Origin of the sequence: Pseudochrobactrum sp. XF203 (assembly GCF_020341615.1) — a bacterium.
GTDB classification, from domain to species: Bacteria; Pseudomonadota; Alphaproteobacteria; order Rhizobiales; family Rhizobiaceae; genus Pseudochrobactrum; species Pseudochrobactrum saccharolyticum.
The window spans coordinates 3,373,776-3,431,446 of sequence record NZ_CP084392.1; the positions used below are offsets into that span (position 1 = coordinate 3,373,776).

Below are 57,671 nucleotides of genomic sequence, written 5' to 3' on the forward strand. Positions count from 1 at the left end.
CGCCAATCTGACGCTCAACCCGTTTGAAGCAATGACTACGATCACTGTTAAAATCGTCAACCAGCTGACCGGTGACCTTGAGTTCAACTCACCGCAGACACTGGTGGCTTTTGCACTGGGTATTACGCTCTTCTTCCTGACCCTGCTGATGAATATTTTCGCTCTCTACATTGTGCGTAAATATCGGGAGCAATATGAATGACCGACGCTGTTTTCACTCCCAAGACAACTTCAACCGCACCTGCCCGCCGTGATATTGGCATCAAGCGCCGCTATGCTGCCGAACGCCGCTTCCGCATGTATGGTGTGATTGCAATTGCAATCGGCATCTTCTTCCTCTGTGCGCTGTTTTTCTCGGTGTTTTCCAAAGGCTACACAGCCTTCTGGCAGACAACGATCGAAATTCCGGTGCTGCTGGATGAGAAAGTGATCGATCCGTCCAATGAACGCGCAAACAATCCGAATGTGCTGATTACAGCGAATTATCCGTTGCTGGTACGCAATGCATTGGCTGATAAGCTCGGTGTGGAGAAATCCAATCGTCCTGCCATGCGCGATATGACCCGTTTCTATTCGGATGGCGTTCGTCTGCAATTGCGTGAAATGGTGATGGCTGATCCGAAACTGATCGGCACAACCCAGACAATCAAATTCCTTGCGGCTGCGGATATTGACTCGGCCAATAAAGGTCAGATCGACCTGTCGGTTGACCAGAGCAAGCGCAAAGTCTCCGATCTTCAGGTTGGCTGGATGAAGACACTGAAGGATGAAGGCGTTATGCGACAGTCCTTCAATACCGGCCTGTTTACAATGGGTGCTTCCAGCCGTCCGGAAACCTCTGGTCTGGGCGTGGCGCTGATCGGCTCGCTCTATATGATGCTGATCGTGCTGGTGTTTGCTCTGCCGATTGGTGTTGCTGCTTCGATTTATCTGGAAGAATATGCGCGTAAAAACCGTTTTACCGATATTATTGAAGTGAACATCAACAATCTGGCTGCGGTACCTTCCATCGTGTTTGGTCTGCTGGGTCTGGCGGTTTTCATCAACTTCTTAGGCATGCCGCGTTCGGCCTCGCTGGTTGGTGGTCTGGTGCTGACGCTGATGACATTGCCGACAATCATTATTGCAACGCGCGCAGCTTTGCGTGCGGTGCCGCCATCAATCCGTGCTGCGGCTCTGGGGCTTGGTGCTTCCAAAACGCAGGTTGTGTTCCACCATGTGCTGCCGCTGGCCGCGCCTGGCATTCTGACCGGCACAATTATCGGTCTGGCTCAGGCATTGGGTGAAACAGCGCCGCTGCTGCTGATCGGTATGGTTGCTTTTGTTGCCAATGCTCCTGTTACCCCTATGGATCCTGCGACTGCGCTGCCGGTACAGATTTTTATGTGGGCTAATGAAGCAGAACGTGCTTTTGTAGAGCGGACATCGGGTGCGATTATTGTGCTCCTCCTGTTCCTCGCTGTGATGAATATTGCCGCAATCATTCTGCGCCGCCGTTTTGAGCGTCGTTGGTAGATTCGAAGGAACCGGCTATGAACCTGATGAATGATTATACTTTAGAGAAAACACTCGGAGAAAAGATGAACGCCTTGCCAAAAAAAATCAAAATGCGCGGGGACAAGGTCAAAGTTTTCTACGGTGAAAAACAGGCTTTGCACGGCGTTGATCTGGATATTGAAGAAAACAGCGTAACCGCGCTGATCGGCCCGTCCGGTTGCGGTAAGTCGACTTTCCTGCGCTCGCTCAACCGTATGAATGACACGATTGAGGGTTGCCGCGTTGAAGGTCTTATCACGCTCGATGGCGAGGATATTTACGATCCGAAAATCGACGTGGTGGAACTGCGTGCCCGTGTCGGCATGGTGTTCCAGAAGCCAAATCCGTTTCCGAAATCGATCTATGAGAATGTTTCTTACGGCCCGCGCATTCATGGTCTGGCCCGCAGTCGTGCGGATCTGGATGTCATCGTTGAGAAGAGCCTGCGTGGCGCCAGTCTCTGGGAAGAAGTGAAAGACCGCCTCAATGATGCAGGCACAGGTCTTTCCGGCGGCCAGCAGCAGCGTCTTTGCATTGCCCGCGCCATTGCGGTGAGCCCTGAAGTTATTCTGATGGATGAGCCTTGCTCGGCGCTTGACCCGATCGCAACCGCGAAAGTGGAAGAGCTGATTGACGAGTTGCGCCGTGACTATACGATTGTCATCGTGACCCACTCGATGCAGCAGGCTGCGCGTATTTCGCAGACCACAGCCATGTTCCATCTGGGCAATCTGGTAGAGGTCGGTGACACGGATATGATGTTCACTACGCCGAAAGAAAAACGTACGCAGGATTATATCACCGGTCGTTTCGGCTGATCGAGCTTACGCGTAAAAACAAACAAGATAGAGCATTTTCTATGAGGCAATATAAGCCGGAAATGCTCTGGAGTTTTACAGACTGCTTTGGCAGTGCCACAGGATAAGGAAATTTCCATGCCGTCACAGCATACGGTTACGTCCTATGATGAAGAACTGAAGTTTCTCGCCCGTAAAATCGCCGAAATGGGCGGTCATGCGGAGCGTATGGTGGAGCAGTCCATCAAGGCGATTGTTACTGCCGATAATGCGCTGGCACAGCGGGTCATTTCCGAGGATCTGATCCTTGATGCAGGCGAACGTGAAATTGATGATAAGGCGATTATGATTATCGCCAAGCGTCAGCCGATGGCTGTGGATCTGCGCGAAATTATCGGCGCGATCCGTATCTCAGCGGATCTGGAACGCGTCGGCGATATGGGCAAAAACATTGCCAAGCGTGTTGTTGCCGTTTCGGAAACACGTCAGTCGGTGAAGCTTTATCGCGGTCTGGAAACACTGGCAGAGCTTGCCCGCACCCAGCTTAAAGATGTGCTGGATGCCTATGCAACGCGTTCTGTGACCCAGATCAATATTGTCCGCGACCGCGATGATGAAATTGATGCGATGTACACATCGCTGTTCCGCGAACTTCTGACTTATATGATGGAAGATCCGCGCAATATTACGGCCTGTACGCATCTTCTGTTCTGCGCCAAGAATATTGAGCGTATCGGCGATCATGCCACCAATATTGCCGAGACAGTCTATTACATTGTCACCGGTAATCAGATGCCGCCGGATCGTCCGAAAGATGATCTGAGCCATGACGTCGTTCTCGACGAATTGCATAAAAACTAAGCTGTTCTAACCGGCAGTGGATATGCAGGGCGTTCAGCCCTGCCTGTCAGAATAAACGTCATGCATTCCGGCTGCGCCGGAATGCAAATGCCCCCTTATGTCTAAACGAATAGTGGATACGCAATGTCACACACGCCAAGAATAGCGGTTGTTGAAGACGAAGAAGCCATCAGCGAATTGCTGCGCTATAATCTTGAGGCTGAAGGCTATCAGGTCGATACGATCCTGCGTGGCGATGAAGCCGAAATTTATTTACGCGAAAACGTCCCTGATCTTTTGGTTCTTGACTGGATGCTGCCTGGTGTTTCCGGCATCGAACTTTGCCGCCGTCTGCGTCAGCGCGCAGAGACAGAGCGTCTGCCGATTATCATGCTGACAGCACGCGGTGAGGAATCCGAGCGTGTACGCGGTCTGGCCGTTGGCGCGGATGATTATGTTGTCAAACCATTCTCCACACCGGAACTGCTGGCACGTATCAAGGCGATGTTGCGCCGCGCCAATCCGAGTGTGCTTTCCCATGTGCTGAAAGTCGGCGAGATTGTTCTCGACCGTCAGCAGCACCGCGTTTACCGCAAGGAACGCGAAATCAAACTCGGACCGACAGAGTTCCGTTTGCTGGAATATTTCATGATGGCACCGGGGCGCGTTTTCTCGCGCACGCAATTGCTGGATGGTATTTGGGGACGGGATATTTACGTCGATGACCGCACGGTGGATGTGCATATCGGCCGCCTGCGCAAGGCGATCAATACCGGTCGTGAAGTGGATCCGATTCGCACCGTTCGCGGTGCCGGTTATGCTTTCGGCTGATAACCGGCCGGATATTTGTGAAAAATACTGAACCGGTGTGAAGAAAATTCACGCCGGTTTTTATATTTCTGATTCTGCGAAAAGCCGTGTCTGCAAAGGCTCTAGCGTCATAAAAGCAAATTGCTTTCACAAAATATCAGCCATTTGTAACGCGCTGTAATGAATTATGACTAACGCAACGGGGCGGTCAATTGCATGATGCGCCCGTGTCTGAGGCGCTATCAGGTTGTGAAATAAGGCAATATCGTACCGGAAATGCTGCAAAGCCATGATCCGGCAAGCTGCTGCATTTCACAAGGTTAGTGAAGTCTTTACGTAATCTTGCGTATTTTAGTAATCACTCAAAAGAATGCGTTAACAAAGCGTTAACTAATGAGGCGCATTTTCTTGGGGTAAATTTTAACCGGTTGTCGCTAACCGGAACACGAATATAAATCGGGCCTTGCGCCTTTATTTAGCCCTAATAGCCCCCGAATTTCCCGGGGCTCGCGCACAGGATCTCTGTGTGACCCGGGTGTACGGGAAATTATTGATAAGGATGAACCGTTGAAACGCTCTTATTTAGCGAAAACACTGTTTATCGGTGCTCTGGTTGCCACGCCGTTTATCCTTGCAGGCTGCACCACGACTTCGACCGGTTCAAAATCTGCCAAGGCTGCACAGCCTGCCAAGGAATCCGGTGTAACCGTCCGCAATGGCAAAAAGACCTATACATACACCTCCAGAGACCGCGAGTGCCTTGAGCGCGCAATGTTCTTTGAATCTGCCCGCTCCAGCCGTGATGGCCTTGTTGCAGTCGGCACGGTGGTGATGAACCGTCTGGTCTCGGAAAAATATCCGGAAACCATTTGCGGCGTTGTCGGACAGAAGAACCAGTTTGCGCCGGGCGTTATGACCCGTGCCATGAATTCCAAAGCCTTGCCGGATGTGAAAGAAGCGGCGGATTCCGTGCTGAAAGGCGAACGCCATCCGAAACTGAAGAATGCAATGTTCTTCCATACGGCTGGTCTGAAATTCCCGTATAGAAATATGCATTATGTGCTGGTTGCCGGCGGCAATTCTTTCTACGAAAAGCGCCGCAGAGACGGTACGCTGGAATCGCCGCTGCCTGAAACCCCGTATAATCTGGCTGCTGCCTATGAACCAAGAAATCAGTCCATGCCGGACAGCATCTATGATGTGACGGATACGGCTAAGGCTGGTAAAGGAGACCGCCTGCCTGTCGTTGCTCCGGTGATGGTGGCATCTGCCGGACAGGCTGCGCAGGATGTGCAGGCTGCACAACCGGTTGCAGCGGAAGCACCGGTGCAGCTTGCCTATCATGCGCCGGCTGTAAACACACCGGTTCCGGCGCAGCTGCCGTTTGAAACCAAACCGGTTGCAGCCTCAGCAACGCAGAATGCTTTTGCAGCGGGTGCGGAAGATATGAACAAGCAGAAAGTTGATGCAATCGGTGCATTGTTGCTGACGCAGGATCGTCCTGAACCGGCAAGCTGATCCCCATCTTGTTATCGACTGAAATGAAAAAGCCCGCGTGAAGCGGGCTTTTTATTTATGGAGATGAAGATCAGCGCGGCACCACCACCGGCTGGTAAATAACCATCGGTGTGGAGAATTGCGGCCGTTCATTCTGCCATGCGCGGATATCGGCGCGGCGGTCGAGATGAATTTGCAGCAGGCAATTGGCCATGGCTTCAGACTTGGGTTTAAAACCATAGCTCATGCAGGTTTTCTCATCCTCAGCACGCTGCTGTTCCGGTGTAAGTGTCGTGCAGCCTGCCAGCGCTATCGCAAACAGTCCTGCAACAAGACTCAGCTTCTGAAATGATCGCGCATTATTGGAGTTTCGGTTCATGGATTTGTTCCGATAAATATGACTTCATATGGCATATTAACGCTGTTCCGCTTTGGTGGCTACAGCGACAATATAAAATCCTGCTAAAGCTCTAGCTTGCTGGCTCTTGCAGGAGTATCTGTGATGATCAATGAAAATAAGCGGAGTATGTGATGTCAGATTTCAGCCAAAACAATCACGCGGATGCAATTATCGATCCGGTTAAACTGGATAAGCTGGCAGAGGTCGCGGTTAAAGTCGGACTGCAATTGCGTAAAGGGCAGGATCTGGTCATTACCGCGCCGGTTATCGCATTGCCGCTGGTGCGCCGTATTGCGGAACATGCCTATAAAACCGGTGCAGGGTTGGTAACGCCGTTTTTCTCCGATGAAGACATGGCGCTGTCGCGTTTCCAATATGCGCCGGATGAGAGCTTCGACCATGCCAGTGACTGGCTTTATCAGGGCATGGCCAAAGCCTATGCCGGCGGTGCAGCGCGCCTTGCAATCACCGGCGATAATCCGATGTTGCTTTCCGCACAGGATGCAGGAAAAGTTGCCCGTGCCAATAAAGCGCTGTCGATGGCCTATCAGCCTGCGCTGGAAAAAATTGCCGGTTTCGACATTAACTGGAATATCGTCTCCTATCCGAACCCGTCATGGGCAAAGCTGGTCTTTCCGGATGATGCGCCGGATGTGGCGACACATAAACTGGCTGAAGCAATTTTCGCCGCATCGCGTGTGAATAATGCTGATCCTGTAGCCGCATGGGCAGATCATAATGCGCAATTGCGCAAACGTACCAAAATTCTCAATGAGCGTAATTTCCGCGCTTTGCATTTCACCGGACCGGATACAGATCTGACCGTTGGTCTGGCTGATGGCCATGAATGGCATGGCGGCTCATCGACCGCTAAAAACGGCATTACCTGCAATCCGAATATTCCGACAGAAGAGGTCTTCACAACGCCGCATGCTCTGCGCGTGGAAGGGACTGTTTCCAGCACCAAACCGCTGTCACATCAGGGTACGATCATTGATGATATCCGCGTGCGTTTTGAAGGCGGCCGGATTGTCGAGGCCAAAGCCAGCAAGGGCGAATCCGTGCTGAACAAGGTACTGGATACGGATGAAGGTGCGCGTCGTCTGGGTGAAGTGGCTCTGGTGCCGCATTCCTCGCCGATTTCGCAGAGTGGCTTGCTGTTCTACAACACGCTGTTTGATGAAAATGCTGCCAGCCATATTGCGCTTGGTCAGTGCTATTCCAAATGTTTCATCAATGGTGCTGATCTCACGCCGGAACAGATTGCGGCACAGGGCGGCAATAAGAGCTTTATCCATATCGACTGGATGATCGGTTCCAATCAGATCGATGTGGACGGCATTGCACAAGACGGAACATCCGTGCCTGTGATGCGCAAAGGCGAATGGGTTGCCTGATAGTATCTGAATTCCCGATGCTTTCATAACAATAGCCGCCGCTTTTTTTAACAAGCGGCGGCTATTTTTATTTTTAAAAGCATTTCGGGAATTGCAGCTTGCCGGAGCGATAATCCGGTTTATCGTAAGCGGGCTGATAATTGTGTCGGGAGGGGCTGTATCATGAAAAGACCGCTGCGCATGAGCTTATATAGTCTGGCTCTGTTGCTGATTATCGCGGCAGGTGTGGGCTTTGTTTTTCGTAAGCAAATTCACGAATATTATGCGGTCTATCAATATGCCAATACATTCAAGCCCGATGTGATTGATGAAAATTTCCGTTCACTTTATAAAATCTACCCGTCTATCCGTGTAGAACATAGCGGCGAAGTCAGTCCCTTGCCGCAGAATGAAAGACCTTTGCCTGAAACCTATCTTTATCAGGGAGAGACAAAACGGGTCGCGGACTGGCTGGAACGCACGCAGACGACCGGTTTCATAGTGCTGAAAGACGGTGCTGTTGCCTATGAGCGCTATGAGCGTGGCAATATGGCTGCAACGCAGGCAATCGCTATGTCGATGTCGAAATCCACGATTTCGTTTCTGATTGGCAATGCTGTGCGGGATGGTCTGATCGATATAAATCAGACTGTGGATCATTATGCACCGCAACTGGCGGAGGGCGGCTACAAAGGGGTGACCGTCAAGAACGCACTGCAAATGTCATCAGGGATCGGCTTTAACGAGGATTATGGTGATCTCTCATCCGATATTGTACGCTACATTATCCAGATTTTGACCGGCTCGGTGAAGGACTTCACTGCTCATCTGCAGAAAGTGCGGGAACAGGGCACGGTCAATATTTATGTTTCCGCCGATACGCAGGTGCTGTCTATGGTGCTGGAAGGCGCAACCGGCAAACCGATGACTGATTATTTTAGGGAAAAATTATGGTCGCGTCTGGGCGCAGAAGCTGATGCCTATTGGCTGGCTGATGCGAAAGGCGACGCAGTCTCGGCAGGCGGGCTGAATGCGGTGTTGCGTGATTATGCGCGTTTCGGCCTGCTTTATATGAATGGAGGGCGTAATTTCAGAGGTGAGCAACTGGTACCGGCTGAATGGGTACATGCTTCCGTTACACCGGATGCACCGCATCTGATGCCGGGCAGGGATGATCCTGTACAGGGCAAGCCGCTGGGCTATGGCTATCAGTGGTGGATACCGGGGAAACCGCAGGGGGATTTTGTCGCTGTCGGTATTTACGGGCAGTTTATCTACGTCAATCCCGAGCGCAAAGTGGTGATTGCCAAAACTTCCGCCTATGCGGATTACAATAAGGATGGTCAGAAAATGAAAGATGAAAGCATTATTGTTTTTCAGGCCATTGCTGACGCTCTTTAAATCGTCACCAATTTAAAACACCGCCTGTCCCGGGACAGGCGGTGTTTCGGAAATCTGTTCTGATTATTCCTGAATATGCGCTTCAAGGAACCACAGGGATTTGTCGAGGCTGCGGGATGCAGCGGTGAAAATATCCGCACTGTCATCGTCGCCTGCCTCAGCGGCATCTTTGATGGACTGGCGCACCAGATTGGCCACAGCGCCGTAATGATCGATCAGCGCATGAAGATGGTCTTTGATGGCGTAAATATCTTCCGGATATGGCTTAAGAATGCTCGCCTCAGTAATTGTCTGACTTGTGCCAAGCGCAGTGCCGCCGAGCTGAACGGCGCGTTCTGCAATTGCATCCGAATGTTCATCCAGATCGGTGCGGAATGTATCCAGCATCTCATGCACGGCAATGAACTGAATGCCTTTGAGGTTCCAGTGTGCCTGCTTGGTTATCAGCGCAAGATCAAGGATCGCAGCCAGATTTTTGTTCAGCAGGGCAATAACCGTGGTTTTGGCATTGGTCGGCAGATTGTTTTTTGTCGGATGATTTTTCAGTTTGGATGCAGACATAGTGATTTCCTTTATGAAGGGACAAATTTTCGTTTGCCTGAGGGGCTGCCGGGAGGTGGCAGCACAAGAAACCGGAAGCAGCAGATACTGCTATAAACCTAACGTATCAAAGATAGGATTGTTCCCAGTGATTTAAAGAGTTTAAGCAGATTTTTGTGCATCATTCTGTATAGATATCGGTGTTGCCCTATTGAGCTGACAAGGCAGAATTCTTACGCAACCTGACTGCCTGTACTTGCCGATAACCGAATTCTGTTTTAGGTCGTAAGCCATGACTATACTTGCTCTCGACACCGCAGGCAGTTTATGTGCTGCCGCCCTTTATGACCCGCAGACGCAGCAGCTTCTTGCTGAGGTCAGCCATGATATTGGCAAAGGCCATGCGGAATTGCTGCTGGACTATGTTGCGCAGTGTTTTGAGGCTGCAAAAATCTCCCGCAATGAGGTTAGTCGTATCGTGGTTAATATCGGCCCCGGTTCATTCACAGGCGTGCGTGTCGGTGTTTCTGCGGCACGTGGCTTCGGGCTGGCATTATCCTGTCCGGTGATTGGTGTGAGCGGTTTTGAAGCGCTGTGCCATGAAATGCAGGCCGGGGCACCGGCGCAATCTGTCCTGATTGCCCTGTCTGCCTATCGCGGTGATATTTATGCGCAGGGTTTTGATGCCGATGGTATCGCCTCCACAACACCGCTTGCAGGCAGCGCGGCAGAGTTGCTGCCGGTTTTGCAGCAGCTTGGCGATGATTATGCATTGGCGGGTAGTGGCGCAGAGCAATTACAGACAGCAGAGGGCAGCGAACGCCGGATTATCAGTGCATCCGCCTATGCATCCATCGGTACTTTTGCGCGTCTTGCGGCACAGCGTGAGGCAGGCATGCCCCCTGAGCCGCTTTATATGCGCGGGCCGGATGTGAAGCCGCAGACCGGATTTGCACTGCCCCGCCGCCAGTCGGATCAGGAGCGCGGATGATTGGTCTTCCTTTTTCGCGTCAGAGTTTTGCCTATGAATCGCTGATGCAGGCACATTGCGCTGAGCTCGCGGATCTCCATGCACCGGCTTTCCACCATGCATGGAGCGAGGAAGATTTTGCAGGCATGCTCTCGCAAGGCAATATTTTCGGCTTTATCGCCCGCCCTGTGGGTAAACCAAAACAGGCTGCCGGTTTTGTACTGGCGCGTCTGGTCGCCGGTGAGGCGGAAATTCTGACGATTACAGTGTCATCAGCTTTTCAGCGTCGTGGCATCGGACGGGATCTGATGGAAGCTGTTTTGCGCCATTTGCATCATGAGCGGGCGGAAAGTCTGTTCCTTGAGGTGGATGAGAGCAATGTGGCAGCGCAGGCGCTTTACCGGCGCCTCGGATTTATTCAGGTCGGGCAGCGGCCCGCTTATTATGAAACCGGTCACGGGCGCAGCAATGCGCTGGTTTTGCGTAGGCAATTTCCGGAAGCGATGAGTGTATCATGATCGGTGCCATACGCATTGCGGTCATACTCGGCTTGTTTGTCAGTCTGGTTATTTCGCTGGTGCCGTTTCAATATCTGTTTGTTAAAGCGCGTCTGGGCTGGCAGCAATCGCTGCCGCGTTTTTTCCATCGGATTGCTGCATGGTTGCTGGGCTTTCGCGTGAAGGTAAAGGGCGAGATCGTGCAGGATCGCCCGTTACTGCTGGTCGCCAATCATGTGTCATGGAGCGATATTGTCGTTTTATCCTCCGTTGCCAATGTCTGTTTCATCGCCAAATCCGAAGTGCGCAAATGGCCGGTTTTCGGCACTTTTGCGGTTTTGCAGCGCACTGTCTTTGTTGAACGTGAGAAAAAAGGCCGGACAGCACAGCAGGCCTCGGATATTGCCCTGCGTCTGGCTGGCGGTGATGCGATGGTTCTGTTTCCGGAAGGAACAACGTCGGATGGTAACCGCGTGCTGCCGTTTAAAACGTCATTATTCGGCGCTGCCCATGCGGCTATTCGTGAGGCAGGCGAGGAGCAGGTAATCGTGCAGCCGGTTTCCATCGCCTATACGGGAGTTCACGGAATGCCGATGGGGCGTTTTCACCGTCCGATTGCCTCATGGCCGGGCGATGTGCAACTGATGCCGCATCTCAAAGGTATTCTCAAAGAAGGCGCGATTGATGTCGAGATCCGCTTTGGTGAGCCGATGCGCGTGTTTGCAGATACCAGCCGCAAAGAACTGGCACGCATCATGGAAGAGCGCGTGACCACAATGCTGCAAAGCTCACTGATGGGGCGCGAAATCACCCCGTCAGCGGAAGATCAGTAAATTTCCGGATTTATTTTAAGCAGGCGTGTCAGTCTTTACGACGTAACCGCACAATTACATCAACATTAACGATTTCCATGCCTTCCGGAGCTTTCGGCAGATTGCTGACGACAGGCTGGCCGGTTTCACCATCGGGAATATCGAAGACAATATTTTCGCCTTCGACAAAAAAGTGATGGTGGTCGGAAATATTGGTGTCGAAATAGGTTTTCGATCCTTCGACCGAAATAATACGCAGCATACCGGCTTCAGTAAACTGGTGCAGCGTATTATATACGGTGGCAAGAGAAACCGGCACGGAAGCAAAAACAGCTTCTTCATGCAGTTCTTCTGCGGAAAGATGGCGGTCGCCATGGGCGTAAATCAGGCTGGCAAGCGCAACCCGCTGACGCGTCGGTCTGAGACCGGCGATCCGAAGGCGCTCCTCAATCGAAGCGTTGCTGGCATGGGAGGAATGAATATTCATCACTGACCTGTCAGAAGCTTGAAACAAATTGGTTCAAAATTAATGCTTGAGGGCTGTTGCCCATCCTGTCACAAGATTGATATATGCGCTGAACGAATGACTGGCAATAGCTATTCCTGTATATCTTGACAGGCAAATAGTTTCTTGCAGGTGTTTTACAGCAGGAAACACTCTGTGTTAGGGGTGTGCAAAGATTTTGTCTGAGCCTGACGAATGTGTTCGTTTCGGGCTGTCCAGACAACAGACAGATAAATGATTGGAGTCGGTAATGGCAGAGCAGAAGTCAAGTTACGGATATGAGGAGCTTCTCAGCTGCGCTCGCGGTGAAATGTTTGGTCCGGGCAATGCCCAGCTGCCTCTGCCGCCGATGCTGATGGTACACCGTATCACTGAAATCTCCGAAACCGGTGGCGAGTTCGACAAAGGCTATATCCGCGCTGAATATGATGTGAGCCCGGATGACTGGTATTTCCCTTGCCATTTTCAGGGCAATCCGATCATGCCTGGCTGTCTCGGCCTCGACGGCATGTGGCAGCTGACCGGCTTTTTCCTCGGCTGGCTCGGTGAACCGGGTCGCGGTATGGCGCTGTCCACAGGCGAAGTCAAATTCAAAGGCATGGTGCGTCCGCATACCAAGCTTCTGCAATATGGTATCGACTTCAAACGCGTGATGCGCGGTCGTTTGGTTCTGGGTACAGCTGACGGTTGGCTCAAGGCAGACGGTGAAACAATTTACAAGGCAACTGACCTGCGCGTAGGCCTGTCGAAGGACAGTGAGTCGTAAGTCGTAAAGACCGCGACGGGCATAGCCTCAAAAAGAGTATTATCCACGGGCGCGACCACATTTAATTGAAAGCTTTTATGTGGCCGCTCTCAAAATATGTAAAAGTCGCACTTATGTAACCGCGTAGCGGCATCCGCAAAAACAGGGTGTCATTCAGGGAACAGGTGCAAAGGAGAACGCAATGCGGCGTGTTGTCGTTACCGGAATGGGGATTGTATCCTCGATTGGCAATAATACCGAAGAGGTGCTGACCTCTTTGTTTGAGGCCAGATCGGGTATCCGGCGGGCTGAAGATCAGGCGGAACTCGGTTTTCGCTGTCAGGTCTCGGGCGCACCGCAGATTGATGTTGAAGCGCTGGTTGACCGCCGCGCAATGCGTTTTCACGGTCGCGGCACCGCATGGAACCATGTGGCCATGGATCAGGCGATTGCCGATGCAGGCCTGACCGAAGAACAGGTTTCCAACGATCGCACCGGTATCATCATGGGCTCCGGCGGCCCTTCCACCCGCACAATCGTGGATTCTGCTGATATTACCCGCGACAAAGGCCCGAAACGTGTTGGTCCTTTCGCAGTGCCGAAAGCCATGAGCTCCACCGCATCGGCCACGATGGCGACTTTTTTCAAGATCAAGGGCATCAATTATTCGATCTCCTCGGCTTGCGCGACCTCGAACCATTGCATCGGCAATGCGGTTGAGATGATCCAGTATGGCAAGCAGGACCGTATGTTTGCCGGTGGCTGCGAAGATCTCGACTGGACCCTGTCGGTGTTGTTTGACGCCATGGGCGCGATGTCTTCGAAATATAATGATACACCGGAACGTGCATCCCGCGCCTATGACAAAAACCGTGACGGTTTTGTAATTGCCGGTGGCGCCGGTGTATTGGTGCTGGAAGATCTGGAAACTGCGCTGGCGCGCGGTGCCAAGATTTACGGTGAAGTTGTCGGCTATGGTGCGACATCAGACGGTTATGACATGGTTGCCCCGTCGGGCGAAGGCGCAGAGCGCTGCATGCGCATGGCGCTGTCAACCGTGAACGGCAAGATTGACTATATCAATCCGCATGCCACATCGACCCCTGCGGGCGATGCACCGGAAATCGAAGCGATCCGTAAAGTCTTTGGTTCAGGCGATGCCTGCCCGCCAATTGCGGCAACCAAATCGCTGACCGGTCATTCGCTGGGTGCAACCGGCGTTCAGGAAGCGATCTATTCGCTTTTGATGATGCATAATAATTTCATCTGCGAAAGCGCACATATTGATGAACTGGATCCGGATTTCGCGGATATGCCGATTGTGCGCAAGCGCATCGATAATGCAGAAATTAACACGGTACTGTCCAACTCCTTCGGTTTTGGTGGAACGAACGCAACGCTGGTTTTCCAGCGCTATCAGGGCTGACGGAGAGAGAGTATGCAGGATTTAATGAAGGGCAAACGCGGGCTGATTATGGGTGTTGCAAACAACCATTCTCTTGCTTGGGGTATTGCCAAACATCTTGCCGATCAGGGTGCTGAGCTGGCTTTCACCTATCAGGGTGATGCTCTTGGCAAGCGCGTGAAACCGCTGGCGGAGCAGGTCGGATCGGATTTCGTACTGCCTTGCGATGTGGAAGATATTGCAACTGTTGATGCGGTCTTTGACGAGATCGAGAAAAAATGGGGCAAGCTCGATTTTATCGTTCACGCTATTGGTTTCTCCGACAAAACAGAGCTGAAAGGCCGTTATGCGGATGTCACCACCCGTGAAAATTTCAGCCGTACAATGGTGATCTCTGCTTATTCCTTCACGGAAGTTGCTCAGCGTGCTGAGAAGCTGATGAAAGACGGCGGTTCGATCCTCACACTGACCTATGGCGGCTCAACCCGCACCATTCCGAACTATAATGTGATGGGTGTTGCCAAGGCTGCTCTTGAAGCCATGGTGCGTTATCTGGCTGCCGATTATGGCCCGCAGAATATCCGCGTGAATGCAATTTCGGCTGGCCCTGTGCGTACACTGGCCGGTGCCGGTATCGGTGATGCGCGCGCGATCTTCTCGTATCAACGCCGTAATTCGCCGCTGCGCCGTACCGTTGATATTGATGATGTGGGTAAATCCGCAGTCTATCTGTTGTCGGATTTGTCGAGCGGTGTAACCGGTGAAGTTCACTTTGTGGATTCAGGTTACAACATCGTCTCCATGCCGACATTGGAAGAGCTGAAAAGCTCGGACGCGACCGGCACTGAATAAGCCTGTTACATATGATATGAAAAAAAGCCGCGCATTGCGCGGCTTTTTTGTCATTTTTTTAGCGCAGTTTCGGACGGATCGAAGCGGGACAAGAAAATAGTCCAGTGAACTATTTTCCCCGCGAAGGCGGTTCCCACTTTTCCTGAAACTGCTTTATTTTCGTGCTTCGATGACTTTGAAACCGTCTTTATCGGTGAGTGGCATCACTTGCCGGAAATGCTGTTTCAAGACAGCTTCATAAGGGAGCTGGCGATTTGCCACCATCAGGAAACGTCCGCCGGATTTAAGGCGCTTGGCGGCTGCCGTTATAAAGCTCTGGCCGAGCGAAATATCAGTGTTGCGACCGGTATGAAACGGCGGATTGCTGATAACCGTGTCATAAATCTCTGTCATCGGCTCGGAAGCGACGTCATGCCAGTAATAGTGCAGAGGTACTGAACTGTTGAGTTCAGCCAGATTGCTTTTGGCAATTTCCAGTGCCTCAAAATCCGCTTCATAAAGATCAATACGGCTGATCTTGGCCGGATTGTCGAGACAGGCGGCGCTGAGATAACCCCAGCCAGCCCCCAAATCCGCTACATGACCGAAGGCGATGTTTTTGAGATGCGGTACCAGCAGAGCAGAACCTTTGTCGGCTTCGCCATGGGAGAACATGCCTGCTTTCGTCCAGAAACGCCCGTCTACGCGTTTTTGCTCCGGAATGAGGCTTTGTGTGATCCCGGCATCAATCGCCTCAGGGCGCGCCAGCCAATAAGTTACAGCATGGTTTTTGGACAGGCGGTCGATGGAAGCTGAAATCTGGTCGCTGCGCTTGCGGAAACTGTCAATGCCAAGCTTTTTGTCACCGGCGATAATAATCAAGCCGCCGGCTTTGACTTGGGTCAGCAATGTCGCCAGCCATTCTTCATTGCGGCCGCGATGTTTGCCGAGCAAAATCATACCGCCGTCATAGGTCTCATTTTCGCTGATCTGCGGCGTAACATGAAATCCGGCTTTATTGAGCGCCAGCCATTCCGGTCTCAATGGCTGAATACAATGCAGTGCCTGTTTCCACTCTGTGCTGAGTGTCGTGTCGGCACTGATGCCGAAGCAGAGATATTTTTCTCCCGGCTGCGGCAGATCAAGTGTTTCATTCTCAAAGGGCAGAAAGAGGGTGTTTTGGGCGCCGGTAATCATAAAATTTCTTTGGTCTTTTCTACCTGAGAAGGATGACAGTAGGTGGTTTCTGGCAGATATTATATTGAACTTATTATCGGTTAAAGTTTCAAACTATCTGTAATGCTGTGTTGCTCGCGGGGGAGTAGTACTATGGCGCGTAAATGTTGTCAGCCGCAATGTTTTGCAACATGTCTGCCACAACATCAGGCGCGCTTGTTGCAACTGAATGAGATGATTTCACAGGCCCATAAAAGCAAACAGAGTTTCTTTGCCTATTTGCTGACTATGGCTGTCAGTGAGGCACAGGCAATTACCGATTGTGCCCATCAGGAGGCTTGGCTGCAAAAGGGCATAAAAGCTGAGACTCAGGCTGAGCCGGTTTAAACAACGCACTCCTGAACTGAGACTGTAATTACTGCGTGCTTTAAATGAAAAGCCCCGCATATTTCTATGCGGGGCTTTTTGAAACTCGAAATCAGCTTATTCAGCTGCGGTTTCTTCTTTCTTCTCGGCAACGATTTCCTTGCCGGTTTCCTGATCGACGACTTTCATCGACAGGCGCACTTTACCGCGCTCATCAAAGCCCATCAGTTTAACCCAGACCTTCTGGCCTTCCTTAACCACATCGGTGGTCTTGGCAACGCGGTCTGCAGCCAGCTGCGAGATATGTACCAGACCATCGCGCGGGCCGAAGAAGTTTACGAATGCTCCGAAGTCAGCAGTTTTAACAACTGTACCTTCGTAGATTTCGCCGATTTCCGGTTCAGCAACAATGGAGTGGATCCATTTCTTCGCTGCTTCGATTTCCTTGGCGGAAGAAGAAGCAATTTTGACTGTGCCGTCATCTTCGATGTTGATTTTGGCGCCGGTCTTTTCAACGATTTCGCGGATAACTTTACCGCCGGAACCGATAACATCACGGATTTTGTCGGTCGGAATGTTCATCACTTCGATGCGTGGTGCAAATTCACCGAGTTCAGCGCGGGCGCCGGACAGGGCTTTCGCCATTTCACCGAGAATGTGAACACGGCCGCCTTTAGCCTGTTCCAGAGCGGTTTTCATGATCTCTTCGGTAATACCGTCGATCTTGATGTCCATCTGCAGAGCCGTGATACCGTTTTCAGTACCGGCTACCTTGAAATCCATATCGCCGAGGTGATCTTCGTCACCAAGGATATCGGAAAGAACTGCAAAACGGTCACCTTCTTTGATCAGACCCATAGCAATACCGGCTACAGGACGGGTCAGAGGTACACCGGCATCCATCAGCGCCAGCGAGGTGCCGCATACGGTTGCCATGGAGGACGAACCGTTGGATTCAGTGATTTCAGAAACCGCACGCAGAGTGTACGGGAACTGTTCTTTGGCAGGCAGCATCGGATGGATTGCGCGCCATGCCAGTTTGCCGTGACCGATTTCACGACGGCCTGGTGAGCCCATACGACCGGTTTCACCAACGGAATATGGCGGGAAGTTGTAGTGCAGCAGGAAGGATTCTTTCTGCAGGCCAGCCAGAGTGTCGATGAACTGTTCATCTTCACCGGTACCCAGTGTTGCAACAACGATTGCCTGTGTTTCACCGCGGGTAAACAGAGCCGAACCGTGTGTGCGTGGCAGAACGCCAACTTCGGATACGATCTGACGAACGGTTACCAGATCGCGGCCGTCGATGCGGCTGCCGGTATCCAGAATGTTCCAGCGAACGATTTTAGCCTGCAGCGATTTGAAAACAGTACCGATCTGCTCAGCAGTATATTCGGTTGTTTCCGCATCTTCCGGCAGGAAGTGCGCTTTAACTTTAGCTTTGGCAGCATCAACAGCGGTATAACGAGCCTGCTTGTCGATGATTTTGTAAGCTGCGCGCAGATCATCTTCAATGATTGCCAGCATTGCGGCTTCAGGAGCCGACAGGTCTTCCGGCTGGAAGTCACGTGGTTCTTTTGCAGCAACTTCAGCAAGGCTGATGATTGCATCGATCACAGGCTGGAAGCCCTTCTGACCGAAAACAACAGCGCCGAGCATGACTTCTTCAGAGAGTTCCTGCGCTTCGGATTCAACCATCAGAACAGCATCGCTGGTACCGGCAACAACCAGATCCAGTTTGGATTCAGCCATTTCGTCGAGATGCGGGTTCAGAACATATTCGCCGTTGATGTAGCCAACGCGCGAACCACCGATCGGGCCCATGAAAGGTACGCCGGAAAGGGTGAGCGCAGCGGAAGCGGCAACCATCGACAATACGTCCGGATTGTTTTCCAGATCGTGCTGAATAACGGTGATTACAACCTGTGTGTCGTTCTTGTAGCCGTCAGCAAACAGCGGACGGATCGGACGGTCGATCAGGCGGGAAACCAGAGTTTCGTTTTCGCTCGGACGGCCTTCACGCTTGAAATAACCGCCAGGAATACGACCGGCTGCATAGGCTTTTTCCTGATAGTTTACAGTCAGAGGGAAAAAGTCCTGACCCGGCTTTGGCTCCTTGGCCGAAACGACAGTGGCCAGCACCATTGTTTCACCGTAAGTGGCGATAACCGCGCCGTCTGCCTGACGGGCGACTTTGCCGGTTTCGAGAATGAGCGGACGGCCGCCCCATTCGATTTCAACTTTATGAGTGTTGAACATATCTTGTCCTTGGTTTGGAATATTTATGTTCTGCGCTGATGTCAGCGCATGTAATATTCCGGTTTGGAACAGGGAGCGGGCAAGACAACAAGAAGCTCGGATAAGGACGAGCTGCCTGCAATCCTGCCTGCGGAACCTGTTCAATACAGTTCCATATCGGGCTTTTACGACAGTATTGTTAAAGCCCTGCTGCATTTTTCCCGTTTTGGCGCTTACACGCACGGAGAATGCATTTTTGTATAATACAGAGTGTTTTCAGGCTGTTGAGCCGTAAATACCCTGTTGCCGGAGAGATTTAATGAAAAGTCTTACTCCGGTAAAAGTTCCGGCGAAAACCATTACAGGTTTTCGCCGGATGATGCGCTTAGCGGCGCAGGCCGAGACGGCCGATCAGGTTCTGATAGCGCGCTTCGTCAACACCTTTGAGGTAGTCGAGCAGGTTGCGGCGCTGAGAAACCATTTTCAGAAGACCACGACGGGAATGGTTGTCATTCTTGTGGCCTTTGAAGTGACCGGTCAGGTTGGAAATGCGTTCCGAAAGAACGGCTACCTGTACTTCAGGAGAACCGGTATCGCCTTCTTTGGTTGCATATTCTTTGATAAGAGCCTGTTTGCGTTCAGCAGTAATCGACATCGGAATGTCCTTTTTGTTTAAGAGGAGAAATGTCGCCCGTGGCCAAGATGTCGTCCAGCCGGGGCCGTTTACTTCAGTTCTGTACAGTCAGCATTGACGAATGCCTTATACGGAACCTGAGGATCATATAATCGAAACTGTGGCTTATTTCCAGACACATTTCAAAAAAGCCTGCAATGCAGGCTTTTTAATAAAATGCGCTAAGCTGTAATCGCTAGAGCCGTTTACATTTATGTTGAATCGCAGTGCTCGCTCTAGATTCTTTAGTTTGTCGCATTATCCCGACGTCAAGTTGATCCAACTTGACTGTGAAATGCTCTAGTTTAATAAGTGAAAACGCGTTTCGGCTTGAACATACCTTGTTCGATGTAACCGATAGCCAGCAAACGGTTTTTGTGATTGGCGCAAACCTCATCCGCTTCCAGCGGTGCATCACGGCCACGCAAGATCACCGGATTGCCCATGCGCACACGGTGAGCTTGATCGTCGGACAAGGCAACCTGTACCAGATCTTCCAGCGCTGCACCGGTATCAATGATAAAATCATCAAGGGCTGAGAAATCACGAGGTGCTGCAGGCGCAGGTTCCGCATCTTCATCATCAGATTTCGGCGGCAGCGGCGGCCATGCGGCTTCCAGCTCCTCAAGCGTCACGAAGTCATCTTCGTTGAAAGGCGCAACTTCCAGACGACGCAGTTCCGCAATATGGCCGAGGCAGCCGAGATCGCGTCCCATATCGCGGGCGAGCGAGCGCACATAGGTGCCTTTACCGCATTCAACTTCAAACACGGCCTGTCCGGCTTCGTTGATCTCAACCAGCTCAAGCTGAAAAATCTCGACTTCACGGGAAGGAATAGCAACTGTTTCACCACCGCGTGCCAGATCATAGGCACGTTCACCGTCAATTTTAATGGCGGAGAATTGCGGCGGGATCTGCTGAATAGTACCAATATAATTTGGCAAAAGCGCCAGAATATCGTCTTCTGTGGGACGCTTATCAGAGGTTTTGGTTACAGGGCCTTCCAGATCATCCGTGGAGCGTTCTTCGCCCCAGGTCACGGTGAAGGAATAGATTTTCGTGCCGTCCATCACGTAAGGTACGGTTTTGGTGGCTTCGCCCAGAGCAATCGGCAACATGCCGGAGGCAAGCGGATCAAGCGTACCGGCATGACCGGCCTTTTCAGCACTGAAAAGCCATTTGATTTTGGAAACGGCCTCGGTTGAGCCCATGCCTTTCGGCTTGTCAAAAATCACCCATCCGGAAACCGGACGGCCTTTTTTCTTACCTCTGCGTGCCATCAGCCGTTATTCTCGTTATCTTTATGTGTTTCTGTGTCAGATTCATCGCTGTCATCCTGCTGCAGATCACGCGCAACTTCCGGCGAGCGCAACAGGGCATCGATCTTGGCAAAATTGTCGAAACTGGTATCCGGACGGAAACGGAATTCCGGCATATATTTCATCTGGCGCAGTTGTGGTGCAACGCGGCCACGCAGAAATTTCGCATTATTGGCCAGTGCTTTAATGACTGTCTGCACATCTGTATTGCCGACGATGCTGATAAAGCAGGTCGCAATTTTCAAGTCAGGCGACATGCGCACTTCGGTGATGGAAACAACGGTATTATTCAGAACATCGTCACGGATTTCGCCGCGTGACAGCACCTGAGCCACGGCATGACGAACCTGCTCGCCGACGCGCAACTGACGCTGTGATGGTCCTGTGGAAGAAAAACGGGACATGGGGACTCCAAAATCTGAGCCAAATATCGGTCGGCAACTGTACAAATTGCATGATTGCGGAAAAGCCTGCGAGGCTTTCATCCTATTCACAACCAGACTGATACAGCCTGACAATTATGACAATGCGGCCAATTAAAAATTCAGAGCGGCACTATGTCTGAAGATGAGTGTAAACCGCCCGAGAAATGAAGCAGCGGCAGTTCTGATAACTGCCGCTGCTTTGCTGATTACAGCGTACGCGTGATCATCTCAACGCGGAACGCTTCGATGATGTCGCCTGCGCGTACATCTTCGTAGTTTTCAAATGCCATACCGCATTCCTGACCCATCGGCACTTCGGCAACTTCGTCCTTGAAGCGCTTGAGTGTCTTGAGCTTGCCTTCGTGGATAACCACGTTGTCGCGGATAAGGCGTACACCGGCGCCACGCTCGACTTTACCGTCAACAACACGGCAACCGGCAACTTTACCGACTTTGGTGATGTTGAAGACTTCGAGAATTTCAGCGTTACCGATGAAGGTTTCACGACGTTCTGGCGGCAGAAGACCGGACATCGCTGCTTTCACATCATCAATCAGATCATAGATGATGTTGTAGTAGCGGATTTCGATACCCTGCTGTTCGGCGGCATCACGAGCCTGTTTATTGGCGCGGACGTTGAAGCCGATGATGGCAGCATTTGATGCTTCAGCCAGCGAGATATCGCTTTCTGTGATACCACCGGCACCCGAATGAACGATACGTGCGCGAACTTCATCAGTGCCGAGCTTGTCGAGAGAAGCGATAATCGCTTCAACCGAACCCTGCACGTCACCCTTGATAACCAGCGGGAACTCTTTGAGACCGCTCGACTGCAGATTAGACATCATCTGCTCAAGGGAACCGCGCGAGCCTGCCTGACGGGCAACGGCCTTATCGCGGGCAAGACGCTGACGATATTCAGAAATTTCACGCGCCTTTGCTTCGTTGGCAACAACCGCAAAGCGGTCACCAGCCTGCGGAGTGCCGGACAGACCGAGAATTTCCACCGGCATTGCAGGGGATGCTTCTTTCACATGGTCGCCATGGTCATTGACGAGGGCGCGAACGCGACCCCATGCACTGCCGGCGATGATGATCTCGCCCGGATGCAATGTACCTTTCTGAACCAGAACGGTTGCAACCGCACCGCGACCGCGGTCAAGCTGAGCTTCAATAACCACACCTTCAGCTGTACGCTCAGGATCGGCTTTAAGATCAAGAATTTCAGCCTGCAACAGAACGGCTTCAAGCAGCTTGTCGAGGTTGATTTTGTTCTTGGCGGAAACTTCCACATCAAGCACTTCACCGCCCATGGTTTCCACAAACACATCGTGTTGCAGCAGGGCATTGCGTACTTTTTGCGGATCAGCGGTCGGCTTATCGATCTTGTTGATCGCCACGATGATCGGAACACCGGCCGCTTTGGCGTGGTTGATCGATTCAATCGTCTGCGGCATCACGCTGTCATCAGCGGCAACTACCAGAATGGCGATATCCGTTGCCTGCGCACCACGGGCACGCATCTGCGTAAAGGCGGCGTGACCAGGCGTATCGATAAAGGTGATTTTCTGGCCGTTCTGTTCAACCTGATAAGCACCGATATGCTGGGTAATACCACCGGCTTCACCCGAGACCACATTTGCCTGACGAATTGCATCGAGCAGCGAGGTCTTACCATGGTCAACGTGACCCATAATGGTCACAACCGGCGGACGCGGCAGCATTGCGCTGAGATTGTCTTCCACGTTGAAGATACCTTCTTCAACGTCGGATTCCGCAACGCGTTTAACGGTATGGCCGAATTCTTCCGCGATCAGCTGTGCCAGATCGGAATCGATCACATCGCCCGGCTTCATCATCTGACCCTGTTTCATCAGGTATTTGATGATGTCCACGGCACGTTCCGTCATACGCTGTGCCAGTTCCTGAATGGTAATGGTTTCAGGAATAGTCACTTCACGGGAGATCTTTTCACGGACTTCCTGCATCTGCGAACGCTTGAACTTTTCCTGACGGCGACGCATAGCCGAAAGCGAACGCGAACGGCCTTCGTCTTCCAGATTGCTGTTCAGGGTCAGTTTGCCGCGACGACGATCTTCTTCAGCCTTGGTCGGCTTTGTAGCGCGCACTTCCGGCTTTGCAGGTACGTTACGACGTACGCCTGCACCACGACGATCATCATCATCATCATTCTGCGGCTTGCGGTTCAGAACCTGCTGGGTCGGCTTTTTGTCGGCCAGCGGTGCTTCAGCATTAATATCGCGCGGGGCAGGTGCGCCGCCGGTGCGGTTGTAGCCGCCCTGATTTGGACGGTTCTGACCAGCAGGGCCACGGTTCTGGCCGCCGGAGCGATCACCAGAGCGATCACCCGAAGGACGATCGCCGCTTGGACGTGCAGCAGCAGGACGCACAGGTGCAGCCGGTTCACGCTTGCGTGCTTCAGCTTCGGCTTTAGCCTTGGCTTCAGCTTCTGCCTTGCGGCGTGCATCTTCTTCAGCCTGACGGCGTTCAGATTCCAGACGCTCGATTTCACGGCGCTTTTCTTCTTCCGCGCGGCGGATAGCTTCTGCTTCTGCGCGTTTGCGATCTTCCGCATCACGGATTACCGCATCCTGAAGGGCGCGGCGACGTGCATCCATTTCCGAGGAGGACAGGGTGTTCAACACCATGCCCGGACGGTCATTGGAACGGTTGCGCTGTTCATTGCGGCCACCCGGACGGGAACCCTGCGGCTTGTTATAGCCACCACCGGCCGGACGATTGCCCGCAGGGGCACCCGGACGGGTTGTAGCAGCCGGTGCCGCCGGACGGGCAGCAGCAGGCGCTGCAGGTTTAGGTGCAACAGGTTTTGCAACTGCGGCTTCAGCTGGCTTGGCAGCCTGCGGAGCAACCGGTGCGCTTTCTGTTTTTGCAACAGGCGCAGCAGTTTCTGTAACAGGTGCAGGCTTAGGTGCATCTGCAATCACGGCCGGCTTTTCAGCAACCGGAGCAGGAGCAGCTTGTGCCGGTGTCGGAGCCGGTGCAACTGGCTGAACAGGAGCCGGAGCGGCTGCAGCTTCAGGTTTTTCGTCAGGACGGGTAAACTTACGTTTTTTCGTCTCAACAACAACCGACTTGCTGCGTCCGTGGCTGAAATTTTGCCGTACAGTGCTCTGTTCGACTCCTGGCCGCTTGATGGTCAGCGTCTTTTTTGTGTCGACGCTCAGCGTCTTGTCGTCGTTTGAATTACTGTCGCTCATTCTGATTCCGTTTCCTTCGCAGCAGTGGCTGCCAGATTTTCCAAGTTCGCTGCGCTCTCGCCGCGATATTTATGCAGCTGAAGCGCCCGCGTGACGAACCCGGTTGCTGCCGTTCCTTCAATCACGGCGGCATGTATTACATTTCCGCCGCCAAATGCCAAATCCATTTCATCCCCTGTAAAAAGGGAATAGGCTTTTATATCTGCTCCGGTTGCCATCTTCCTCGCATGACGCGCCTGATCCAGCTTTCGGATGCCGTCGGGAGCCGCTGTTGTCGCATGAAGCACCATTGTAACGCGGCCGGTACGCACAGCAGAATCAACTTTCGCCGATCCTGTCACCACAGCACCGGACTTTCTGGCCAGTGCTAGACTGCCCAGCGCGGATTTTGTCAATAGCCTGTCGACCAGAGAACCCAAATCCGCCGGCACCGAAACTTGCGTTTTCAGTGCGCGGGGCAGCAGTTTGCGTTTAACCGCTTCATCAACAATATGCCGTTCTGCTTTAATCCAGCATCCGCGTCCGGGTAAATTGCGCTTCAGATCCGGTACAACACTACCGTCGGGTGCAGCCACAAACCGGATGAGATCTACAGCCGGGCCGCTCTCGCGCGTAACAATACAGGTCCTGTCGTTTTTATCCGGTTTCAACCAGAACTCCACTTCGCTCGAAAACAGCGCCGGTGGAGAGGAACTGTTTTCTACTTTAATATGAGTGCAAGGGCAAGAAGCCCTGCAATATGTGTGCGCAAGACAGCCGTAAACCGAGCGGTTCCGGCTGTATGCAGTTTGTCGGAAAACAGGCCTGTATCAAAAAAGCTGACACAGGCATTATTTCCGTTTTTATGACGCAATTTCGGACGGAAAACCGGTTTCCACTTTTCCTGAAATTGCTGTAGATGCCGATGCGCGGACATCAAAATCCGCCCGCGCGAGCGGCAGTTGCAAGATGCTGATTAAGCATCTGCCTGCTCTTCATCATCGCCTGTCGAAGCCAGTTCATTGGCAGCTTCTTCCAGCTGATCTTCTGTAATCCAGCCTGCTTTAAGGCGGGCTGCGAGAACCATCTGCTCTGCGTCTGTGCGGGAAACTTCAAACGGTGTCAGAACACCGGCATGAGTAACAGTTTCACCGTCTTTACGCTCGCGCCAGCCCACGAGATCATCCACCGCATAACCGGCAAAATCATCCATGGTCTTCACGCCGTCTTCACCGACTGCAACAAGCATTGCACTGGTCAGACCCGGTACATCGCGCAGTTCGTCGCTGACGCCCAGTTCGAGACGACGATCATTCAGATCGCTTTCGAGACGATCCAGATATTCTTTCGCACGATCCTGAATTTCAGCAGCAGTATCAGCATCGAAACCATCGATCGAAGCGATTTCGTCGCTTTCGACATAGGCGATTTCTTCAACCGAACCGAAACCTTCGGAAGCCAGAACCTGACCAACCATTTCATCCACATTCAGCGCTTCCATGAACAAAGCAGAGCGTTCTGTGAATTCTTTCTGGCGGCGTTCGGATTCTTCGTTTTCCGTCATAATATCGATGTCCCAGCCGGTCAGCTGCGAGGCAAGGCGCACATTCTGACCGCGGCGGCCGATGGCCAGCGACAGCTGATCGTCAGGCACAACAACTTCGATACGTTCTGCATCTTCATCCAGAACAACCTTGGCCACTTCCGCAGGCTGCAAGGCGTTAACGATGAAAGTCGCTGCATCCGGCGACCAAGGAATAATGTCGATCTTTTCGCCCTGCAATTCGCCGACAACGGCCTGAACGCGGGAACCGCGCATACCAACGCAGGCGCCGACAGGATCAATCGAGCTGTCACGGGACACAACGGCCATTTTGGCGCGCGAACCCGGATCACGGGCAACCGATTTGATTTCGATAATGCCGTCATAAATTTCCGGCACTTCCATGGTGAAGAGTTTCGCCATGAACTGCGGGTGGGTACGCGACAGGAAAACCTGCGGGCCGCGTTGTTCGCGACGGACATCATAGACATAAGCGCGGATGCGGTCGCCGTAGCGGAATGCTTCACGCGGGATCAATTCATCGCGGCGGACAATGGCTTCACCGCGGCCGAGATCAACAACCACATTGCCATATTCAACGCGCTTGACAGTACCGTTGATGATTTCACCCAGACGGTCTTTGAATTCATCATACTGGCGGTCACGCTCGGCTTCACGCACTTTCTGTACGATTACCTGTTTGGCGGACTGGGCAGCAATACGGCCGAAATCCATTGGCGGCAGCTGGTCGGCAAGGAAATCGCCTACTTGCGCATCCGGATTGCGTTCACGTGCGGATTCCAGAGCGATCTGTGTGGCGTAATCTTCTACAGTTTCAACCACTTCAAGCAGACGCTGCAGCTTGATTTCACCGCTTTTGGAATTGATATCCGCGCGGATATTGGTTTCCAGACCATAACGGGAGCGGGCAGCTTTCTGAATGGCATCGGCCATCGCTGCAATCACGATCTCGCGGTCAATGGATTTTTCACGCGCAACCGCATCAGCGATCTGAAGAAGCTCTAGCCTGTTTGCACTGACTGCCATTGGTCTCTCCTTGGTGCAGCACCCGTTTTTTGCTTCTGGGTGCGAAAGCTTTTTTGTTTTGTCGCATTATCATGACAAGCAAATGAAGTCATTCGCCTGTGAAATGCTTAGTTGTCTTTATCGCTCTCCGGAGCATCGGCATTGCCGCTGTCCAGATTGAATTCATCACTCAATTCGTCGCCCGGAATACGGCCCTCACGAAGAGCTTTGTCTTTGCGCAGCGCATCACGGATCAGATCATCGGTCAGGATCAGTCTTGCATCAGCGATCAGCTCAAAAGGAATTGTGGTCTGAGCTTCCGCGCCGTAAGTGGCCTGATCGGTTTCGAGAGTGACAGTCTCAGCTTCAACCTTGATGATGCGGCCGCGGAATTTCTTGCGGTTATCATGCAGCATCGAGGTTTCGAGTTTGGCAATATGACCCTGCCAGTTGGAAAAGTCAGATTTGCGTACCATCGGGCGGTCAATGCCCGGTGAAGAAATTTCAAGGTGATATTTGCCGTCAATCGGATCTTCAACATCGAGAACCGGAGAAACGGTGCGGCTGACAATTTCGCAATCTTCAACGGTCATGGTGCCGTCCGGACGCTCAGCCATAATCTGCAGGGTGAGGCCGTTGAGGCCGGAAAGACGCACGCGCACAAGACGGAAACCCGCAGCATTAATCGCAGGTTCGATCAGCGATGCCACTTTTGCATCAATACCCGTTTCACGGATAATGCGTGGTTCATCCTGTGTCGCGTCAAGCGCTGTAATGATCTGGTCCTGTTGTGTTTGTTCGTTCACCCTGTATTCCTTAAAATACGTGCAATAGGATTTCCGGCGGCAGTCTGCTCAGTTTTCAGTGTGTACCAAACAAAAAAGAGCGGGACCGGTGGGACCCACTCTTGTTCTACCGACCAAGAATTTGAGGCAACTATACAGAAAAAAGCCGCCTGTGACAAGCCTTGTCCTTGAGGACGAATTATCGCCTGATAAAGGTAAGGTAAGCAGCCTGACGGCCTTCACGGAAAGCTTTGGCTTCATAGCGTGTGCCCGGCCATGCTTCATAAGGTGTGTGCCAGTCGGCAGCACTTTGTGCCTGCCATTCAAATGCACCATGGTCGTGGCAATGCTGCAGCGTCCAGTTGACATAAGTATCAATGTCGGATGCAAAACGGAACAAAGCGCCGGGTTTCAGCACGCGGGCGAAACGGCTGAGGTTTTTCTGGCTGACAAAACGGCGCTTCCAATGTTTCTTTTTCGGCCACGGATCAGGATAAAACAGATCAATGCCGTCGAGCGATGCATCCGGCAGCCAGTCCAGCACCAGTGTGGCATCGTCATCATAGAGACGCAGGTTTGGCAGCGGATTGGCATCCTGTGCGCCAAGCATTTTCGCCATACCGTTGACGAAAGGCTCAACACCGATGAAACCGGCTTCCGGTTTGCGGGTGGCTTCATGCACCAGATGTTCACCACCGCCGAAACCGATTTCCATACGCACTTTGGAAACATCGGCCATAAACAGCGTGCGCAGATCCTGCGGCGCAGGGTTCAGGAGATCGAGTTTGAGCTGCGGCAACAGGTCTTCGCGCAGAAAACGCTGATGCGGGCGCAAAGGTTTGCCGTTACGGCGGCCATAAAAAGCTTCCGTCGCACGTGAGCCGCGTGGCTGTTGTTCAGAGGACTCTGCGCTCATGGCTTCATCCTTGAGGTCACAGTTGCGTTCAGTATCAGACATCGGCACGTTTCTTTATGGTTCAGATAATCGGAATAAGCCGCTTTACACATAATCAGCGACGGAAAGTCTACTGATTTTTGTGTGGCTGTTAAAGAAACAGGGCACCATGAGAGAAACATGGTGCCCTGAAATCCAGAATATTGAGAATGAAATCAGACCTTAAGCGCAGCTTTCAGTGCTTTGACCAGATCTGTCTTTTCCCATGAGAAAGAGCCGTCGCGACCGGCTTTGCGGCCGAAATGGCCATAGGATGCGGTCTTGGCATAGATCGGTTTGTTAAGGTCGAGATGCTTGCGGATGCCGGTCGGGGACAGGTCCATGACCTGACGCAGCGCGGTTTCCACATCGCTCTCGGCAACTTTGCCGGTGCCGTGCAGGTCAACATAGACCGAGAGCGGCTGGGCAACGCCGATCGCATAGGACAGCTGAATGGTGCAGCGGTCGGCAAGACCGGCAGCAATCACATTCTTGGCCAGATAACGCGCGGCATAGGCTGCGGAGCGGTCAACCTTGGTCGTGTCCTTGCCGGAGAATGCGCCGCCGCCATGCGGAGCTGCACCGCCGTAAGTATCAACAATGATCTTACGTCCGGTCAGACCGGCATCACCGTCCGGTCCGCCGATGACGAATTTACCGGTCGGATTGATGTACCAGTTGCAATTTGCAGCAATCGGCAGATCGCCGAGGGCTTCACGGATCACCGGCTCAACGACCTGACGGACTTTCGCGGAATCCCATGAAGCATCCAGATGCTGGGTCGATAACACAATCTGTGTGACTTCCGCAGGCTTGCCATCGGCATAGCGTACAGTGACCTGACTTTTGGCATCAGGGCCGAGCTTGCCATAGTCGCCTTCGCCTTTGTGGCGGGCAGCAGAAAGCAGCTCAAGAATTTTATGGGCATAATAAATTGGTGCCGGCATCAGATCCGGTGTTTCGCGGCAGGCATAACCGAACATAATGCCCTGATCGCCCGCACCTTCTTCACCCTGACGGTCGGCAGCATTATCGACACCCTGCGCAATATCCGCTGATTGCGGATGCAGCAGCACGTCGATTTTCACATTGCGCCAGTTGAAGCCTTCCTGTTCATAGCCGATTTCACGGATGGCTTTGCGGGCAGCGGAACGGAAGCGGGAAGGGTTGATCTGCTTATGACCTTTGGCATCAAGCAGAATTTCACCGGCTTTGTCTTTTTTCAGGAATGTGTCCGGCACACGCACTTCACCGGCAATCACGACGCGGTTGGTAGTGGCAAGGGTTTCACAGGCAATACGTACAGACCACGGATCAACACCGGTTTTACGTGCTTCCTTGTAGATCATGTCTACGATTTCATCGGAAATACGATCGCAAACCTTATCCGGATGACCTTCGGATACCGATTCACTGGTGAAAAGATATGAACTGCGTGACACGGGAAACCCCTCTTGAAAATCTGCGGAGCATTGTACTCTCCGGAGAAACAGTTGCTTTCAGCATTGTGCATTTCTGCGCACGAACTGCTGATAATTCATTGCGCGCCGTTTTCAAACCGTTTCAGGCCGCTTTCAGAAAAGCCTGTCTGCTACGGAATGAAAGTGAAGCAATCGCTCTATAAAGAAATCAGACGTTATTTGCGCGTATAATCAGCACGAAATGACAAGATATACAACTATCTGCATGTGTTTATGTGCGAGATTTAACGCAAGAAGCTGCCAAATTGTCGCATTAAGCGCCTGCTATAATGCGACAAAACAATAGGATAGGGCAGTTTCAGGGATTCTGTTTTTACCGAATTCGCGCCTCTGGCGCTTCAGAGATTAATCATCATCATTGGCAAGGGTTTTTACCAGATCAATGATTTTACGGCGCACTTTCGGATCAGTGATTTTTGTAAAATAGCGTGTCAGCTGCACGCCTTCATTTGTCTGAAGAAAATCAACAACATAGGTTGTTTCATTGTCTTCCGCAAAACCGCCGTTCTGCTGTCCTGCCTGCTCCGGTGCATCTTCAAAAAAGAAGGCAACCGGTACACTCAATATGGATGAAATGGCTTGCAGGCGGCTGGCACCGACGCGGTTGGTGCCTTTTTCATATTTTTGAATCTGCTGGAAGGTAATACCGAGATTTTCACCGAGTTTTTCCTGACTGAGGCCAAGCATGTTCCGGCGCAACCGGATGCGGCTGCCCACATGAACATCAATGGGATTGGGTTTCTTTTTATTCTCAGTCATTCACAAATGCTCCTCGCTTATGCGAGCTTTCCTTGATGAAAAATGGTTTGCTTAAATCAGCATATTTTTCGGAGAATTATAGGGTTCATCTGAAATTTCATCAGTTTCATGTGTATATCATAACATCAAAAATATGATGTCAACCGAAACGCTCGGTACGGATGGCATGTAAACCACATGAAATTACGAGCAAGATGAACAGAAGTGTGAAGAACTGTGTTTCTTCTGCCGGTTTGCGCCAGAAGCCTGTCGCTTTTGGTGGCAGACGGCCGTCAATAAATCCGACTTCATTCAGGTTGAGATGTTTGGTGATTCGACCGTAAGAATCGGTAATTGCTGAAATACCGTTATTGGCTGCGCGCAGCAAAGGCAGTCCCTGTTCTACAGCGCGCAATTGTGCCTGCCGGAAATGCTGATAAGGCCCCGGTGTATTGCCGTACCATGCGTCATTGGTAATATTGATGATCGCATCAACACTCTTGCCCTGATAGCCAAGCTCGGACGGGAAAATCGCCTCATAGCAGATCAAAGGCAGCAGGGTCAGGCTCGGGCTGACATTGAGGGCATGGCGCACCGGTGCTGCGGTAAAGCCGCCGGGTAATTCCACCACTTCCTGCATGCCGACAGCGCGCAGCAAACCCTCCAGCGGCAGATATTCACCGAATGGTACAAGATGAACCTTGTCGGCAGTTGCGGTCACCTGACCGGCGGCATTCACCGCGAAAATACTGTTATAATAGGCGAAGAGATCCTCTCCCTCACCACGTACCGCTCCGGCCAGCAGCATTTGATTCGGCTGAAGTGCCTTCCCGATGGCACTCAAGGCTTCTTTGACCTGTGGCAGCACATAGGGAACGGAGGTTTCCGGCCAGATAATCACATCAGGCACCGGCTCGCCATTGGCGGGCGGGCGGGTACTGAGATCAAGATGCTTGTCGAAAATCGCGCGGCGCAACTGATTATCCCATTTGGCATCCTGTGCAATGGAGGCCTGAACCAAGCGGATAACAGGTGCATCAGCGCCTTGCTCTGACAAGGCCGGTGCCTGCTGTAAGCGCCATGCGCCATAACCGGCATGGGCAATCAACAGGGCACAGGCGGTAATTAATCCGCTGCGCCAGCCATAGCGCTGTCGTTTATTGCCAAACAATAGAGCAGGCATGGCGAAAATCACCACAGCAAGAATATTCATGCCATAGAGGCCGGTAATGGTGACCGACTGCATCAGCAGTGGTGTCGGCATCAGCATATAGCCGAGCGCATTCCAAGGAAAACCGGTGAGAATGAAAGCGCGCAGCCATTCTGTAACGCCGAGTGCGATGGCCAGCATCAGAATACGGATGAGACCGGCACCCCAGAATATCCGTGCAAATGCCACAGCAAAAGCGAAGAAAAACGCCAGAAAGGCAGGCAGGCCGAGAATAGCTAATGGTAATGCCCAAGCGAAATTTTCTGCATCCACCAGCAATGCCATGCCGATCCACCAGAGACCGGCGAGAAAATATCCGAAACCAAACAACCAGCCGGTGCGAAAAGCAGGGAGCAGGCGCTTCCATCCGGTTGCGGTTGTTGTACCCGAACTGTCAATCAGCAGCACCAGCAGCGGAAAACCGATAAATCCTGCGGGCAAAAAATCAAAAGGTGGCAATGCCAGCGTGACACTTGCACCGGCGAGAATGGTCAGGAGCGCTTTACGCCAGCCGGTGAGGTTTTCAGTCAGGCGGAGATAAAGGCTGCTCACTATATTCGGTCTCTCAATGGGGATAAGGCTGTAAGTATAAAGTGCAGAGCGAGTTTTGCGTGCCCAAAAGGGCACGCGGCGCTCTACTCAGTTTATGAGCCGAAGATTAAGAAAAACTGAGAAGAGAATACAGCGATAAAAAAACACCGCCGGTTGCGGCGGTGTTTTAATAGATTGTGATGCTGTTAGAGCACTTCACAGTCAAGTTGGATCAACTTGACGCCCGTGATAATGCGACCAAATAAAGAATCTAGAGCGAGCGCTATGATCCAATCTGGACGTAAACCGCTCTAGCCTTGGAAATAATCCCCGTTTCGCGGCGTGATGCGCACTTTATGGATGCGCCGTGAATCGGCTTCCAGCACTTCCAGTTCGTAGGCAGGCAACACATCAATGATCGCGCCGGTTTCCGGAATATGATCCAGAGCCGAGATGATGAGACCGCCGAGCGTATCCACATCTTCACTGTCTTCGCCCTGCGTAAAGCCTGCGCCGATCAGCTGTTCCAGCTCTTCCAGTTCCGCACGGGCATCAACAGTATAAGAGCCGTCCGGATTGCGGATCAGCGACAGTTCTTCATCGTCATGTTCGTCTTCAATATCGCCGACAACCATTTCAACAATGTCTTCCAGCGAGACGAGGCCGTCTGTGCCGCCATATTCGTCGATCACCAGCGCCATCTGAATATGACTTGCCTGCATACGTGCCATCAGGCTGCTTGCCAGCATGGAGGAAGGCACAAACAGCACCTTGCGCATCAGGTTCAGTTCATTGATCGGTGTTGTGAGATCAATTTTGGACAGATCATAGCGCTTGGCAGCGGCTGGCTGTTCCGAACCGGCAGGTTGTTGCCTGCTCATGCGGGTGATGTAGTTGAGAACATCGCGGATATGGATCATGCCGCGCGCATCATCGAGCGTCTCAACATAAACCGGCATACGGGAATGGCCGGAGGACTCAAACAGCTCCAGCAGCTCACCCAGCGGTGTTGAATATTCGATAGCTTCAATATCAGCGCGGCTGATCATCACGTCATCGACGCGAAGTTCCCGCAGGCGCAGAATATTGTTGAGCATTGCCTTTTCTTCGGCAGAAAAAGCTGTGTCGCTGTTCGCATCATCGGACAGCGCATCCGTCAAATCTTCGCGGATAGAGCTGGTCTGGCGCGAACGGAGAAACGGAAATAATCCGGAAAGGAGTGAGCGTTTTTCAGATCCTGCCGCTCGTGCAGGATTTTGCCCCGTACTCTGCGCTTCCGGATCGTTCTGAGAAACGGCGTCGCTGTGAACAGCGCCCGTTGAAGAATTGTGATTAGTCTGATCAGCCATGGTCAATCGTTTTCATTATCGGTTGAATGTACAGTATAAGGATCAGGTATGGCAAGAGCATGAAGAATTTCGCGCTCCAGTCCCTCCATTTCTTCTGCTTCCTCATCATCTTCATGATCGTAACCCAGCAGATGCAGCAGGCCATGCACGATCATGTGATGCAGGTGCTGATTAAAGCTTTTGTTTTCTTCAAGAGCTTCACGTTCGACAGTTTCCCGCGCAATAATAATATCGCCGAGCATCGGCCCCGGAGCATCGCCCGGCGCGATGTCAAAGGCCGGAAAAGACAGCACATTGGTGGCTTTGTCTTTATTGCGCCATTGCGCATTAATGGTGCGGATCGAGGCATCGTCGGTCAGAACAAGGCTGAGCTCGGTCTCTTGCTGCGGCAGTTCAAGCCGCGCCCAGACGGCATCGACACAGGATCGGGCAAGCGTTTCATAGGTTTCATTGTCGTCCCCCGACGGGGTTTCCCAAAGAGAACTTTCAATGAGAATGTCGATTGTAATCATTTTTGTTTCGTGAACCGGTTATTGTTAAGACAACAGCCCGCCTGCAAAGAGACGGGCTGTTATAAAAGTCAGTTTGTAATTTAAAAACCTATTTAGGTTTCCGAAGGCGTGTTTTCACCCTCAGTCACACTAACTTTATGATGTTTCAGCGTTTTGGCAGCACCGCGTTTTTCATAAGCGCGGACAATAGCTGCAACCATCGGATGGCGCACCACATCTTTATCGCTGAAGCGCACGGTGACAATGTTTTCAACATCGCCCAAAATCTCCAGCGCTTCCACAAGACCGGATTTCTGACCGGCGGGCAGATCGATCTGGCTCGGATCACCGGTGACGATCATGCGCGAACCTTCACCCAGACGGGTCAGGAACATTTTCATCTGCATGGATGTGGTGTTCTGCGCCTCGTCGAGAATAACGGCCGCATGTGCCAGTGTACGGCCGCGCATGAAGGCCAGAGGTGCAATTTCAATCACACCGGCGGCCAGTGCTCGCTCGACTTTATCCGCAGGGATCATGTCATAAAGCGCATCATAGAGCGGTCGCAGATAAGGATCGACCTTCTCTTTCATGTCGCCCGGCAAAAAGCCGAGCCGTTCACCGGCTTCAACTGCAGGGCGGGATAACACAATCCGCTCAACCAGTCCGCGCTCCAGCAGCATGGCGGCATGGGCAACAGCGAGATAGGTTTTACCGGTACCGGCAGGGCCGGTGCCAAAAACCAGTTCCGAGCGCTCCATCGCGCGCATATAGGCATCCTGCGTCGGCGTGCGGGCAAAGATAGTCTTTTTGCGTGTGGAGATTTGTGCCGCGGAAAGGCGGGTTTTGGTTTCAAGCGTCGGCAGGCTCAGCTGGTCATCACGCACCGGCGTTGCAGTTGCAGCCATCCGCAGGGCACCATCGACATCGGATTTGCTCAGGTCATGACCTTTTTGCAAAAGTGAATAGAGGTGATCCAGTGCCATCCGCGCCTGTGCTGTGGCAGTTGCTTCACCGCGCAGGATCAGCTGATTGCCTTTGGAGCGGACATCAACACCAAGTTTTTGCTCAATATAAGCGAGATTCTCGTCGAATTGGCCAAACAGCGCACTCGCCAGCCGGTTGCTGTCAAAATCGAGGACTATATGAGCCATATCAGAAGCGCCATCCTGCAGAGCAGGGATTGTGGTGGCGGGTTTTTTCAGTTCTTTGCTAACCTGTTTGCCCGTGGTGACGTTCAACCGGCTCTCCTTGATTGCGGTTTAGCTTTATTTAATTGTCAGTGCGCTGATCCGCCGTGACGGATCATATCTGACACGATTATGGTACAGATTAATGACACTGTCACGCGGGAAAGCAGAGCCGGTTCAAGGCGAACGTTATTTAAGCTAATTTTTCGGCGACAAGGCTGTTGGTGCCGGTGGAATTGACGCGTACGCGGATCATATCACCGACTTCACCCGGATTATTTTCAATGATTACCGGAATGAGCCATGGTGAGCGGCCGATCATCTGACCTTCAAAACGTCCCGGCTTTTCAAGCAGAACATCCATTTCCGTGCCGACAAGACTATTCTGAAATGCATATTGCTGTTCGCTGAGCAGCGCCTGCAAACGCTGCAGACGTTCGTCCTTCACGGATTCTTCCACATGATCGGGCAGATCGGCACCGGGTGTACCCGGACGGGATGAATATTTGAACGAATAGGCCTGCGCATAACCCACTTCGCGCACGAGCCGCATCGTGTCCTCAAAATCCTCATCGGTTTCACCAGGAAAGCCGACAATGAAGTCGCCGGACAGTGCCAGATCAGGACGCACGGACCGGATACGCTCAATCAGGCGGATATAATCCTCACCTTTATGTTTGCGGTTCATCGCTTTGAGAATACGGTCGGAACCGGCCTGCACCGGCAGATGCAGATAAGGCATCAGAATATCGAGATCGCGATGAGCATTGATCAGCGCATCATCCATGTCACGCGGATGGCTGGTCGTATAACGCAGGCGCGCAATGCCCGGAATTTCCGCCAAACGATAGAGCAGTTCTCCCAAGCCCCATTCGCGGCCGTCATCGCCCGCGCCGTGCCAGCCGTTGACATTCTGGCCGAGCAGGGTCAGTTCACGCACACTGGCCTGAACCAGCTTTGTCGCTTCATTGATGATCTGGGCAACGGAACGCGAAACCTCTGAACCGCGTGTGTAAGGCACAACACAAAAGGTGCAGAATTTATCGCAGCCTTCCTGCACCGTCAGAAATGCGGAAACACCACGTTTGCGTACCTGTTCACGGCTGGCAAGCGGCAGATGTTCGAATTTGTCTTCCACGGCATATTCGGTATCGACGACCTGACGGCCTTCACGTACCTGAGCAAGCGCCTGCGGCAAACGGTGATAGGTCTGCGGGCCAACCACGAGGTCAACAGTCGGCGAACGGCGCAGAATTTCATCGCCTTCAGCCTGTGCCACACAACCGGCAACACCGATAATCAGATCTTTGCCGTCCGCCTGACGCTTATTTTTCAAATTACGCAGGCGACCCAGCGCAGAATAGAGCTTTTCAGAAGCTTTTTCGCGGATGTGGCAGGTATTAAGCAAAACCATATCCGCATCATCGGGGCTGTCTGTGGTGACATAACCTTCTGCAGCCAGACTGTCGGCCATGCGCTGGCTGTCATAGACATTCATCTGGCAGCCATAGGTTTTGACAAAAACCTTACGGCTATTGGCCAGATTATTACCGGAGGCAGTGACATTTAACGGAGTGTCAGAGGCCGGATGATGCGGGTTGGGTGCTGTTTGATCCTTCATGGCGCGGCTTTTACCGCTTTTCCCTTAGCTTGAGAAGGGGACAGATGCGCGCAAAACACTATGAAAGACCAGATATCCTAAAAGCGGATCAATGCTCCGGTTAGAGCGCCGTGTGCCAGCTTGGCACACAAAGGTCGCTCTAACATTTTAAAATTATGCTCTAGTCAAAAACCTCATCCGGATAGGCACCCCAGATTTTTCCCTGACGGATCCAGCCGCGTGTGCCTTGTGTTTCGAGCTGACACCACTGGCCGGTGCATTCACGGATAGTGGCGATGACACCTGCTTCAGCACGGGCAACAACGCGGGATGTGTCGCTGGCGCTGGCGTAAAGATCAATCACATTATCCGCCTTGCCGCGCTCCCACGGGGCAACGATAGCAGTGCGCTTGCCGGCCAGAAGCGACTGGTAAACCCAGCCTTCCGTGCCGTCAGCATCGCGGATGCGGCGCCAGTTGTCATATTCTTGAATGATCTCAACCGGCAGGCCCGATTTGGTATAAAGCCATGAAACCGCATAATCGCGCCCCGGACCCACACGGATATTCACACGGGCAGGCTTCAGGCTGACAAAACGCGGGATCGGCAGGCCGCTTGGCCCCAGATTGGCAGATGAGGCTGCTTCTTTGCTCGGTGCATCTTCACCGGAAGGACCTTCTTCCGCGGAAGAGGGTTCTGCACCTTCGGAAGCGTCCTGTGCATAGGCATGATGCGAGCCGGATAAAGGGGACAGCAGAAACAGGCAGGAAAACAGGCCTATAGCCAGTAACAGACAAAAATTTGATTTTTCTGTTTTATGCATATGCTGTTTCATTCGCAGTCCTGACCGGCTTATATTCTGGTATAGTCATCCCGACGGTTTGCAAGATTGGTCTGTAAGATCAATATGACGTTAGGAGACCAGAACCGGCGCTTTTTCTTTGTCTTTGTTCGCCTGCCTTGCTAGACAGTGTATGAACCATGACAATGCCGCACTCTGCACCTTCTTGGTTAAGGAGGTCTCAACGCGACACATCAAAGGGGTAGAAATGTCGGGCAAAAAGAAACCATTGGTCGTCATTACCCGGAAATTACCGGATCCTGTTGAAACGCGCATGCGCGAATTGTTTGATGCGCGCCTGAATATTGATGATCATAAAATGTCGCGTGAGGAACTGGCTGCGGCCATGCGCGAGGCCGATGTGCTGGTACCGACGATTCGCGATGTGATTGATGCGGAACTGATTGAGCAGGCAGGCCCCAATCTGAAGCTGATCGCCAATTTCGGCAATGGCGTGGACAATGTGGATGTAACCGCTGCTGCCAAACGCGGTATCGCCGTGACCAATACCCCGAATGTTCTGACAGAAGATACCGCCGATATGGCAATGGGGCTGATTCTGTCTGTGCCGCGTCGTCTTGTGCAGGGTGCGAATGTGTTTTCCACTTCCGGCGAATGGCCGGGCTGGTCGCCGACATGGATGCTCGGCAGGCGCATCTGGGGCAAGCGCCTCGGTATTGTCGGCATGGGGCGTATCGGCACTGCTGTTGCACGCCGTGCCAAAGCTTTTGGCCTTGCTATCCATTACCACAACCGCAAGCGGGTTCATGCGGCGGTTGAGGAAGAGCTGGAAGCGACCTATTGGGACAGCCTCGACCAGATGCTGGCACGGATGGATATTATTTCCGTCAATTGCCCTTCAACACCGGCGACATTTCATCTGCTTTCAGCGCGCCGCATCGAGTTGATGCAGCCCAATGCTTATCTGGTGAATACGTCCCGCGGTGAGATTGTTGATGAAAATGCGCTGATCCATCAGATTGAGCAGGGCAAGCTCGCCGGTGCCGGTCTTGATGTGTTTGAACAACATCCGGCGGTTGATCCGCGCCTGCTGAAACTGGCCTCTGAGGGCAAAGTTGTGATGCTGCCGCATATGGGTTCTGCCACTCTGGAAGGACGTATTGATATGGGCGATAAGGTCATCGTCAATATCCGCGCCTTCTGGGACGGTCACCGCACACCGGATCGCGTATTGCCGCCAAAGGTTTGAGATATAGCTTACAAAAAAAGCAGCCGGAATTTCCGGCGGCTTTTTTATTTTATGGGCGGCGGAAGTGAGAAGGTAAATCGTAAAGATACGCAATTCGCTCAATTGCTTCACGCAGCGGCTCATAGGCTACAGTCATGGTATGGCCATTGGCATGGATCATCATATCGGGGCTTGCCATAATCGCCACATGACCCGGCCAGAAGACCAGATCGCCACGCTGCAGATTGGCATAATCCTTACCGGTATCAAGGATTTCGCCCAGATGATCGCCCTGCATATCGGAATCGCGCAATACATCGCGCCCTGCATCCAGCATGGCAAGCTGTACCAGTCCTGAGCAATCAATACCAAAACCGGAGGTACCACCCCAGAGATAAGGCGTGTTAATCAGGCTTTCGGCTGTGGTGACATAATCGGCAACAGTCTCGTCAATCGCCCGCAGATGCTTGGCGAAAATCGCTGTGCCATCCGGCAACATTCCGTAACGGCTGCCACGGTTTTCAACGAATTCGGTGATCTGAACGACCGAGCCGAGTGACAGAGCCGCTGTGTGGCGAAAGCGCAGATCAGCTCCGGAATAGATGAAAGTGCGCGGTACGCAGATACGATGGGTTGGTTTATTGCTAATTTCACCCAGTTCGCTATCGGGCATATAGCCGACATAGCCGTCGCGCACAGCTTGCACCCAGCTCCAGCCATTCGCCTGCTCAAAAACGGTGACTTCATCGCCATAGAGAATCTGGCTCTGCGGGCCGCTGGTCAGTTCAGGCTTGCTACGCAGATCACTGACGGGAACGAGTACACGTTTGCGCTTGCCTTCTGTAAAAGCGGCGGCATCGACTTTTCCGCGTAAAGCACTATCCGCCAGATCAGGACGATAGGCATGGAGACGACGGTCAGGCTGGGTCATAAAGGCAATTCCCTGGACTTGGAGATAACGCGGTCGCCCAGTCTTTCAACATAGAGCGCACCGCTGACTGTTCGCTTAATCAGAACATTGCGCAGATCCTGCGGATCGCGATGGCGGCTGACCAGCCCCATCGTGCCCATCGTATCCAGCGCACGGGTAATAACAGGTTTTGTCACACCAAGACGCGCAGCCAGCGCGCGCACTGTATGGGGCGGTGTTTCAAGATAGATTGTCAGCAATATGGCCATTTGCCGCCATGTCAGATCATGGGTTTCGTCACGCACTTGCGACAGGGAAACGGTCTGTAACAGCGTCAGCGCCTGTAGTGGTTTTAACTCGACAGCCATGAAATGCCACTTGTTTAAGAGAAAGGCCTGCCCGTGAGTACAGGCAGGCTGCTTGTTTACTTTACGTGTAGCGTATTCAACTGCTTTTGAATTGAACCTGCAAGAGGCTTAAACATAGCGTTGTTTGATCACCTGATAAAGTGCGCGGATACCCTGTGCAGCACCGCCGACAGTGGCTGCGGATTTCTCAACCGGTGTCCAACCATAAATATCGAAGTGCCCCCAGACCTTGGCATTTTTAACAAAGCGCGAGAGAAACAGTGCTGCTGTGACAGAGCCGGCAAAACCGTCGGTGGTCACATTGTTAATGTCCGCAACTTTCGAGGCGAGTTTGGCCTCATAGGGTGCCCAGAGCGGCATGCGCCAGAGCGGGTCGGACTGTGCTGCCGCTTGTTCGGCCACTTTTGCAGCAAAGGCTTCATCATGGCTGTAGAATGGTGGCAGGTCAGGTCCCAGTGCCACACGCGCTGCACCGGTCAGGGTTGCCATGTCGATGATCAGATCCGGGTTTTCTTCGTCGGCTAAGGTCAGTGCATCAGCAAGAACCAGTCGGCCTTCCGCATCGGTATTGCCGATTTCAACGGTCTGTCCCTCACGGGATGTCAGAATATCGCTCGGGCGGAATGCATTACCGGAAATGGAGTTTTCGACTGCAGGGATCAGCACACGCAGGCGCACCGGCAGCTTGGCATCCATGATCATGCGGGCAAGGCCGAGCACATTGGCGCCGCCGCCCATATCTTTTTTCATCAGCAGCATGCCGCTGGCAGGTTTGATGTCGAGACCGCCGGTATCAAAGCATACGCCCTTGCCAACCAGCGTAACTTTCGGATCGCTGTCTTTGCCCCAAGTGAAGTCAATCAGGCGCGGTGCAGTATCGCTGGCACGGCCGACAGCATGGATCATCGGGAAGTTTTGTTTCAGCAGATCATCACCGATAACAGCAGTGAATTTCGCGCCATAAGCCGTTGCAAGGTTACGGGCTGCCAGTTCCAGTGCGTCCGGCCCCATATCACTGGTCGGTGTGTTGATCAGGTCGCGGGTCATGGCGCTGGCATCGGCCAGACGGCGGGTTTCCGCCAGATCGGACAGGCCGGAAATATAGAGCGAAACGCTGTTCTGGTCTTCTGCAGAAGCGTCTTTTTTATAGCGATTGAACTGATAGCCGCCGAGCAGGAAGCTGACCGCGAATAATTCCGCATGGTCTGCTTTGCCTTCAATATGCCAGTTGCCTGCAGGCAAGAGGCGGGCAAGTTTGCCACCGATCAGACGACCTTCGCCGCTCTTGTCTTTGTCCGCCGGTTCAATGCCGAATAAAGCGCCGCTGATCTGCCCCTGTTCATTGGCCAGTGTCAGTAATTGTCCGGCTTTGCCTTTATAGGCATTGGCTGCTGCCCAGTTGAGGACAGTTTGCGGGAACTGACCATTCGCCAGTGTCTCCGGTGTGACCAGCCATATCGGGCGGCTGTCCGCAGCCTGTTGATCGAGAAGAGCAGCACGGTTCGCAGAAAGAGGCAGGGAGGTCATATTGATTTCCGGTATTTATTTTCAGGAGAGCGGCATGAGTCGCTGATGTCAGCTCAATAATTAACTCTCTATTAGGGTTAATGGAATATTGATTTTATCATATTCAGGTGAAGCGCGGGTTAATGCAGAGGACTGATTTCAGGCGCTTTCAACGACCGTATTTTATGGAGACAGTTTGATGCAGAAAAATGCGCTGGCTTTTGAACAATCGGATAAATCATGCCGTGGCCTGCGTTACGGAAAAAGCCGTTTTCTGACACTCACCACTGCTCTTTTCATCACTGGACTGGCACTCGCCGGTTGCAACAGCGTGGACCGCACCACAACCGGCTCGGTTGCCAAAGGCAGCGGCACTAAGGCTGAGCGTTCCATTGAACAAATGAATGCGCAGCAACTGGCGCAAGTTGCTCAGACCTATGGCGCGCATTATCAGAAGAACCCGACCAGCAAAGTGGCTGCTCTGAATTATGCGACTGTGCTGAGTATGGCAGGCCGCAGCGATCAGTCGCTGGCGGTGATGCGGGCAATTGCCATTCAATTGCCGAAGGATAAGCAGGTGCTTGCGGCCTATGGCAAAGCTCTGGCTGGCGCAGGTGAGCTGGATGCGGCGCTGGATGCAGTTCGCCGTGCGCAGACACCGGAATATCCGGACTGGCGTTTGCTGTCTGCGGAAGGGGCTATTCTTGACCAGCAGGGCAATTCTGCGGATGCCCGTGCAATCTATCAGAAAGCGCTGCAGATCAAACCGGGTGAAGCCTCGATCCTCTCCAATCTCGCAATGTCTTATGTCTTAAGCGGTGATCTGCCAACAGCAGAAAAATATCTGCGTCAGGCGGCAACTGCGAATGGCAGTGACAGCCGTGTCCGTCAAAATCTGGCGCTGGTTGTTGGTCTTCAGGGGCGCTTTCAGGAGGCGGAAACAATTGCTTCCCGCGAATTGTCACCGGAACAGGCAAAAGCCAATACCGATTATTTGCGCTCAATGCTGGCAAAGCAGGGCGTTAAAAAGCAGGCGTAAATCTCTGTAAAGCTTATAAACAAAACGCCTGCCTGAAGAGAATATTCAGGCAGGCGTTTTTGTTTTAGTTTCCGGCGATACCACCTGCACCAAAAATCTGGATCATCGCGGGCCCGAGAATAACCATGAAAAGTACCGGCAGGAAAAAAACAATCATCGGCACAGTAAGCTTTGGCGGCAGACCTGCCGCTTTCTTTTCTGCAGCGAGCAGGCGCATATCGCGGCTTTCCTGAGAGAGTGTACGCATTGCCGTTGCAACCGGTGTACCGTAGCGCTCAGCCTGTATCAGGGCTTGTGTCATAGATTTAACGGCCTCCATGCCGGTGCGGCTGGCAAGATTTTCATAAGCCAGACGGCGCTCCGGCAAAAAGGCCAGTTCAGCATTGGTCAGCATTAGCTCTTCAGCCAGATCCACCGACTGAATACCGATTTCGTCGGCAACACGGCGAAAGGCTGCTTCTGTGGACATGCCGGATTCGACGCAAATCAGCATCAGGTCGAGGGCATCAGGCCAGGCCAGTGTGATGGATTCACGGCGCTTGGCTGCAATATTACTGACATAGAGATTGGGTGCATAGAAACCGGCATAAGCGGCAATAATGCAAATCAGAAAGCGCATAAAAGCACTTTGCTGTTCCAGCATACCCAAACCGAATATCCAGAATATTGCTAAACCGAGAAATGCGAAGGGCAGAATAAACCGCATGAAAAGAAAAACATTGAGCGGATTTTGTCCGCGAAACCCTGCCTGTCGCAATGATGCGACGGTCTTCTCATCGGCCAGAGCGCGGCGCAGATCTAGTTTTTCAACAAAGTCACGAATTCCGGCTTTTTGCTGATGGCGCAGACTGATGCCGCGTTCTTTATCATTAGCCATCCGCGCTCTTTCGCGGGCACGAAGAGCCTCACGCTCTAGTGCTACGGATTTCATACGGTTTTTCAGCGGGTTACGCTGAAAGTAGGGCAGCAGAAGCGTCATTATGGTTGCGAACATCGCAAACATGATGAAAATGCTGATGAGCGTTTGCCGCTGGAAGAGCGTGGTTTCAAAAAAATTCTGCATCACCAGCCCCGCTTACATTTTGAAATTAATCATGATTTTCATCACAAAAATTCCGAGTGAATACATAAGTAGAGCAATTACTAATAGTATATTTCCTGGGAAGGTTGTGAACAATAGCGTGATATAGTCTGGACTCATCAAAGAAATTGCTCCGGCAACAAAAAATGGCAATGCGCCGATAATCGCAGCTGATGCTTTGGCTTCCTGTGACATGGCTTGGACTTTGGCTGCCATTTTTTTACGGTCACGCAAAACACGCGACAAATTACCCAATGCTTCAGACAGATTGCCGCCGGCCTGCGACTGAATTTGTATCACAATTGAAAAGAAGTTTGTTTCAGGGCAGGGCATGTTTTCCGGCATTTTGGCGACAGCTTCCGGTATTGTTAGTCCCATTTGCTGCGCCTCAACAATCCGGCGAAATTCCTCCTTGACCGGAGAAGGCGCATCATTTGCCAGCAAGCGCAGACTGTCATTCAAAGGAAGGCCGGAGCGCAAGGAGCGGGTGATGACATCCAGCGCATTCGGAAAATCATTCAGGAAAGCTTTCATTCGCTTCTTGCGAAAATGCATGACGATCCAGCGAGGCACCCCGAAAAAGCCAATCAGGGCAATCAGCGGCGCCATAATCAAAGGAATGCCAGCCATCAGCCCGAGCAGAAAACAGATAAAGGCGCTCGCCGTGCTGATGAGATAAAACTGCCGGACACTCCAGCTCAGACCTGCCTGAGCCAATAATATACGTAGCGGCGGTTTTTTTTGAGTTTTGTTTTGTGTTTTGTTGCGACGGTCAAGCTCGTCCAGATTATCCTGCAATGTCCGGCGACGCTTTTGTGCTTCGCTGGCTTTTTCACGCTCTGAGCGCATAACAGCACGGCTGGTGGTCGTCCTTTTAATCGCATCAAGGCGTTTTTGACCGGTTTTCTCAGCTGTGATCCGGTCGAAAAAAATTGCATAAAGCAGGGCACCGACCGCAATTGCAGCCAGGACAACAAGCATAATTGTTGTGCCGTTCATTGAAGTGCCCTTTCAGTGCCTGCTTCGGTTCGTTCGGTATCGTATCCAACAAAGAAACTGAGTTTGTTTTAAAGTAAAATCACTCTGACAGCTCTATATCTGAGGGCTGCCGGCAACCTCCATCGTGTCCAGAATGGTCGCCAGTCGCTGATCTTCATTGTAATAGCGCGCCCGTTCCCAGAAGGCCGGCCGGCCGATGCCGCTCGATACATGCCGGCCGATAATATTGCCGTTAATGTCTTCACCGAGGAACTCAAAATTCATCAGATCCTGCGTGATGATGATATCACCTTCCAGACCCACCACTTCTGTGATGTGGGTAATCCGGCGCGTACCATCGCGCAGACGTGTCGCCTGAATAATCACATCAACGGAGCCGACAATAATTTCACGCACGGTACGCTGCGGCAGTGTGTAGCCGCCCATGGCAATCATGGCTTCCATACGGTTCAGGCATTCGCGAGGACTGTTGGAGTGAATCGTGCCCATGGAGCCGTCATGGCCGGTATTCATGGCCTGAAGCAGATCGAAAACTTCGGGGCCACGGACTTCACCGACGATAATTCTCTCAGGACGCATACGCAGACAGTTTTTAACCAGATCGCGCATGGTAATTTCGCCTTCGCCTTCAAGATTGGGCGGGCGGGTTTCCAGACGAACGACATGGGGCTGCTGTAATTGCAATTCCGCCGAATCTTCGCAGGTAATAATTCTCTCGGTGGAATCAATATAACGTGTCAGACAGTTGAGAAGCGTGGTTTTACCGGAACCTGTGCCACCTGAAATAATGATATTGCAGCGCACGCGACCGATAATTTGCAGCAGCTCCGAACCCATTTGCGAAATACTGCCGAAACGGACCAGCTGATCCAGTGTCAGCTTGTCTTTTTTAAATTTACGGATGGTTAGGGCTGTGCCGTCAATGGCGAGCGGAGAAGTGATGACGTTAACACGGGAGCCGTCCGGAAGACGGGCGTCACAGATCGGGCTGGATTCATCAACACGGCGGCCGACCTGAGAAACAATACGCTGGCAGATATTCAGCAATTGCTGATTATCGCGGAAACGGACATTGGTTTCCTGCACACGGCCATTGACCTCAATATAGGTTTTGCGCGCACTATTGACCATGATATCGGCAATATCATCACGCGCCAGCAGTGGCTCTAACGGACCATAACCCAGAACATCGTTGCAAATATCATCAAGCAGTTCTTCCTGCTCGGCAATCGACATAACGAAATTCTTGATCGAGATAATATCATTGACGATCTCGCGGATATCATCACGGGCGGCATCGGCATCCATTCTTGATAATTGAGACAGGTCGATTGTATCAATCAGCGCTGCAAATATCTGGGATTTTGTATCGTAATATGCCTGCGATTTTTCACGGACGACCGGTGCTGCTGGTGCTTTCACAGCAGGCTTTTCCGATGCAGATACAGCCGTGTTGGTCTGTGACGGCGGAGTCAAGTTCGCTGTCTGACCGGCTGTCGCAGCAGCAGGTTTTACAGTACCGGTGGTTGGGGAGGCTGCACCTCTTTTTCCAAACATGGCTGTTGTTTATCCTTGTCCGTCAGGCAGATTTTTTGCGTTTAAGCTTACTGAGAAGTCCGGCCAGCGGTTTAGCTTTTTTGCCCTGTTCCGGTACATCATGTTTGCCAAGCAGTTCGCGTGCGATCTCAGTGATTTTTTGTGAAATCTTGTGGTTCGGATCGGCCTCTGCGAGCATATGAGCATTATTGGCCGCCGTACCGAAAAACTGCGGATCAAATTCAATCACAGCCAAAGGTTTAATATTCAGCGGTGAGCAGAAATCCGCAGCAGAAATTTCAGGACGTTTCGGTACGCCGGTCTGGTTCAGAATGAGATGCGCCGGCTTGTCATTCGGTCGCAGCAGGATCAGCGTATCCAGCAAATTCTTGGTATTGCGCAAACTGGCTAAATCCGGTGTGGCAACAATGATAATCTCATCAGCCCGCATCAGTGTTGTACGTGTCCAGCTGTTCCAGCTATGTGGTATGTCGAGTACCAGCAATTGTGTGGTACGCAGAGCAGCATCGATCACGGAAACAAAGGATTCCGTGTCAAAATCATAGGTTTTTTCGAGTGTGGACGGCGCCGCCAGCAGCGATAAATGTTCCGAACTCTCTGCCAGAAGGCGATCAAGATAGACTTCATCCACCCGTTCCGGTGCATAGACTGCGTCAGCGATGCCAAGTGTCGGATCCTGATCGAAATTAATATTGACTGTGCCGAATGGCAAATCCATATCGGCCAGCACAACTTCATGTTTGAACTGGTTGGCAAGGCACCAGCTAATATTATGGGCAAGAGTGGATGAGCCAACACCGCCTTTGGCACCAATAACGGCAACATTTCTGCCGGAAGGCGCAGTAGCCGGATCCGTGAATAATGTATCCAGTACGGATATAACTTCCGTCAGGCTTGCAGGAGAAACAAGGTAATCGGAAACGCCATTGCGGATTAATTCACGATATAGGCGCACTTCGTTACTGCGACCGATAATCAGAACGCGGGTTCCGCTGTCGCAGACTTCGGCAAGTTGCATAATATCTGCAAGCAGCTGATCCTGTCCTGCAGCACTTTCAAGAATAATAAGATGCGGTGTGGAAGTGCTCTGATAGGCTTCCAGTGCCACATCGACTCCACCGGAGCGAATATGCCAGCGGGTACGCGTCAGGCGTCTGTCTTGAGAGCAGGCCTGCAAAACAGACAGGCCGGCTTCTGTTTCACAGAACGCATCAATATTCAGGCGCGGCAGCGGGCGGATATGGGTTATATCCGTACCTGCATCCTGCAACATAGTTGTTGATGTGACACTGTCTTCCACGATCACGACCTTTTTTAAAACTGGCGCATCCGATTTATAATGAATTTCAATATAATTCGGATCATTTTTTGCTTTTGATAACTATGCACAGCTAAGTATTAATAGTTGGATACCCTGCTGCGAGGCTCCTGCCAAACTCCTGTTGCATTCGGTGACATAGCCTCATAGCCTTCGTCTCCACTGATAACGCGGTCATTACGTGTACCTTTCAGCGGTGATGTGGCTCGCGGACCAAGGAAATCTGCGGGATTAGCAACTTGTGCAGCTAAGTTAGCCTGCGTTGCGCAACCGAAATTCGCATAATGTTTGTTCTCAGCAGTGCTCAGCATATCAGCAGGCCAGCGCCCGCAAGGCCCCGTTCCTGCGGTCATAGCATAATAGCTGATACGGACAGGTGCGGAGATTTGCGGATTATTCACCTGATAGCTCTGGGTCGCAATATTGCTGGCCAGAACTCCGCCTTGCCTTAAGACTTTGGCAATATCCATACTGATCCGGTAGGCGGCAGACTGATTGGCACTGCCCTCAGGTAAAAGGATGAAAACCATGCCAGAACCTTGGCGACGATATCCGTCAACGGCATTCTGCACAATGCTGCGCTGTGTGATACTAAGTTTGCGATCATTCCGGCTAACAGGAATATCCGCTGTTTTTTCACGTTCCTGAATCGTGATCGGATGATTGGTACGGTAATCATCCGGCGTGGCGCCGACTGTTACATGATGTGTATTGGCACATCCTGCCAGCAGCAGAGTAACAAAAAGGCTGCTGCCAATGAGGGTTGAACGGGAGTGGGGAACGGTAATTTTTCTCATAATGCCTGCCCTCTTATTTGTAGATGAAGCCGACAACGCCGTTATAGCGGCCGTTTGGCAGGTTGGTTTTTGCAGAACCATAAACACGATTGACCTTGCCTAATACAAAGCCAGCTGCATCACTTGGCGGAGCCAGATTATCATCAGGGCGTGCCAGTTCTGTTCTGGCTGTCGGGCGTACCAGATAAGGGGTAACAATTACGACCAGTTCGGATTCATTGCGTAAAAAATCGCGACTGCGGAACAAAGCTCCGAGTACCGGAATCTTGGACAGGCCGGGTGTGCCGTTAATAGATTGACGGGTTTCATCACGGATCAGACCGCCGATCATCATAGAGCCGCCGGAAGGCATCTCAACTGTCGTATCGGCAACACGTTTGCGCAGAGAGAGAATGCTTGCGCCGACACCATCAGAGGTTTGCGAGCCTGAACCTTCGGTGGTCGGTTCTGAAACAGATGTGCGTACTTTCAACGAGATACGCCCTGGTCCCAGAACAGTCGGCATGAATTCAAGACCGATACCATATTCAATTTTAGCAAGTTGGGCTGTGCGTTTGCCGTCATCATCAGTGGTAACACTGTTGAGAACATTATATTCACCGCCAACTTTAAACGCTGCTTTTTCACCCGAAATTGCTGTCAGCGTTGGTTCAGCCAGTGTTTTCATCGCCCCCGCGGTTTCCATGGCCTGCAGATAGCCGCGGAAATTTTTGGTCTGTAGTCCCACACCTGTATTGGATAACACCTGACCAATTGCACCGGGAATACGCTCTGACATGCCGGTAAAAGTAACGCCATTGCTGCTTGCGCCACCCATCATATTGACGCCGAGCTGTTTCATCACAGAGCGGCTGACTTCTGCAACAGTTACTTTCAGTGTTACCTGATCTTCACCGGCAATGGTAATCAGATTGATGATTTTACTGGAGCGGCGACGTTCCTGACCAAGCCCGCTTGAGATCGTAATATTGTTGCCTTCACCGGAGGATGTGGTGGAGTTATCATTATACTGACCTGTTGTCGCCTCACCACCCGAAACCAGCAACTCGGCAAGTTTTGCAGCCTGTGCAGCATCTTGTGGAGTTTGCACAGAGCCGGTCAGAACAATATTGTCGTTGATGAGTTCGATTTTGATGTCGGAGCCCGGAATATATTTCCGCAGTGAAGAGGACAGACTGCTGACATCTCGTTCAATCTTCAGGTCAAGACTGGCAATCTGTTCACCGTCTTTGCCGAAGATGATAATATTGGTTTGCCCGACGGATTTACCGAAAAGATAAATACGCCGCGCTGTTCGCGTAACAGCATCGGCAGTTGCCGGATTGGCAACCAGAATATCATAGGCATCCTGCGGCAGATCGATGACGATAGACTTACCCAGTCCAAGATTGACCGGCTGCGAGCGGCCGGTGCTGGAAATTTGAACGTCCTGTGCCTGTGCAGGATAAGAGCAGATTACCGGTACAATCAGAGCCGCAGAGAGAAACAGAGTTTTCAACTGTGAACTGCCGCGAATTTTGGAAAAATATGGACGTGTCATTAGTTGATCCCGACTTCGGTAAGATTGCCAGATTTAATCATTTTGACCGGCCCGTTTTTGGCAGGTGAAACAACAAGATAGTCGGATGTGCTGGATGGTTCTGGTTTAGCATCGCGCACAGAGCGTAATGTCAGACTGATCCGGTCAGCCAGAGACTGGGCGACAGTCATGATTTCTGCTTGTTCGCGAGTAACTTCCAGTGTTGCTGTGCGGCCAATTATGTCCTTTTTGCCAGCATCGTCTTCTTTGATGGTCTGATCGATGGCCAGAACACGAACATTTTCCATAACGGTTTCAGTTAAAAACGGTACACCGGAATTAGCGTTATTTCGGTCCGCACGGGTGAGAATTACATCGACGCGATCACCGGGAAGAATGAAGCCACCGGCGGAACTCTCAGCAGCAATATTGGTTGCTATTGCACGCATACCTTGCGGTAGCAAAGAGGACATAAACTGTTCACCTTCACCTATCAGTTTCGTTTTACGGATAGGTTCTCCTGCCAGAACAGGAAGGCGCAGACTGGATTTTTGCATGACATCCAGCGCGTCGGGTTGGGCATCACGGGTAATATAATCTGCTGCGACAGAGCTTTCAGGCCAGGATTGCCATTGCAATTGACCGGACAGGCTGGAGCCTACAACAAGATTGGAAGAAACTGTCAGAACATCTTTCACAGGCAAAACCGGTGCGGGAGCGCTGACTTCAATGACCTGCGGAGGGGCATCTGTCATAGTCAGTGCAATATAGCCTGCGGCACCGGCGGCAAGCACGGCAACAGCCAGAATGATCAGGCGTGAAGTGTTCATTTTTTATCCCCGCATTGAGCGTGTGATTTTGGCACATACTCTAAATGCAGCAGGAATCGTATAATTATGGTTAACGAACTATTATTATTGATTTTATTAAAGCAGTTATTGTTAGTTTTGAGTGGGAGAAATCTGTTCCGTTGGTTTTCATGCCTGAATTATCGGGAGAGCGGGATATATCCATAACCCTGCAATAGCTAAAGCTATCCCATAAGGAATGCCTTTTTTAGGGTCGCTCAGACGGTACAGAAATGTGATATGCTCGATTTCGCTTCTGTCGATAAATTTGCGCAGCAAAAGAATACATAAGGTCAAAATACCTCCGGCAAGGGCACTAATCAGCAAGTAATCTATAAGACTGGCCGAAAAGCCGGTCCAGAGAGCCGTGGCACTTATCAGCTTGGCATCACCTCCGCCCATGGCATTGATGAAAAACAAAGCAAAACAGATTGCTAGGACTGTAATTCCGGCCGTGATGTGAAGCAGGATATCTTTTGTTGGAAGCCCGTAAAGCGGTGCCAGAACAAGAAACGCTGCGGCAAAAAGCAGGCAGGCAATATTACGGATCTTCATAAACAGAAGATCAGAAGCTGCAGCATAGATCATGGTGCCGCAAAAAATCAGAGCAGTGAGAAAAGCGAGCATATGCGGCCTGAATTTTACAATAGCATTGTTTGAGTTTCATCCCGTTGCTGCCAGAGATACTGTATGCTGTTTACCTTCAGGTTAATGCTGCCGGATGCCAGAGTATTTTACGGAGAACATCCAGATCGGCGATGAGGGAAATATAGCTATTAATTGTTCTTTCATCCCTGTTGCGCATAGTGCGGTGAGCTACGGGGCATATTTTATGGCTGATAAGAAGATGACAGATCTGAAAAAACTGATAGTTGCAGCTTTGCTGGGGGCAGGTGTCTTAACCTATCCGGCTGGGGCGACAGAAATTCAGGCAATACAGGTTCAGACAGATCAGGCGCATATTTTGCGACTGGATAAGCCTGTTAAGTCAGTCATTATTGGAAATGATGCTATTGCAGATGCGGTTATGCAGGATGCCAAAACCATTATTCTGACCGGACGTAATAATGGTGTCACCAATCTGGTTGTGATGGATCAGAATGGCGAAACATTACTGGATGAAAAAGTCATGGTTGGACAAAATGATCTGGCTACGACTCGCGTTTTTCGGGGAGCTAATATGATTATTATGTCCTGTACTCCGATTTGCGAGCCTAAAGTTGCCGCTCCGCCAAAATCCTGAGTAAGATTCAGTCGTATACTTTCTGTCCTATACAGGAAAATTAAATAAGATCATGAGTGAGCAATCTGAACAATGCTCTGCAGAGCATCTTGCAAAGTCATTCCGCACATTTCGACGGGATGAAAGAGGTGCCACAGCTATTGAGTTTTCTCTGGTCGCAATTCCATTCTTGGCTATGATTTTTATGATCGTTGAGCTGGGGCTGAGTTTCACGGTACAGCAAATGTTGGTTCATGCGACAGAAGATGTAAGCCGGCGTTTTTATTCAGGTCAGGATACGAGAGAAAATACGACACCTGAAATGGTAAGAAATCGTATTTGTAATACAATAAGAATTATCCCTCTTGTTGATTGTAATAATCTTTACATAAATTTGGATAATTACGGCACTTTCTCAGATGTTCCTGTTAACAACCTTGTGACAAATCAGGGAATGCTTGGGCTTCCTACTCAGATTAATTTGGGTGGTCCATCAACGATTAATCAGATTAATGTATTATATCGTTGGCCGGTTCTGACAAATATTTTCTATTATTTAAATCCGACTGTAAAAAATAAAAATAAGGTGCTCCCTCTGTTTACAACTGTAACCTGGCAGAATGAACCGTTTTCATGATTGGGCTTCATCATAAAATAAACGGAACACGATTGGCTTTGAGTAGCAGGTTGCGAAAGTTTCGCAATGACGATCGTGCTATAGCTGCGGTGGAGTTTGCACTTCTGCTACCGGTTATGATTTTGATTTATGCAGGTGTCGCTGATGTTTCGCGTGGCGTGGACGCAAACCGCAAGGTGAACCGGGTTGCCAGTGTTGTCGGAGATTTGGTGAGTCGGCAGATCAGTGTGCTGCCGGCACAGCTCGATGATATTTTTACTATTGGCTCGACGATAATGTTTCCGTCCGTAACCAAACCCGAAATGAGGATTTCGTTTCTCAGAGTTGAGAGAGTAAATAATAGTAATACACTTGTTGTCAGGTTGGATTGGTCGCGAAAAACTCCCGGTTTCGTCGAAAAAGGGAGTGGAAGCGCGCAACAAGCCCGGCGGGTTTATCTGCCGGAAAAACTGCGACAAGAGCCAATGAATTATATTCGTGTTGAGACGCAATATACTTATATACCTCTGCTTTCATCGGTTCTTCCCAATATAGACATGGAAGAAATTTATTTTGCCAGTCCGCGCTATTCAGATACTATTCCTTGCCCTCAGTGTTGATGATTTCCTTGCTTGACGCTTGAGGTGGTTTTCATGATATGCCTTTCATGAAATACTCAATGAAGCGGTCTGAAGGCAGTATTCTCATGCGACGGGTTATCCTTATTGTCCTTGATTCTTTCGGCATTGGCGGCGCACCGGATGCGGCCGCCTTTGGCGATCAGGGAGCCAATACGCTGGGGACAATTGCCCGCTTTTGTGCGGATAAACAAACACCATTACATATTCCGCATATGCTGGAACTGGGATTAGGGCAGGCAGCGCAGCTCGCGGATAATCATTTTCCTGCCGTTTTTAATTCTGCCTTGCTGCCTCATGGCCTGTGGGGCGCTGCGAGTGAAGTCTCGAAAGGCAAGGATACACCTTCCGGCCATTGGGAAATTGCAGGTCTGCCGGTACCTTTTGACTGGGGTTATTTCCCGCATAGTATTCCGGCCTTTCCTGAGGATTTGACGGATACGATTATCCGTCAGGAAGGTTTGAGCGGAATATTGGGCAATTGCCATGCTTCAGGCACTGAAATTATTGCGCAATATGGTGAGGAGCATATCCGAACCGGAAAACCGATTTTCTATACATCGTCTGATTCCGTGTTGCAGGTAGCTGCCCATGAAGCACATTTCGGCTTGCAGCGGCTTTATGATCTTTGTGCAGCTTTGCGTCTGCTGGTGGATCCGCTGAATATCGGCCGTGTCATTGCACGGCCATTTACCGGTGAAACGCAGGAGAGCTTTGAACGCACCGGCAACCGGCGCGATTTTGCCGTACCGCCGCCGCAGCCTACATTGCTGAATATTGTCGAAGCATCCGGACATGATGTTTATGCGGTCGGAAAAATCAGCGATATTTTTGCCGGATCGGGCGTGACGCAATTGCGCAAAGCGCATGGCAATCAGGCCTTAGTTGATGCCACGCTGGAGGCAATGAATGAGGCCGGTGACGGCGATCTGATTTTCACCAATCTGGTGGATTTCGATATGCTCTATGGCCACAGGCGCGACATTGCCGGTTATGCTGCCGCACTTGAAGCCTTCGATAAGCGCCTGCCGGAAATTCTCGGCAAAATGCGCGAGGGTGATGTGCTAATTCTGACTGCAGATCATGGTTGTGATCCGGGCTGGCAGGGCAGTGACCATACCCGTGAATGTGTGCCTGTATTGATCGCCGGTGCGGGGAGCGGCACAATCGATATGCGCAACAGTTTTGCGGATATTGGTAAATCTGTAGCCGCCTATCTGGGGCTGGAAAATGATCTTGCCGGTGAAGATTTTCTGACGGCTTATACCGACCGACAGTCAGAGCGCAGCGGAGAGAGTGATGCCTGAATTACCGGAGGTGGAAACGGTCCGTCGCGGTTTGCAGCCGGTTATGGAAGGTGCAACTGTTGAAGGGCTGGTTTTAAACCGTCCTGACCTGCGTTTTCCTTTTCCTGAAAAACTGAGTGAGCGCCTGCAGGGGCAAAAAATTATCTCGCTGGGGCGGCGTGCCAAATATCTGCTGATCGAATTTGAAGACGGTGCCAGTCTGATCAGTCATCTGGGTATGTCCGGCTCGTACAGGGTTGAACCTGATTTGCGTTCTTCATCCGGACATCGCTTGGCAGATGATTTTCATTATCCGCGTTCTAAGAATACAGCCCATGATCATGTGGTTTTTCATTTGCAGACAGAGAATTACGGGCAGCGTCAGGTGATCTATAATGATCCGCGTCGTTTCGGGTTTTTGCTGTTATGCGGTGCCGGAGAGCTGGAAACGCATCCGTCCCTGAAAGATCTTGGCGTTGAGCCGACAGGCAACAGCCTGTCAGGCGCGGTGCTTGCAGACTTATTCCGTAACAAGAAAATCACTTTAAAAGCGGCACTGCTGGATCAGCGGTTGATTGCCGGTCTTGGCAATATTTATGTCTGCGAGGCTTTGTGGCGCTCCGGCCTTTCACCTTTGCGTGCTGCCGGAGATGTCGCGCAGGATCCGCAACTGGCAGAATCGCTGGCGACTTCTGTCCGCGAGGTGATTGCCGAAGCCATTGTGGCAGGTGGCTCCAGTCTGCGTGATCATCGTCAGGCTGATGGCACGCTGGGCTATTTCCAGCATAGTTTTGCGGTCTATGACCGCGAGGATGAGCCATGCCGGCGTTGTGGCGCAACGATACAGCGCATTGTGCAGAACGGACGCTCAACTTTCTTTTGCGCTGCCTGCAGCGCCTGATCTCTTTTCCGTTCATAAATAATCACTGCCTTGGGGGAGTATCTTGATGGCCTATGAAACGATTCTTGCAGAAACACGCGGCAAAACCGGTCTGATCCGGCTCAACCGTCCGCAGGCACTGAATGCACTGAACACACAGCTGATTACCGAACTGACAGATGCGCTACAGGCATTCGACCGGGATGATGCGATTGGTGCGATTGTCCTGACCGGTTCCGAGAAGGCTTTTGCTGCCGGTGCTGATATTAAGGAAATGCAGAATCTCAGTTTTGCCGATGCTTACGGGCAGGATTTTCTGAGCGACTGGGAAGGGATCAATGCCATCCGTAAGCCGGTAATTGCTGCGGTCAGCGGCTATACGCTGGGCGGCGGCTGCGAACTGGCGATGATGTGTGATTTCATCATTGCTGCGGATAATGCCAAGTTCGGTCAGCCGGAAATTACGCTTGGAATCATTCCGGGCATGGGTGGCACCCAGCGTCTGACGCGTTTTGTCGGTAAAGCCAAAGCTATGGATATGGTGCTGACCGGCCGGATGATGGATGCGGCTGAGGCTGAGCGTTGCGGACTGGTGTCGCGTGTAGTAGCGCCGGAAGTGCTGCTGGATGAAGCGCTGAAAGCGGCAGAGCGAATTGCTGCTTTCTCGCGGCTCTCAGTGATGACGGCAAAAGAATCGGTCAATCGTGCTTTTGAGACGACATTGCAGGAAGGGCTGAAATATGAGCGCCGTTCCTTCCATGCGCTTTTCGCCACAGAAGACCAGAAAGAAGGCATGTCGGCATTTGTCGATAAGCGCAGTCCGTCTTTCTCCAACCGCTGAGTCGTCTTATAGGGGCGCTCCGGCCGTAAAACCGCAGCGCCACTTGTCAGAAAACGTTCTGGAAACCATCTTTTACGGGTTTCAGCCCTTTGTGGAGAGAGAATCCAGATTGACGGCGCGGACAAGCTGATCTATAAGCGCGCAACAGTGAGACGGCTTTCGGGCTGTCCGGATAGATTTTTGCCCGGTGGCCTGCCCCTTCGATATGAATATCGATGCTGAAAAGCCCGCTGGAAAGCTGACAGAAAAAGAGAGGCATTTATGGCCAATACACCTTCGGCCAAGAAAGCGGTTCGTAAAATCGAAGCCCGCACCGAGGTCAACAAATCCCGTCGTTCCCGCGTGCGCACTTTCGTACGTAAGTTCGAAGATGCTGTAGCACTCGGTGATAAAGCTGCTGCACAGGCTGCTTTCAAGATTGCTGAGCCTGAACTGATGCGCGCCGCTTCTAAAGGCGTTGTTCATAAGAACACTGCTTCGCGTAAAGTATCGCGTCTGGCTGCACGTCTTAAAGGCATGAATGCCTGATTTCAGACTGTCTTTCAGTTTAAAAAAACCCGGCCTCAGTGCCGGGTTTTTTTGTGTCTGAATTTTATGTTTCTCCTGAATATTCAGAAGATCAGAATCGGGAGCAATATTAGAAGGAATCTCTAAAATATTGGGAGAATCTCTTTTTCTATATTTTTATATTTGCAATAAATTTTAAGCGCAGAACCCGTCTTTATGCACAGTTCTGAACTGAGTCTGGGGATTGCCTCGGAGGAGCCTGAGTCAAGTGAATTATTATTATTTTTTTTCGCTCCGGAGATTCCGGAAGGGTTAATAATTGCTCCGATAAAAAGATGTTGAATCCAAAGGTCTTATTAATTTCAGACCCTGTATCAGAATAGTTATGCGTACCGAAAGACAGATCAAATGATTAAAAAACTCTTAATGGCGGTCTTGCCCTAAGGCCAAAGAT

The 57,671-nt window shown here is 51.6% G+C and carries 55 protein-coding genes and 2 pseudogenes (1 of these 57 only partly in view); 24 read left to right on the forward strand and 33 right to left on the reverse strand.

Features of this window, described 5'->3' with window-relative positions; genetic code table 11:
- The 6 genes from pstC to LDL70_RS15485 form a co-directional block, all read left to right on the forward strand.
- On the forward strand, positions 1-202 hold the final stretch of the coding sequence (gene pstC / locus LDL70_RS15460) for a phosphate ABC transporter permease subunit PstC (protein WP_022709189.1). It extends 1,286 nt beyond the left edge of the window; 202 of the gene's 1,488 nt are visible here — the last part of the coding sequence; its start codon lies off the left edge, out of view; it ends in the stop codon at positions 200-202.
- A complete protein-coding gene (gene pstA, locus LDL70_RS15465; RefSeq protein WP_225685629.1) occupies positions 199-1,515 on the forward strand; it encodes a phosphate ABC transporter permease PstA in 1,317 nt (438 codons plus the stop codon). The genes pstC and pstA overlap by 4 nt, the downstream gene beginning before the upstream one ends.
- 65 nt (positions 1,516-1,580) lie before the next feature.
- Entirely contained in the window at positions 1,581-2,354 is a 774-nt protein-coding gene (gene pstB, locus LDL70_RS15470) for a phosphate ABC transporter ATP-binding protein PstB (RefSeq protein ID WP_028233202.1), read from the forward strand.
- A gap of 117 nt (positions 2,355-2,471) precedes the next feature.
- The gene (phoU, locus tag LDL70_RS15475) at positions 2,472-3,194 is read left to right on the forward strand and encodes a phosphate signaling complex protein PhoU (RefSeq protein ID WP_022709192.1); all 723 of its coding nucleotides are present in this window, start codon (positions 2,472-2,474) and stop codon (positions 3,192-3,194) included.
- Between the two features lie 123 nt (positions 3,195-3,317).
- On the forward strand, positions 3,318-4,004 hold the full coding sequence (phoB, locus tag LDL70_RS15480; protein WP_022709193.1) for a phosphate regulon transcriptional regulator PhoB: 687 nt from the start codon (positions 3,318-3,320) through the stop codon (positions 4,002-4,004).
- 546 nt (positions 4,005-4,550) lie between these two features.
- On the forward strand, positions 4,551-5,501 hold the full coding sequence (locus tag LDL70_RS15485; protein WP_022709194.1) for a cell wall hydrolase: 951 nt from the start codon (positions 4,551-4,553) through the stop codon (positions 5,499-5,501).
- A 70-nt stretch (positions 5,502-5,571) separates the two neighbouring features.
- On the opposite strand, the gene LDL70_RS15490 is transcribed toward LDL70_RS15485, so the two are convergent.
- Positions 5,572-5,859, reverse strand: a complete 288-nt coding sequence (locus tag LDL70_RS15490; RefSeq protein WP_225685631.1) for a hypothetical protein — start codon at positions 5,857-5,859, stop codon at positions 5,572-5,574.
- A gap of 152 nt (positions 5,860-6,011) precedes the next feature.
- On the opposite strand from LDL70_RS15490, the gene LDL70_RS15495 reads away from it, so the two are divergent.
- Both LDL70_RS15495 and LDL70_RS15500 read left to right on the forward strand, forming a co-directional pair.
- Positions 6,012-7,277, forward strand: a complete 1,266-nt coding sequence (locus LDL70_RS15495; protein ID WP_225685633.1) for an aminopeptidase — start codon at positions 6,012-6,014, stop codon at positions 7,275-7,277.
- Between the two features lie 162 nt (positions 7,278-7,439).
- Positions 7,440-8,657, forward strand: a complete 1,218-nt coding sequence (locus tag LDL70_RS15500; protein ID WP_225685634.1) for a serine hydrolase — start codon at positions 7,440-7,442, stop codon at positions 8,655-8,657.
- 63 nt (positions 8,658-8,720) lie between these two features.
- Here the strand turns inward: LDL70_RS15500 and dps are convergent, their stop codons facing one another.
- Entirely contained in the window at positions 8,721-9,218 is a 498-nt protein-coding gene (gene dps, locus LDL70_RS15505) for a DNA starvation/stationary phase protection protein Dps (RefSeq protein ID WP_022711354.1), read from the reverse strand.
- A 271-nt stretch (positions 9,219-9,489) separates the two neighbouring features.
- Between dps and tsaB the strand changes: the two genes are divergently transcribed.
- The 3 genes from tsaB to LDL70_RS15520 are packed head-to-tail and all read left to right on the forward strand — an operon-like array spanning position 9,490 to position 11,497.
- On the forward strand, positions 9,490-10,188 hold the full coding sequence (gene tsaB, locus LDL70_RS15510) for a tRNA (adenosine(37)-N6)-threonylcarbamoyltransferase complex dimerization subunit type 1 TsaB (RefSeq protein ID WP_225685643.1): 699 nt from the start codon (positions 9,490-9,492) through the stop codon (positions 10,186-10,188).
- A complete protein-coding gene (rimI, locus tag LDL70_RS15515) occupies positions 10,185-10,685 on the forward strand; it encodes a ribosomal protein S18-alanine N-acetyltransferase (RefSeq protein ID WP_075653969.1) in 501 nt (166 codons plus the stop codon). Before tsaB ends, rimI begins: the two co-directional genes overlap by 4 nt.
- Entirely contained in the window at positions 10,682-11,497 is an 816-nt protein-coding gene (locus LDL70_RS15520; RefSeq protein WP_225685645.1) for a 1-acyl-sn-glycerol-3-phosphate acyltransferase, read from the forward strand. Before rimI ends, LDL70_RS15520 begins: the two co-directional genes overlap by 4 nt.
- Positions 11,498-11,525: 28 nt before the next feature.
- On the opposite strand, the gene irrA is transcribed toward LDL70_RS15520, so the two are convergent.
- Positions 11,526-11,963, reverse strand: coding sequence for an iron response transcriptional regulator IrrA (gene irrA / locus LDL70_RS15525; RefSeq protein ID WP_022711350.1), 438 nt, complete (start codon positions 11,961-11,963; stop codon positions 11,526-11,528).
- Positions 11,964-12,231: 268 nt separating this feature from the next.
- On the opposite strand from irrA, the gene fabA reads away from it, so the two are divergent.
- From fabA to fabI, 3 genes are all read left to right on the forward strand, one after another.
- Complete coding sequence (fabA, locus tag LDL70_RS15530; protein ID WP_075653972.1) at positions 12,232-12,747, forward strand: 3-hydroxyacyl-[acyl-carrier-protein] dehydratase FabA; 516 nt, start codon at positions 12,232-12,234, stop codon at positions 12,745-12,747.
- 181 nt (positions 12,748-12,928) lie between these two features.
- A complete protein-coding gene (gene fabB / locus LDL70_RS15535) occupies positions 12,929-14,152 on the forward strand; it encodes a beta-ketoacyl-ACP synthase I (RefSeq protein ID WP_075653973.1) in 1,224 nt (407 codons plus the stop codon).
- A 12-nt stretch (positions 14,153-14,164) separates the two neighbouring features.
- Positions 14,165-14,983, forward strand: a complete 819-nt coding sequence (gene fabI, locus LDL70_RS15540; RefSeq protein ID WP_075653974.1) for an enoyl-ACP reductase FabI — start codon at positions 14,165-14,167, stop codon at positions 14,981-14,983.
- 153 nt (positions 14,984-15,136) lie between these two features.
- On the opposite strand, the gene LDL70_RS15545 is transcribed toward fabI, so the two are convergent.
- A complete protein-coding gene (locus LDL70_RS15545; protein ID WP_225685652.1) occupies positions 15,137-16,159 on the reverse strand; it encodes a class I SAM-dependent methyltransferase in 1,023 nt (340 codons plus the stop codon).
- 132 nt (positions 16,160-16,291) lie between these two features.
- Here LDL70_RS15545 and LDL70_RS15550 point away from each other — a divergent pair, with 132 nt between their 5' ends.
- Positions 16,292-16,525 (forward strand): hypothetical protein, encoded by a 234-nt coding sequence (locus tag LDL70_RS15550; protein WP_213599687.1) that lies wholly within the window; start codon positions 16,292-16,294, stop codon positions 16,523-16,525.
- Positions 16,526-16,621: 96 nt separating this feature from the next.
- Here the strand turns inward: LDL70_RS15550 and pnp are convergent, their stop codons facing one another.
- The 18 genes and pseudogenes from pnp to LDL70_RS15635 form a co-directional block, all read right to left on the reverse strand.
- On the reverse strand, positions 16,622-18,763 hold the full coding sequence (pnp, locus tag LDL70_RS15555; RefSeq protein ID WP_022711345.1) for a polyribonucleotide nucleotidyltransferase: 2,142 nt from the start codon (positions 18,761-18,763) through the stop codon (positions 16,622-16,624).
- A 364-nt stretch (positions 18,764-19,127) separates the two neighbouring features.
- Complete coding sequence (gene rpsO, locus LDL70_RS15560; RefSeq protein ID WP_022711344.1) at positions 19,128-19,397, reverse strand: 30S ribosomal protein S15; 270 nt, start codon at positions 19,395-19,397, stop codon at positions 19,128-19,130.
- Positions 19,398-19,720: 323 nt separating this feature from the next.
- A complete protein-coding gene (gene truB / locus LDL70_RS15565; protein WP_225685654.1) occupies positions 19,721-20,695 on the reverse strand; it encodes a tRNA pseudouridine(55) synthase TruB in 975 nt (324 codons plus the stop codon).
- Positions 20,695-21,138, reverse strand: coding sequence for a 30S ribosome-binding factor RbfA (gene rbfA / locus LDL70_RS15570; RefSeq protein WP_075653979.1), 444 nt, complete (start codon positions 21,136-21,138; stop codon positions 20,695-20,697). Before rbfA ends, truB begins: the two co-directional genes overlap by 1 nt.
- A gap of 227 nt (positions 21,139-21,365) precedes the next feature.
- Positions 21,366-23,438 (reverse strand): annotated as a pseudogene (gene infB / locus LDL70_RS15575) (translation initiation factor IF-2); the annotation flags it as partial.
- Between the two features lie 654 nt (positions 23,439-24,092).
- Positions 24,093-24,398: pseudogene (locus LDL70_RS18085) on the reverse strand (translation initiation factor IF-2 associated domain-containing protein); the annotation flags it as partial.
- On the reverse strand, positions 24,395-25,048 hold the full coding sequence (locus tag LDL70_RS15580; protein WP_084664797.1) for an RNA-binding protein: 654 nt from the start codon (positions 25,046-25,048) through the stop codon (positions 24,395-24,397). The pseudogene LDL70_RS18085 and the gene LDL70_RS15580, both read right to left, overlap by 4 nt.
- A 305-nt stretch (positions 25,049-25,353) precedes the next feature.
- On the reverse strand, positions 25,354-26,967 hold the full coding sequence (gene nusA / locus LDL70_RS15585) for a transcription termination factor NusA (RefSeq protein WP_075653983.1): 1,614 nt from the start codon (positions 26,965-26,967) through the stop codon (positions 25,354-25,356).
- Positions 26,968-27,074: 107 nt separating this feature from the next.
- On the reverse strand, positions 27,075-27,752 hold the full coding sequence (rimP, locus tag LDL70_RS15590) for a ribosome maturation factor RimP (RefSeq protein ID WP_075653984.1): 678 nt from the start codon (positions 27,750-27,752) through the stop codon (positions 27,075-27,077).
- A gap of 178 nt (positions 27,753-27,930) precedes the next feature.
- The gene (locus tag LDL70_RS15595) at positions 27,931-28,647 is read right to left on the reverse strand and encodes a tRNA (guanosine(46)-N(7))-methyltransferase TrmB (protein WP_075654716.1); all 717 of its coding nucleotides are present in this window, start codon (positions 28,645-28,647) and stop codon (positions 27,931-27,933) included.
- A gap of 194 nt (positions 28,648-28,841) precedes the next feature.
- Positions 28,842-30,107 (reverse strand): methionine adenosyltransferase, encoded by a 1,266-nt coding sequence (gene metK / locus LDL70_RS15600; RefSeq protein ID WP_022711334.1) that lies wholly within the window; start codon positions 30,105-30,107, stop codon positions 28,842-28,844.
- Between the two features lie 384 nt (positions 30,108-30,491).
- Positions 30,492-30,905, reverse strand: a complete 414-nt coding sequence (locus tag LDL70_RS15605) for a helix-turn-helix domain-containing protein (protein ID WP_022711333.1) — start codon at positions 30,903-30,905, stop codon at positions 30,492-30,494.
- A gap of 139 nt (positions 30,906-31,044) precedes the next feature.
- Positions 31,045-32,646, reverse strand: a complete 1,602-nt coding sequence (gene lnt / locus LDL70_RS15610; RefSeq protein WP_225685657.1) for an apolipoprotein N-acyltransferase — start codon at positions 32,644-32,646, stop codon at positions 31,045-31,047.
- A 290-nt stretch (positions 32,647-32,936) separates the two neighbouring features.
- A complete protein-coding gene (locus LDL70_RS15615; RefSeq protein WP_022710347.1) occupies positions 32,937-33,974 on the reverse strand; it encodes a hemolysin family protein in 1,038 nt (345 codons plus the stop codon).
- Positions 33,975-33,976: 2 nt separating this feature from the next.
- Positions 33,977-34,486, reverse strand: coding sequence for an rRNA maturation RNase YbeY (gene ybeY, locus LDL70_RS15620; RefSeq protein WP_022710346.1), 510 nt, complete (start codon positions 34,484-34,486; stop codon positions 33,977-33,979).
- A 92-nt stretch (positions 34,487-34,578) separates the two neighbouring features.
- Positions 34,579-35,619 carry a PhoH family protein gene (locus LDL70_RS15625; protein ID WP_033315941.1) on the reverse strand — a complete coding sequence of 347 codons (1,041 nt, stop codon included), beginning with the start codon at positions 35,617-35,619 and terminating at the stop codon, positions 34,579-34,581.
- 229 nt (positions 35,620-35,848) lie between these two features.
- Positions 35,849-37,153, reverse strand: a complete 1,305-nt coding sequence (miaB, locus tag LDL70_RS15630) for a tRNA (N6-isopentenyl adenosine(37)-C2)-methylthiotransferase MiaB (RefSeq protein WP_370637845.1) — start codon at positions 37,151-37,153, stop codon at positions 35,849-35,851.
- A 283-nt stretch (positions 37,154-37,436) separates the two neighbouring features.
- On the reverse strand, positions 37,437-38,090 hold the full coding sequence (locus LDL70_RS15635; protein WP_370637713.1) for an SH3 domain-containing protein: 654 nt from the start codon (positions 38,088-38,090) through the stop codon (positions 37,437-37,439).
- Between the two features lie 214 nt (positions 38,091-38,304).
- Here LDL70_RS15635 and LDL70_RS15640 point away from each other — a divergent pair, with 214 nt between their 5' ends.
- Positions 38,305-39,306: a D-glycerate dehydrogenase gene (locus tag LDL70_RS15640; protein WP_116088692.1), complete on the forward strand. Its 1,002-nt coding sequence runs from the start codon at positions 38,305-38,307 to the stop codon at positions 39,304-39,306.
- Positions 39,307-39,355: 49 nt separating this feature from the next.
- Here LDL70_RS15640 and LDL70_RS15645 read toward each other — a convergent pair whose 3' ends face one another.
- From LDL70_RS15645 to LDL70_RS15655, 3 genes are all read right to left on the reverse strand, one after another.
- Entirely contained in the window at positions 39,356-40,216 is an 861-nt protein-coding gene (locus LDL70_RS15645) for an NlpC/P60 family protein (protein WP_225685680.1), read from the reverse strand.
- Entirely contained in the window at positions 40,213-40,563 is a 351-nt protein-coding gene (locus LDL70_RS15650; protein WP_116088694.1) for a MarR family transcriptional regulator, read from the reverse strand. The genes LDL70_RS15645 and LDL70_RS15650 overlap by 4 nt, the downstream gene beginning before the upstream one ends.
- 108 nt (positions 40,564-40,671) lie before the next feature.
- Positions 40,672-42,090, reverse strand: a complete 1,419-nt coding sequence (locus tag LDL70_RS15655; protein ID WP_225685682.1) for a M17 family metallopeptidase — start codon at positions 42,088-42,090, stop codon at positions 40,672-40,674.
- A gap of 178 nt (positions 42,091-42,268) precedes the next feature.
- Here LDL70_RS15655 and LDL70_RS15660 point away from each other — a divergent pair, with 178 nt between their 5' ends.
- Positions 42,269-43,108, forward strand: a complete 840-nt coding sequence (locus LDL70_RS15660; RefSeq protein ID WP_370637714.1) for a tetratricopeptide repeat protein — start codon at positions 42,269-42,271, stop codon at positions 43,106-43,108.
- Positions 43,109-43,172: 64 nt separating this feature from the next.
- Here LDL70_RS15660 and LDL70_RS15665 read toward each other — a convergent pair whose 3' ends face one another.
- The 8 genes from LDL70_RS15665 to LDL70_RS15700 all read right to left on the reverse strand — a co-directional run bounded on the left by LDL70_RS15665 (position 43,173) and on the right by LDL70_RS15700 (position 51,854).
- Positions 43,173-44,171 (reverse strand): type II secretion system F family protein, encoded by a 999-nt coding sequence (locus LDL70_RS15665; RefSeq protein ID WP_370637715.1) that lies wholly within the window; start codon positions 44,169-44,171, stop codon positions 43,173-43,175.
- Positions 44,172-44,183: 12 nt separating this feature from the next.
- Positions 44,184-45,188 (reverse strand): type II secretion system F family protein, encoded by a 1,005-nt coding sequence (locus LDL70_RS15670; RefSeq protein WP_225685684.1) that lies wholly within the window; start codon positions 45,186-45,188, stop codon positions 44,184-44,186.
- Between the two features lie 93 nt (positions 45,189-45,281).
- A complete protein-coding gene (locus LDL70_RS15675; protein WP_225685686.1) occupies positions 45,282-46,745 on the reverse strand; it encodes a CpaF family protein in 1,464 nt (487 codons plus the stop codon).
- 22 nt (positions 46,746-46,767) lie between these two features.
- The gene (locus LDL70_RS15680) at positions 46,768-48,045 is read right to left on the reverse strand and encodes an AAA family ATPase (RefSeq protein ID WP_225685688.1); all 1,278 of its coding nucleotides are present in this window, start codon (positions 48,043-48,045) and stop codon (positions 46,768-46,770) included.
- 98 nt (positions 48,046-48,143) lie between these two features.
- Positions 48,144-48,860, reverse strand: coding sequence for a CpaD family pilus assembly protein (locus LDL70_RS15685; protein ID WP_225685690.1), 717 nt, complete (start codon positions 48,858-48,860; stop codon positions 48,144-48,146).
- A 13-nt stretch (positions 48,861-48,873) separates the two neighbouring features.
- On the reverse strand, positions 48,874-50,400 hold the full coding sequence (locus LDL70_RS15690) for a type II and III secretion system protein family protein (RefSeq protein ID WP_225685692.1): 1,527 nt from the start codon (positions 50,398-50,400) through the stop codon (positions 48,874-48,876).
- Positions 50,400-51,209 carry a Flp pilus assembly protein CpaB gene (gene cpaB / locus LDL70_RS15695; protein WP_225685694.1) on the reverse strand — a complete coding sequence of 270 codons (810 nt, stop codon included), beginning with the start codon at positions 51,207-51,209 and terminating at the stop codon, positions 50,400-50,402. The genes LDL70_RS15690 and cpaB overlap by 1 nt, the downstream gene beginning before the upstream one ends.
- 147 nt (positions 51,210-51,356) lie before the next feature.
- Entirely contained in the window at positions 51,357-51,854 is a 498-nt protein-coding gene (locus LDL70_RS15700) for a prepilin peptidase (protein WP_225685702.1), read from the reverse strand.
- A 205-nt stretch (positions 51,855-52,059) separates the two neighbouring features.
- Here LDL70_RS15700 and LDL70_RS15705 point away from each other — a divergent pair, with 205 nt between their 5' ends.
- From LDL70_RS15705 to rpsT, 7 genes are all read left to right on the forward strand, one after another.
- Positions 52,060-52,470 carry a pilus assembly protein N-terminal domain-containing protein gene (locus LDL70_RS15705; protein ID WP_225685704.1) on the forward strand — a complete coding sequence of 137 codons (411 nt, stop codon included), beginning with the start codon at positions 52,060-52,062 and terminating at the stop codon, positions 52,468-52,470.
- A gap of 52 nt (positions 52,471-52,522) precedes the next feature.
- Positions 52,523-53,086 (forward strand): TadE/TadG family type IV pilus assembly protein, encoded by a 564-nt coding sequence (locus LDL70_RS15710; protein ID WP_225685706.1) that lies wholly within the window; start codon positions 52,523-52,525, stop codon positions 53,084-53,086.
- Complete coding sequence (locus LDL70_RS15715) at positions 53,083-53,685, forward strand: TadE/TadG family type IV pilus assembly protein (protein WP_225685715.1); 603 nt, start codon at positions 53,083-53,085, stop codon at positions 53,683-53,685. Before LDL70_RS15710 ends, LDL70_RS15715 begins: the two co-directional genes overlap by 4 nt.
- A gap of 86 nt (positions 53,686-53,771) precedes the next feature.
- Entirely contained in the window at positions 53,772-55,010 is a 1,239-nt protein-coding gene (locus LDL70_RS15720) for a phosphopentomutase (protein ID WP_225688612.1), read from the forward strand.
- Positions 55,003-55,890, forward strand: coding sequence for a bifunctional DNA-formamidopyrimidine glycosylase/DNA-(apurinic or apyrimidinic site) lyase (mutM, locus tag LDL70_RS15725; protein ID WP_225685717.1), 888 nt, complete (start codon positions 55,003-55,005; stop codon positions 55,888-55,890). Before LDL70_RS15720 ends, mutM begins: the two co-directional genes overlap by 8 nt.
- Before the next feature lie 46 nt (positions 55,891-55,936).
- A complete protein-coding gene (locus LDL70_RS15730; protein WP_075654001.1) occupies positions 55,937-56,710 on the forward strand; it encodes an enoyl-CoA hydratase in 774 nt (257 codons plus the stop codon).
- A gap of 261 nt (positions 56,711-56,971) precedes the next feature.
- Positions 56,972-57,238: a 30S ribosomal protein S20 gene (gene rpsT / locus LDL70_RS15735; protein ID WP_225685719.1), complete on the forward strand. Its 267-nt coding sequence runs from the start codon at positions 56,972-56,974 to the stop codon at positions 57,236-57,238.
- Positions 57,239-57,671: the final 433 nt, after the last annotated feature.

Excerpts from the sequence above, each read along its gene's own strand:
- pstA (WP_225685629.1), top strand. The coding sequence starts at position 199 with ATGACCGACGCTGTTTTCACTCCCAAGACAACTTCAACCGCACCTGCC.
- pstB (WP_028233202.1), top strand. The coding sequence starts at position 1,581 with ATGAACGCCTTGCCAAAAAAAATCAAAATGCGCGGGGACAAGGTCAAA.
- phoU (WP_022709192.1), top strand. The coding sequence starts at position 2,472 with ATGCCGTCACAGCATACGGTTACGTCCTATGATGAAGAACTGAAGTTT.
- phoB (WP_022709193.1), top strand. The coding sequence starts at position 3,318 with ATGTCACACACGCCAAGAATAGCGGTTGTTGAAGACGAAGAAGCCATC.
- LDL70_RS15490 (WP_225685631.1), bottom strand. The coding sequence starts at position 5,859 with ATGAACCGAAACTCCAATAATGCGCGATCATTTCAGAAGCTGAGTCTT.
- LDL70_RS15495 (WP_225685633.1), top strand. The coding sequence starts at position 6,012 with ATGTCAGATTTCAGCCAAAACAATCACGCGGATGCAATTATCGATCCG.
- LDL70_RS15500 (WP_225685634.1), top strand. The coding sequence starts at position 7,440 with ATGAAAAGACCGCTGCGCATGAGCTTATATAGTCTGGCTCTGTTGCTG.
- dps (WP_022711354.1), bottom strand. The coding sequence starts at position 9,218 with ATGTCTGCATCCAAACTGAAAAATCATCCGACAAAAAACAATCTGCCG.
- tsaB (WP_225685643.1), top strand. The coding sequence starts at position 9,490 with ATGACTATACTTGCTCTCGACACCGCAGGCAGTTTATGTGCTGCCGCC.
- rimI (WP_075653969.1), top strand. The coding sequence starts at position 10,185 with ATGATTGGTCTTCCTTTTTCGCGTCAGAGTTTTGCCTATGAATCGCTG.
- LDL70_RS15520 (WP_225685645.1), top strand. The coding sequence starts at position 10,682 with ATGATCGGTGCCATACGCATTGCGGTCATACTCGGCTTGTTTGTCAGT.
- irrA (WP_022711350.1), bottom strand. The coding sequence starts at position 11,963 with ATGAATATTCATTCCTCCCATGCCAGCAACGCTTCGATTGAGGAGCGC.
- fabA (WP_075653972.1), top strand. The coding sequence starts at position 12,232 with ATGGCAGAGCAGAAGTCAAGTTACGGATATGAGGAGCTTCTCAGCTGC.
- fabB (WP_075653973.1), top strand. The coding sequence starts at position 12,929 with ATGCGGCGTGTTGTCGTTACCGGAATGGGGATTGTATCCTCGATTGGC.
- fabI (WP_075653974.1), top strand. The coding sequence starts at position 14,165 with ATGCAGGATTTAATGAAGGGCAAACGCGGGCTGATTATGGGTGTTGCA.
- LDL70_RS15545 (WP_225685652.1), bottom strand. The coding sequence starts at position 16,159 with ATGATTACCGGCGCCCAAAACACCCTCTTTCTGCCCTTTGAGAATGAA.
- LDL70_RS15550 (WP_213599687.1), top strand. The coding sequence starts at position 16,292 with ATGGCGCGTAAATGTTGTCAGCCGCAATGTTTTGCAACATGTCTGCCA.
- pnp (WP_022711345.1), bottom strand. The coding sequence starts at position 18,763 with ATGTTCAACACTCATAAAGTTGAAATCGAATGGGGCGGCCGTCCGCTC.
- rpsO (WP_022711344.1), bottom strand. The coding sequence starts at position 19,397 with ATGTCGATTACTGCTGAACGCAAACAGGCTCTTATCAAAGAATATGCA.
- truB (WP_225685654.1), bottom strand. The coding sequence starts at position 20,695 with ATGGCACGCAGAGGTAAGAAAAAAGGCCGTCCGGTTTCCGGATGGGTG.
- rbfA (WP_075653979.1), bottom strand. The coding sequence starts at position 21,138 with ATGTCCCGTTTTTCTTCCACAGGACCATCACAGCGTCAGTTGCGCGTC.
- nusA (WP_075653983.1), bottom strand. The coding sequence starts at position 26,967 with ATGGCAGTCAGTGCAAACAGGCTAGAGCTTCTTCAGATCGCTGATGCG.
- LDL70_RS15595 (WP_075654716.1), bottom strand. The coding sequence starts at position 28,647 with ATGAGCGCAGAGTCCTCTGAACAACAGCCACGCGGCTCACGTGCGACG.
- LDL70_RS15605 (WP_022711333.1), bottom strand. The coding sequence starts at position 30,905 with ATGACTGAGAATAAAAAGAAACCCAATCCCATTGATGTTCATGTGGGC.
- LDL70_RS15615 (WP_022710347.1), bottom strand. The coding sequence starts at position 33,974 with ATGGCTGATCAGACTAATCACAATTCTTCAACGGGCGCTGTTCACAGC.
- ybeY (WP_022710346.1), bottom strand. The coding sequence starts at position 34,486 with ATGATTACAATCGACATTCTCATTGAAAGTTCTCTTTGGGAAACCCCG.
- LDL70_RS15625 (WP_033315941.1), bottom strand. The coding sequence starts at position 35,619 with ATGGCTCATATAGTCCTCGATTTTGACAGCAACCGGCTGGCGAGTGCG.
- miaB (WP_370637845.1), bottom strand. The coding sequence starts at position 37,153 with ATGAATGTCTATGACAGCCAGCGCATGGCCGACAGTCTGGCTGCAGAA.
- LDL70_RS15635 (WP_370637713.1), bottom strand. The coding sequence starts at position 38,090 with ATGAAACAGCATATGCATAAAACAGAAAAATCAAATTTTTGTCTGTTA.
- LDL70_RS15640 (WP_116088692.1), top strand. The coding sequence starts at position 38,305 with ATGTCGGGCAAAAAGAAACCATTGGTCGTCATTACCCGGAAATTACCG.
- LDL70_RS15645 (WP_225685680.1), bottom strand. The coding sequence starts at position 40,216 with ATGACCCAGCCTGACCGTCGTCTCCATGCCTATCGTCCTGATCTGGCG.
- LDL70_RS15650 (WP_116088694.1), bottom strand. The coding sequence starts at position 40,563 with ATGGCTGTCGAGTTAAAACCACTACAGGCGCTGACGCTGTTACAGACC.
- LDL70_RS15655 (WP_225685682.1), bottom strand. The coding sequence starts at position 42,090 with ATGACCTCCCTGCCTCTTTCTGCGAACCGTGCTGCTCTTCTCGATCAA.
- LDL70_RS15660 (WP_370637714.1), top strand. The coding sequence starts at position 42,269 with ATGCAGAAAAATGCGCTGGCTTTTGAACAATCGGATAAATCATGCCGT.
- LDL70_RS15665 (WP_370637715.1), bottom strand. The coding sequence starts at position 44,171 with ATGCAGAATTTTTTTGAAACCACGCTCTTCCAGCGGCAAACGCTCATC.
- LDL70_RS15670 (WP_225685684.1), bottom strand. The coding sequence starts at position 45,188 with ATGAACGGCACAACAATTATGCTTGTTGTCCTGGCTGCAATTGCGGTC.
- LDL70_RS15675 (WP_225685686.1), bottom strand. The coding sequence starts at position 46,745 with ATGTTTGGAAAAAGAGGTGCAGCCTCCCCAACCACCGGTACTGTAAAA.
- LDL70_RS15685 (WP_225685690.1), bottom strand. The coding sequence starts at position 48,860 with ATGAGAAAAATTACCGTTCCCCACTCCCGTTCAACCCTCATTGGCAGC.
- LDL70_RS15690 (WP_225685692.1), bottom strand. The coding sequence starts at position 50,400 with ATGACACGTCCATATTTTTCCAAAATTCGCGGCAGTTCACAGTTGAAA.
- cpaB (WP_225685694.1), bottom strand. The coding sequence starts at position 51,209 with ATGAACACTTCACGCCTGATCATTCTGGCTGTTGCCGTGCTTGCCGCC.
- LDL70_RS15700 (WP_225685702.1), bottom strand. The coding sequence starts at position 51,854 with ATGCTCGCTTTTCTCACTGCTCTGATTTTTTGCGGCACCATGATCTAT.
- LDL70_RS15705 (WP_225685704.1), top strand. The coding sequence starts at position 52,060 with ATGGCTGATAAGAAGATGACAGATCTGAAAAAACTGATAGTTGCAGCT.
- LDL70_RS15710 (WP_225685706.1), top strand. The coding sequence starts at position 52,523 with ATGAGTGAGCAATCTGAACAATGCTCTGCAGAGCATCTTGCAAAGTCA.
- LDL70_RS15715 (WP_225685715.1), top strand. The coding sequence starts at position 53,083 with ATGATTGGGCTTCATCATAAAATAAACGGAACACGATTGGCTTTGAGT.
- LDL70_RS15720 (WP_225688612.1), top strand. The coding sequence starts at position 53,772 with ATGCGACGGGTTATCCTTATTGTCCTTGATTCTTTCGGCATTGGCGGC.
- mutM (WP_225685717.1), top strand. The coding sequence starts at position 55,003 with ATGCCTGAATTACCGGAGGTGGAAACGGTCCGTCGCGGTTTGCAGCCG.
- LDL70_RS15730 (WP_075654001.1), top strand. The coding sequence starts at position 55,937 with ATGGCCTATGAAACGATTCTTGCAGAAACACGCGGCAAAACCGGTCTG.
- rpsT (WP_225685719.1), top strand. The coding sequence starts at position 56,972 with ATGGCCAATACACCTTCGGCCAAGAAAGCGGTTCGTAAAATCGAAGCC.